This window comes from Micromonospora sp. ATLC16 (assembly GCF_057196645.1).
In genome coordinates this window covers 1-55,817 of the sequence record NZ_JBXUOW010000010.1, presented here as the reverse complement: position 1 = coordinate 55,817, position 55,817 = coordinate 1, and the positions used below count along the sequence as shown (strand labels likewise).

Annotated in this window: 50 protein-coding genes, 2 tRNA genes, 1 pseudogene and 1 riboswitch (1 of these 54 running past the window's edge); of the genes and pseudogenes, 33 read left to right on the top strand and 20 right to left on the bottom strand. The window is 70.8% G+C overall.

Translation table 11 applies throughout. The annotated features are described in order from the left end of the window. Window positions 1-920, top strand: partial view of an acyl-CoA dehydrogenase family protein gene (locus tag AC2CHE_RS06730; protein WP_484504021.1) — the 3' portion only. 235 nt of this gene lie to the left of the window's left edge; the window shows 920 of its 1,155 coding nt (coding positions 236-1,155); its start codon lies off the left edge, out of view; its stop codon occupies window positions 918-920. A 169-nt stretch (window positions 921-1,089) separates the two neighbouring features. Further along, on the top strand, window positions 1,090-3,573 hold the full coding sequence (locus tag AC2CHE_RS06725; RefSeq protein ID WP_484504020.1) for an ATP-binding protein: 2,484 nt from the start codon (window positions 1,090-1,092) through the stop codon (window positions 3,571-3,573). 290 nt (window positions 3,574-3,863) lie between these two features. Here AC2CHE_RS06725 and AC2CHE_RS06720 read toward each other — a convergent pair whose 3' ends face one another. Continuing rightward, complete coding sequence (locus tag AC2CHE_RS06720; RefSeq protein ID WP_484504019.1) at window positions 3,864-4,415, bottom strand: MarR family winged helix-turn-helix transcriptional regulator; 552 nt, start codon at window positions 4,413-4,415, stop codon at window positions 3,864-3,866. Window positions 4,416-4,518: 103 nt separating this feature from the next. On the opposite strand from AC2CHE_RS06720, the gene AC2CHE_RS06715 reads away from it, so the two are divergent. Together AC2CHE_RS06715 and AC2CHE_RS06710 are read left to right on the top strand one after the other, a co-directional pair. Then, window positions 4,519-5,100 (top strand): YceI family protein, encoded by a 582-nt coding sequence (locus AC2CHE_RS06715; RefSeq protein WP_484504018.1) that lies wholly within the window; start codon window positions 4,519-4,521, stop codon window positions 5,098-5,100. Window positions 5,101-5,325: 225 nt separating this feature from the next. Continuing rightward, window positions 5,326-6,804, top strand: coding sequence for a glutamate-cysteine ligase family protein (locus tag AC2CHE_RS06710; RefSeq protein WP_484504017.1), 1,479 nt, complete (start codon window positions 5,326-5,328; stop codon window positions 6,802-6,804). A gap of 70 nt (window positions 6,805-6,874) precedes the next feature. On the opposite strand, the gene AC2CHE_RS06705 is transcribed toward AC2CHE_RS06710, so the two are convergent. Further along, window positions 6,875-8,308: a hypothetical protein gene (locus AC2CHE_RS06705; RefSeq protein ID WP_484504016.1), complete on the bottom strand. Its 1,434-nt coding sequence runs from the start codon at window positions 8,306-8,308 to the stop codon at window positions 6,875-6,877. 121 nt (window positions 8,309-8,429) lie between these two features. Here AC2CHE_RS06705 and AC2CHE_RS06700 point away from each other — a divergent pair, with 121 nt between their 5' ends. Both AC2CHE_RS06700 and AC2CHE_RS06695 read left to right on the top strand, forming a co-directional pair. Next, complete coding sequence (locus tag AC2CHE_RS06700) at window positions 8,430-9,128, top strand: PASTA domain-containing protein (RefSeq protein WP_484504015.1); 699 nt, start codon at window positions 8,430-8,432, stop codon at window positions 9,126-9,128. A gap of 99 nt (window positions 9,129-9,227) precedes the next feature. Continuing rightward, window positions 9,228-10,079: a PASTA domain-containing protein gene (locus tag AC2CHE_RS06695; protein WP_484504014.1), complete on the top strand. Its 852-nt coding sequence runs from the start codon at window positions 9,228-9,230 to the stop codon at window positions 10,077-10,079. A gap of 9 nt (window positions 10,080-10,088) precedes the next feature. On the opposite strand, the gene AC2CHE_RS06690 is transcribed toward AC2CHE_RS06695, so the two are convergent. Both AC2CHE_RS06690 and AC2CHE_RS06685 read right to left on the bottom strand, forming a co-directional pair. After that, window positions 10,089-10,538, bottom strand: a complete 450-nt coding sequence (locus AC2CHE_RS06690; RefSeq protein ID WP_484504013.1) for a hypothetical protein — start codon at window positions 10,536-10,538, stop codon at window positions 10,089-10,091. Between the two features lie 110 nt (window positions 10,539-10,648). Beyond that, window positions 10,649-10,936, bottom strand: coding sequence for a hypothetical protein (locus tag AC2CHE_RS06685; RefSeq protein ID WP_484504012.1), 288 nt, complete (start codon window positions 10,934-10,936; stop codon window positions 10,649-10,651). A 449-nt stretch (window positions 10,937-11,385) separates the two neighbouring features. Between AC2CHE_RS06685 and AC2CHE_RS06680 the strand changes: the two genes are divergently transcribed. The 3 genes from AC2CHE_RS06680 to AC2CHE_RS06670 all read left to right on the top strand — a co-directional run bounded on the left by AC2CHE_RS06680 (window position 11,386) and on the right by AC2CHE_RS06670 (window position 13,086). Further along, window positions 11,386-12,261 (top strand): helix-turn-helix domain-containing protein, encoded by an 876-nt coding sequence (locus tag AC2CHE_RS06680; protein ID WP_484504011.1) that lies wholly within the window; start codon window positions 11,386-11,388, stop codon window positions 12,259-12,261. Next, a complete protein-coding gene (locus AC2CHE_RS06675; protein ID WP_099848313.1) occupies window positions 12,237-12,458 on the top strand; it encodes a DUF397 domain-containing protein in 222 nt (73 codons plus the stop codon). Before AC2CHE_RS06680 ends, AC2CHE_RS06675 begins: the two co-directional genes overlap by 25 nt. A 223-nt stretch (window positions 12,459-12,681) precedes the next feature. After that, entirely contained in the window at window positions 12,682-13,086 is a 405-nt protein-coding gene (locus tag AC2CHE_RS06670) for a hypothetical protein (RefSeq protein WP_484504010.1), read from the top strand. Here AC2CHE_RS06670 and AC2CHE_RS06665 read toward each other — a convergent pair. Beyond that, window positions 13,051-13,653 (bottom strand): hypothetical protein, encoded by a 603-nt coding sequence (locus tag AC2CHE_RS06665; RefSeq protein WP_484504009.1) that lies wholly within the window; start codon window positions 13,651-13,653, stop codon window positions 13,051-13,053. The two genes, AC2CHE_RS06670 and AC2CHE_RS06665, sit on opposite strands and share 36 nt — an antisense overlap. 221 nt (window positions 13,654-13,874) lie before the next feature. On the opposite strand from AC2CHE_RS06665, the gene AC2CHE_RS06660 reads away from it, so the two are divergent. Continuing rightward, window positions 13,875-15,749: a S8 family peptidase gene (locus tag AC2CHE_RS06660; RefSeq protein ID WP_484504008.1), complete on the top strand. Its 1,875-nt coding sequence runs from the start codon at window positions 13,875-13,877 to the stop codon at window positions 15,747-15,749. A gap of 57 nt (window positions 15,750-15,806) precedes the next feature. On the opposite strand, the gene AC2CHE_RS06655 is transcribed toward AC2CHE_RS06660, so the two are convergent. The 3 genes from AC2CHE_RS06655 to AC2CHE_RS06645 form a co-directional block, all read right to left on the bottom strand. Next, window positions 15,807-16,604, bottom strand: a complete 798-nt coding sequence (locus tag AC2CHE_RS06655) for a WecB/TagA/CpsF family glycosyltransferase (protein WP_484504007.1) — start codon at window positions 16,602-16,604, stop codon at window positions 15,807-15,809. Next, entirely contained in the window at window positions 16,601-17,716 is a 1,116-nt protein-coding gene (locus tag AC2CHE_RS06650; RefSeq protein WP_484504006.1) for an NAD-dependent epimerase/dehydratase family protein, read from the bottom strand. Before AC2CHE_RS06650 ends, AC2CHE_RS06655 begins: the two co-directional genes overlap by 4 nt. A gap of 65 nt (window positions 17,717-17,781) precedes the next feature. Continuing rightward, window positions 17,782-17,867: transfer RNA gene (locus AC2CHE_RS06645), tRNA-Leu, on the bottom strand. Window positions 17,868-18,098: 231 nt separating this feature from the next. Between AC2CHE_RS06645 and AC2CHE_RS06640 the strand changes: the two genes are divergently transcribed. From AC2CHE_RS06640 to pknB, 7 genes are read left to right on the top strand one after another with little or no spacing between them, the layout of a single operon-like run. Then, on the top strand, window positions 18,099-18,908 hold the full coding sequence (locus AC2CHE_RS06640) for an FHA domain-containing protein (protein ID WP_093409193.1): 810 nt from the start codon (window positions 18,099-18,101) through the stop codon (window positions 18,906-18,908). A gap of 6 nt (window positions 18,909-18,914) precedes the next feature. Further along, a complete protein-coding gene (locus AC2CHE_RS06635) occupies window positions 18,915-19,403 on the top strand; it encodes an FHA domain-containing protein FhaB/FipA (protein WP_484504005.1) in 489 nt (162 codons plus the stop codon). Next, window positions 19,400-20,875, top strand: coding sequence for a PP2C family protein-serine/threonine phosphatase (locus AC2CHE_RS06630; protein ID WP_484504004.1), 1,476 nt, complete (start codon window positions 19,400-19,402; stop codon window positions 20,873-20,875). Before AC2CHE_RS06635 ends, AC2CHE_RS06630 begins: the two co-directional genes overlap by 4 nt. 26 nt (window positions 20,876-20,901) lie before the next feature. Next, on the top strand, window positions 20,902-22,389 hold the full coding sequence (locus tag AC2CHE_RS06625) for an FtsW/RodA/SpoVE family cell cycle protein (RefSeq protein WP_484504003.1): 1,488 nt from the start codon (window positions 20,902-20,904) through the stop codon (window positions 22,387-22,389). Next, window positions 22,386-23,891 (top strand): peptidoglycan D,D-transpeptidase FtsI family protein, encoded by a 1,506-nt coding sequence (locus AC2CHE_RS06620; protein ID WP_484504002.1) that lies wholly within the window; start codon window positions 22,386-22,388, stop codon window positions 23,889-23,891. Before AC2CHE_RS06625 ends, AC2CHE_RS06620 begins: the two co-directional genes overlap by 4 nt. A gap of 1 nt (window position 23,892) precedes the next feature. Then, the gene (locus tag AC2CHE_RS06615) at window positions 23,893-25,269 is read left to right on the top strand and encodes a serine/threonine-protein kinase (RefSeq protein WP_484504001.1); all 1,377 of its coding nucleotides are present in this window, start codon (window positions 23,893-23,895) and stop codon (window positions 25,267-25,269) included. Then, window positions 25,266-27,101: a Stk1 family PASTA domain-containing Ser/Thr kinase gene (pknB, locus tag AC2CHE_RS06610; protein WP_484504000.1), complete on the top strand. Its 1,836-nt coding sequence runs from the start codon at window positions 25,266-25,268 to the stop codon at window positions 27,099-27,101. Before AC2CHE_RS06615 ends, pknB begins: the two co-directional genes overlap by 4 nt. Before the next feature lie 214 nt (window positions 27,102-27,315). Here pknB and AC2CHE_RS06605 read toward each other — a convergent pair whose 3' ends face one another. The 4 genes and pseudogenes from AC2CHE_RS06605 to AC2CHE_RS06590 form a co-directional block, all read right to left on the bottom strand. Then, on the bottom strand, window positions 27,316-27,966 hold the full coding sequence (locus AC2CHE_RS06605; protein ID WP_484503999.1) for an aminodeoxychorismate/anthranilate synthase component II: 651 nt from the start codon (window positions 27,964-27,966) through the stop codon (window positions 27,316-27,318). A 5-nt stretch (window positions 27,967-27,971) separates the two neighbouring features. Beyond that, on the bottom strand, window positions 27,972-28,274 hold the full coding sequence (locus AC2CHE_RS06600) for a hypothetical protein (RefSeq protein WP_281565420.1): 303 nt from the start codon (window positions 28,272-28,274) through the stop codon (window positions 27,972-27,974). 2 nt (window positions 28,275-28,276) lie between these two features. Beyond that, window positions 28,277-29,404, bottom strand: a pseudogene (locus tag AC2CHE_RS06595) (class E sortase); the annotation flags it as partial. 1,522 nt (window positions 29,405-30,926) lie between these two features. Then, window positions 30,927-31,736 carry a DUF881 domain-containing protein gene (locus tag AC2CHE_RS06590; protein WP_484503998.1) on the bottom strand — a complete coding sequence of 270 codons (810 nt, stop codon included), beginning with the start codon at window positions 31,734-31,736 and terminating at the stop codon, window positions 30,927-30,929. Between the two features lie 223 nt (window positions 31,737-31,959). On the opposite strand from AC2CHE_RS06590, the gene AC2CHE_RS06585 reads away from it, so the two are divergent. From AC2CHE_RS06585 to AC2CHE_RS06570, 4 genes are all read left to right on the top strand, one after another. Further along, window positions 31,960-32,226 (top strand): cell division protein CrgA, encoded by a 267-nt coding sequence (locus tag AC2CHE_RS06585; RefSeq protein WP_093409169.1) that lies wholly within the window; start codon window positions 31,960-31,962, stop codon window positions 32,224-32,226. Window positions 32,227-32,501: 275 nt separating this feature from the next. After that, window positions 32,502-34,697 (top strand): heterodisulfide reductase-related iron-sulfur binding cluster, encoded by a 2,196-nt coding sequence (locus AC2CHE_RS06580; protein WP_484503997.1) that lies wholly within the window; start codon window positions 32,502-32,504, stop codon window positions 34,695-34,697. Window positions 34,698-34,967: 270 nt separating this feature from the next. Further along, on the top strand, window positions 34,968-35,963 hold the full coding sequence (locus AC2CHE_RS06575; RefSeq protein ID WP_484504057.1) for a C40 family peptidase: 996 nt from the start codon (window positions 34,968-34,970) through the stop codon (window positions 35,961-35,963). Window positions 35,964-36,155: 192 nt separating this feature from the next. Then, a riboswitch (cyclic di-AMP (ydaO/yuaA leader) is annotated at window positions 36,156-36,290 on the top strand. 137 nt (window positions 36,291-36,427) lie between these two features. Next, window positions 36,428-37,462, top strand: coding sequence for an NlpC/P60 family protein (locus AC2CHE_RS06570; RefSeq protein ID WP_484503996.1), 1,035 nt, complete (start codon window positions 36,428-36,430; stop codon window positions 37,460-37,462). A 92-nt stretch (window positions 37,463-37,554) separates the two neighbouring features. On the opposite strand, the gene dcd is transcribed toward AC2CHE_RS06570, so the two are convergent. Continuing rightward, on the bottom strand, window positions 37,555-38,133 hold the full coding sequence (gene dcd, locus AC2CHE_RS06565) for a dCTP deaminase (RefSeq protein WP_484503995.1): 579 nt from the start codon (window positions 38,131-38,133) through the stop codon (window positions 37,555-37,557). A 77-nt stretch (window positions 38,134-38,210) separates the two neighbouring features. Between dcd and AC2CHE_RS06560 the strand changes: the two genes are divergently transcribed. After that, the gene (locus tag AC2CHE_RS06560) at window positions 38,211-38,747 is read left to right on the top strand and encodes a pyridoxamine 5'-phosphate oxidase family protein (RefSeq protein WP_484503994.1); all 537 of its coding nucleotides are present in this window, start codon (window positions 38,211-38,213) and stop codon (window positions 38,745-38,747) included. A gap of 68 nt (window positions 38,748-38,815) precedes the next feature. Here AC2CHE_RS06560 and AC2CHE_RS06555 read toward each other — a convergent pair whose 3' ends face one another. Then, on the bottom strand, window positions 38,816-39,820 hold the full coding sequence (locus tag AC2CHE_RS06555; RefSeq protein WP_484503993.1) for a zinc metalloprotease: 1,005 nt from the start codon (window positions 39,818-39,820) through the stop codon (window positions 38,816-38,818). A 327-nt stretch (window positions 39,821-40,147) separates the two neighbouring features. Between AC2CHE_RS06555 and AC2CHE_RS06550 the strand changes: the two genes are divergently transcribed. Beyond that, window positions 40,148-40,221, top strand: a tRNA-Gly gene (locus tag AC2CHE_RS06550). 333 nt (window positions 40,222-40,554) lie between these two features. After that, window positions 40,555-41,433, top strand: coding sequence for an LLM class flavin-dependent oxidoreductase (locus AC2CHE_RS06545; RefSeq protein ID WP_484503992.1), 879 nt, complete (start codon window positions 40,555-40,557; stop codon window positions 41,431-41,433). Between the two features lie 61 nt (window positions 41,434-41,494). Here the strand turns inward: AC2CHE_RS06545 and AC2CHE_RS06540 are convergent, their stop codons facing one another. Next, window positions 41,495-41,950 (bottom strand): ASCH domain-containing protein, encoded by a 456-nt coding sequence (locus AC2CHE_RS06540; protein WP_484503991.1) that lies wholly within the window; start codon window positions 41,948-41,950, stop codon window positions 41,495-41,497. 84 nt (window positions 41,951-42,034) lie between these two features. Between AC2CHE_RS06540 and AC2CHE_RS06535 the strand changes: the two genes are divergently transcribed. After that, the gene (locus AC2CHE_RS06535; RefSeq protein ID WP_484503990.1) at window positions 42,035-42,550 is read left to right on the top strand and encodes an alpha/beta hydrolase; all 516 of its coding nucleotides are present in this window, start codon (window positions 42,035-42,037) and stop codon (window positions 42,548-42,550) included. Window positions 42,551-42,643: 93 nt separating this feature from the next. On the opposite strand, the gene AC2CHE_RS06530 is transcribed toward AC2CHE_RS06535, so the two are convergent. Beyond that, on the bottom strand, window positions 42,644-43,195 hold the full coding sequence (locus AC2CHE_RS06530; protein ID WP_484503989.1) for a phosphoribosyltransferase family protein: 552 nt from the start codon (window positions 43,193-43,195) through the stop codon (window positions 42,644-42,646). 178 nt (window positions 43,196-43,373) lie between these two features. Here AC2CHE_RS06530 and AC2CHE_RS06525 point away from each other — a divergent pair, with 178 nt between their 5' ends. From AC2CHE_RS06525 to AC2CHE_RS06510, 4 genes are all read left to right on the top strand, one after another. Then, window positions 43,374-44,021, top strand: a complete 648-nt coding sequence (locus AC2CHE_RS06525) for a septal ring lytic transglycosylase RlpA family protein (protein WP_484503988.1) — start codon at window positions 43,374-43,376, stop codon at window positions 44,019-44,021. Window positions 44,022-44,121: 100 nt separating this feature from the next. Then, entirely contained in the window at window positions 44,122-45,249 is a 1,128-nt protein-coding gene (locus tag AC2CHE_RS06520) for a PP2C family protein-serine/threonine phosphatase (protein ID WP_484503987.1), read from the top strand. A gap of 144 nt (window positions 45,250-45,393) precedes the next feature. Next, window positions 45,394-47,250: an acyl-CoA dehydrogenase gene (locus tag AC2CHE_RS06515; protein WP_484503986.1), complete on the top strand. Its 1,857-nt coding sequence runs from the start codon at window positions 45,394-45,396 to the stop codon at window positions 47,248-47,250. A 208-nt stretch (window positions 47,251-47,458) separates the two neighbouring features. Continuing rightward, window positions 47,459-47,728 (top strand): DUF6458 family protein, encoded by a 270-nt coding sequence (locus tag AC2CHE_RS06510; protein ID WP_043961115.1) that lies wholly within the window; start codon window positions 47,459-47,461, stop codon window positions 47,726-47,728. A gap of 31 nt (window positions 47,729-47,759) precedes the next feature. Here AC2CHE_RS06510 and AC2CHE_RS06505 read toward each other — a convergent pair whose 3' ends face one another. Continuing rightward, the gene (locus AC2CHE_RS06505) at window positions 47,760-48,299 is read right to left on the bottom strand and encodes a SixA phosphatase family protein (protein WP_484503985.1); all 540 of its coding nucleotides are present in this window, start codon (window positions 48,297-48,299) and stop codon (window positions 47,760-47,762) included. Window positions 48,300-48,416: 117 nt separating this feature from the next. Here AC2CHE_RS06505 and AC2CHE_RS06500 point away from each other — a divergent pair, with 117 nt between their 5' ends. After that, window positions 48,417-48,701: a DUF6458 family protein gene (locus AC2CHE_RS06500; RefSeq protein ID WP_484503984.1), complete on the top strand. Its 285-nt coding sequence runs from the start codon at window positions 48,417-48,419 to the stop codon at window positions 48,699-48,701. A gap of 78 nt (window positions 48,702-48,779) precedes the next feature. Here AC2CHE_RS06500 and trhA read toward each other — a convergent pair whose 3' ends face one another. Beyond that, window positions 48,780-49,457 (bottom strand): PAQR family membrane homeostasis protein TrhA, encoded by a 678-nt coding sequence (gene trhA, locus AC2CHE_RS06495; RefSeq protein WP_484503983.1) that lies wholly within the window; start codon window positions 49,455-49,457, stop codon window positions 48,780-48,782. Window positions 49,458-49,563: 106 nt separating this feature from the next. Here trhA and AC2CHE_RS06490 point away from each other — a divergent pair, with 106 nt between their 5' ends. The 3 genes from AC2CHE_RS06490 to AC2CHE_RS06480 are packed head-to-tail and all read left to right on the top strand — an operon-like array spanning window position 49,564 to window position 51,834. Beyond that, entirely contained in the window at window positions 49,564-50,247 is a 684-nt protein-coding gene (locus AC2CHE_RS06490; protein ID WP_484503982.1) for a 5-oxoprolinase subunit B family protein, read from the top strand. Between the two features lie 29 nt (window positions 50,248-50,276). Next, window positions 50,277-51,101 (top strand): 5-oxoprolinase subunit C family protein, encoded by an 825-nt coding sequence (locus AC2CHE_RS06485; RefSeq protein WP_484504056.1) that lies wholly within the window; start codon window positions 50,277-50,279, stop codon window positions 51,099-51,101. Then, a complete protein-coding gene (locus AC2CHE_RS06480) occupies window positions 51,085-51,834 on the top strand; it encodes a LamB/YcsF family protein (protein WP_484503981.1) in 750 nt (249 codons plus the stop codon). The genes AC2CHE_RS06485 and AC2CHE_RS06480 overlap by 17 nt, the downstream gene beginning before the upstream one ends. A gap of 51 nt (window positions 51,835-51,885) precedes the next feature. Here the strand turns inward: AC2CHE_RS06480 and AC2CHE_RS06475 are convergent, their stop codons facing one another. Continuing rightward, complete coding sequence (locus AC2CHE_RS06475; protein ID WP_484503980.1) at window positions 51,886-53,721, bottom strand: NHL domain-containing thioredoxin family protein; 1,836 nt, start codon at window positions 53,719-53,721, stop codon at window positions 51,886-51,888. A 360-nt stretch (window positions 53,722-54,081) separates the two neighbouring features. Next, window positions 54,082-55,817 (bottom strand): LppU/SCO3897 family protein (locus AC2CHE_RS06470; protein ID WP_484503979.1); only part of this gene is annotated, 1,736 nt, incomplete at its 5' end.

Sequence of the window (55,817 nt, the reverse complement as noted above, 5' to 3'; positions counted from 1 at the left end):
TCGACTCCAGCGTGGCGATCACCCTGGAGGCGGCGGTCTCGTTGGGCGCGATGCCGATCTACCGGTTCGGCACCGACGAGCAGCGGGCGCGGTGGCTGCCCCGGTTGCTCAGCGGCGAGGCGCTCGCCGGGTTCGGGCTGACCGAGCCGGGCTTCGGCTCGGACGCGGGGGGCACCGAGACCCGGGCGGTGCTGGACGAGGCGACCGGCGAATGGGTCATCAACGGCTCGAAGGCGTTCATCACCAACTCCGGCACCGACATCACCGCCCTGGTCACCGTCACCGCCGTCACCGGCACCCGGCCGGACGGCACGAAGGAGTTGTCCTCGATCATCGTGCCCAGCGGGACGCCCGGCTTCACCGTCGCGCCCGGCTACTCCAAGGTCGGCTGGACGGCCTCGGACACCCACGAGCTGAACTTCGACGACTGCCGGGTCCCGGCGGAGAACCTGCTCGGCGAGCGTGGTCGCGGCTTCGCCCAGTTCCTGCACATCCTCGACGAGGGCCGGATCGCCATCGCCGCGCTGGCCGTCGGCCTCGCCCAGGGTTGTGTCGACGAGTCGATCAAGTACGCGAAGGAGCGGCACGCCTTCGGTCAACCGATCGGCAACTACCAGGCGATCCAGTTCAAGATCGCCGACATGGAGGCGAAGGCGTACACCGCTCGGCTCGCCTACTACGACGCCGCTGCCCGCCTGCTGGCCGGCGAGCCGTTCAAGCGGCAGGCGGCGATCGCCAAGCTACACGCGAGCACCATCGCGGTCGACAACGCCCGGGAGGCGACGCAGATCCACGGCGGGTACGGCTTCATGAACGAGTACCCGGTGGCCCGGTTCTGGCGGGACTCCAAGATCCTGGAGATCGGCGAGGGCACCTCCGAGGTGCAGCGCATGATCATCGCCCGCGATTTGGGGATGTGAACCGACCGGATCGGCGGGACACGTCGGGTGGCCAGCCGGTTGGCGAACATCGATGGCGGTTCGGTGCGGGACGGCTGCCGATCGGCGGTTGTCAGGTTTCGGTCCGGCATCGTCGGGTGGCCGACGATCCCGTGTCCGGTGTCGGGCCTGGGCCGTATTGTCCGTGCCCATGGCTCCCGGTCATGATCGTCGATCCGGTCCGCCGCACGCCGGTCTGCCGGAGCTGCTGCGGGCGCACCGGCTGGCGGCCGGCGCGACCCAGGCTGAGCTGGCGGCCCGTGCCGGCGTCGGGGTGCGGACGGTCCGTGACCTGGAACGTGGCCGTTCCACCCGGCCACAACGGACCACCGTCGAGCTGCTCGCCGGGGCGCTCGGGCTGACCGACTCCGTCCGCGCGGCGTTTCTGGCCGCCGCCCGGGGCACCAGCCCGGCGACCGTCCGGCCCGAGGTCGGTACGCCGCTGGGGCTGCCGCCGCCACCGGAACTGATCGGCCGGGAGCGCGACATCACCGAGCTGGCCGCCCTGTTGAACGATCCACGCGGTCCCCGGGTGGTGAGCCTGGTGGGGTTGGCCGGCGTCGGCAAGACCGCCCTGGCGTTGGCGGCGGTCCACGCGGCCGCGCCCACCCACTCCGGCGGTGTCGCCGGGGTGCTGATCGGCGCCGGGTCGGACGCGGCCGACGTGCACGCCGCCGTCATGACGGTGTTCGGCGTGGCCCGGGACACCGAGTTGGCCGCGCGGCTCGGTGACCGGCGGGCGCTGCTGCTGGTGGACGCGGTGGAGCGGGCGCCCGATCCGGTGGCCGGCACCCTGCGGCGGCTCGTCGGCGCGGTGCCGTCGCTGCGGGTGCTGGTCACCGGCCGGCATCCGGTCGGCCTACCGAGCGAGTGGGTGCGCCCGGTGTCGCCGTTGGAGGTGCCGCCACCGGGCGACACCGACCCGGCCACCCTCGCCGGATATCCGGCGGTCGCCCTGTTCACCTCGCGACTGGCCCAGGTGCGGCGGGAACCGCCGGCCGACGCCGAGTTGCCCGCGCTGGCCGCACTGGTACGCCGCCTGGGTGGGCTGCCGCTGGCGATCGAACTGATGGCGGCGCGCGGGCGGCTGCTCGATCTCACCGAACTGTTGGACCGGTACGGCGACCGGGTGTTGGATCTGGACACCTCGGCCGCCACGCACAGTGGTTGGGAGGCGCGGCCACGGGGTGATGATGCCCGCACGGCGGTGGTGGAGACCCTGCGCGACGCGGTGGCCACCAGTTACCGGCTGCTCGCCGCCGGGGACCGGGCGGCGCTGCGTCAGCTCGCCGCGTTCGGCAACCGGTGGTCGGTGGAGTTGGCCGAGGAGATGCTCGCCGGCAGCGGCGTCGATCCGGTGCCGCTGCTGAACCGCTTCCTCGATCTCGGGCTGCTGAGCGTGCGGGGTGGTGGCTCGTTCCGGTTCCGACTCGTCGACGCAGTTCGGGACTACGCCGTCGAGCAGGCGTCCGGTGCCGGCGAGTCGACGGTGATCCGACGTCGGCACGCTCGGGTGGTGACCCGGCTGGTGGAGCGAACCGCGTCGGGGTTGACGGGTGCCGGTGCCGGTGCCGCCGCGCACCGTCTCGACGAGGTCACCGGCGACATCAGCTCCGCGTTGGCGTACGCGGCGGTCGACGACCCCATGACCGCGTTACGCCTCGCGGTGAGCCTGCCCCGGTGGTGGCGGTTACGGGGGCGGGACGTCGTCGGCCGGCAGTGGCTGCTGCGCCTGCTGGCCGATCCGCGTACCGCCGATGCCGATTCGGCTCTGCGCGCATGGGCCGCAGTCGGTGTGGCGATGCTCGCGGGCGAGCACGGCGCGGGCGCAACGGAGCTGTCCACAGCCCGCGCGGCGTTGGCAGAGTTCCGTCGGCTCGGTGACGTGCCGGGCGAACTGGAGGCGCGGGCGGTCCTCGGCGTCCTGCTGGCCGCGACCGGACGGCCGGGCCAGGCACGGGAGCAGGCGGAGGCGGTACTGGCCCTGGCCACCGAGCATGGCCTGACCCGCCAGCTGGCGGTCGCGCAGCATCAGCTGGCGTGGCACGAGATCAGGCTCGGTGACCTGACCACGGCTCGTCGCCGGCTGGCGGTGGTGGACCGGCTCGGTGGTCAGTGCGCGGAACAGCGGCTGCGGGTGCTGGCTCGGGGCACCGTCGCGGAGGTGTTCCGCCTGGAGGGACGGTACGCCGACGCGACCGACGAGGCTCGCCGGGTGTTGACGGCCTCCGGCGACCTGGGCACCCCGCGCGGCCGGCGGCAGGTGCTGGGGACGCTGGGGCTGGCCCTCGCCCAGGACGGTCGGGCGACCGAGGCCGCCGAGGTGCTCGCCGAGCTGCGTCCACTCGACGGCACCGGCGCACTGATCGAGGGTCATCTGGCGCTGCATCGTGGGGACCGGGAGGTCGCGGCGGAGTGGTTCACGGCCGCAGCGGAGCCGGACGAGACCGGTCGGGACCGACGCACGGTCGTGGAGGCTCTGGTGGGGCTGGCGGCGAGTACCTCGGACGCGAGTGTGCTCGATCGGCTGGAAATGGCCTGCCGTGAGGGCGGCATCCGGCTGCTGGAGCACGAGGAGGAACTGCTCTACGTGCTGTCGGTGACCCGGCACGGCCCGACAGCCCAGGGCCGGTGATGCGGCCCGTCGGTGGCGGGGACGGGGTCGGCGCGGGCGAGGAAGCCCCCTGTTGCCACCCCTCGCTCATCGCCCGCGCCGGTGCCCCCGCTCCCCCCGCCGCTGCGAGACTAGCGATGCGCAGTCGGTCCGTCTGCCGGGTTTGGTCGGGTATCACCTATTGAATCGGTGGTTCTGCCGGTGGTTCTGCCGGTGCCGTGACGCTCGGCTGTTGCTGTGTGCACCCAGGGTCCGCAGAGCGGTTGAGGAGCGACGGCAACCGCTGGCGCAACGCGATGGGGTGGGATGCCTCAGTGGCCCGGTTGGCTGCGTGGCGCGGGTGACCTCCCTTCCTTCTCGTCGCACCCGGCCGGGAGCTCGCCCGGTGCGACGGAGCGGCTGCCGGCGGTCGCGCAGGGATGTACGGCGTCGCGTACCCGGCGCAGGCCGTCGAGCAGTGCGGCCAGCGCAGCCGGGTCGAGTTGCCCGGTGAACCAGTCCTCGATGAGCTGAAGGTGCCCGGGCAGGCTCTCGTCGAGCCGGCGCAGGCCGGTCGGCGTCACGACCGCGTACGAGCTGCGTCTGTCGGAGGGGCAGGCGCGGCGGGTGATCAACCCGTCGCGCTCCATTCGGTCCACCACCCGGGTCACGCCGCTGGTGGACAGTGAGGTCTGGGCGGCAAGATCGGTCATCCGCAGCTGGTTGGCGGGTGACCGGGCGAGCCTGGTCAGCACCTCGAACTCGACCGATGACAGGCCGTGCTCATCCAGCTGGGCGGCGAATCGTGCGGCCAGCCCGGCGTGCACCTCGAAGAGCAGGCCGACGGCCGTGATTCGAGGGTCGTCGAACGTGTTCGCTTCCACCAGTCCATCGTACCAATACTTGACGGAAGGAATATTGCCGAGTCTATAGTTGCTGAGGCAGCCGTTGGGCTACAAAACAATATCTCCCGGAGGGCAGTCTCTCATGACCAGCAGCACCGAGCCGGTTACCCGCGAGTGGAACGGCCTCACCATCCCGGCGGCCGGCACCTACCTGCTGGATGCGGCGCACAAGCGGGTCGGCTTCGTCGCCCGGCACATGATGGTGAGCAAGGTTCGTGGCGAGTTCACGGACGCGAGCGCCACCGTCACCGTTGCCGAGGAACCGCTGGAGTCCACGGTCTCCGCCACCATCCAGGCCGCCAGCGTCAACACCGGCCAAGCGGATCGGGACGCGCACCTGCGCAGCCCCGAGTTCCTCGACGCGGAGAAGTTCGCCACGCTGGAGTACCGCAGCACCGGCGTGAAGTCGCAGGAGGGCAACGAGTTCGTCCTGACCGGCGAATTGACCATCAGGGACGTGACCCGTCCGGTCGACCTCAAGGTCGAGTTCGAGGGTGCCGGCCGCAGCCCGTTCGGCCAGGAGCTCTTCGGTTTCTCGGCGACCACCGAAATCGACCGTGAGGACTTCGGTCTGACCTGGAACGTGGCCCTGGAGTCCGGCGGCGTTCTGGTCGGCAGGAAGGTCAAGATCGAGATCGAGGGCGAGGCCATCCGGCAGTCCTGATCCGTTCTGATCCGTACACCACGACAGGCCCGCGCCCGCACCGCGCGGGCCTGTCGGCTGTCCGGGTACCTCCCCCGCTACGCGGACGCTGGCGGCCGCCATGACGGGTGGACTGCGGCAATGGACCGATCTTCGGGGCGGCTCGGCTCAACGCTCCCAGCGAGTATGGTTCACAGTGCGCTGCGGAGCGGCACCGTTCCGTGGCGTCGCGCGCCGGGAGGAAACATGGGCAGGGACGTCGATCGAGCCGCCTTCTCCCGTGAGGATCGAGTCCGGTACCGGCAGAAGGTCCGGCGCTGCCTCGACGTGTTCGCGCTCATGCTGGACGACTTCGGCTTCGACGCCGACCGGCCGATGACCGGGTTGGAAATCGAGCTCAACCTGGTCGACCCGGCCGCCGAACCGGCCATGCGCAACGAGGAGATCCTCGCCGTGATCGCCGACCCGTTGTTTCAGACCGAGCTCGGGCAGTTCAACCTGGAACTCAACGCCAACCCACGGCTGATCTCCGGCACCGGGTTCGCCGACTACGAGCGTGACCTCCGCGCCAGCCTGAACCGGGCCAACGAACGCGCCGGGCGGTCGGACACCCGGATCGTTCTGGTCGGCATCCTGCCCACCTTGAACGAGCGACACCTGGTTGCGGACAACCTCTCCACGAACGAGCGTTACCGGGTGCTCAACGACCAGATCGTCGGGGCCCGCGGTGAGGACATCGAGCTCGACATCCGGGGCGTCGAGCGACTGCGTACCCATAACGACTCCATCGCGCCCGAGGCGGCCTGCACTAGCCTCCAGTTCCACCTGCAGGTGGCGCCGGACAGCTTCGCCGACTACTGGAACGCCTCCCAGGCGATTGCCGCCGCCCAGGTGGCAGTGGGTGCCAACTCGCCGTTCCTCTACGATCGGCAGCTCTGGGCGGAGACTCGCATCGCCCTGTTCGAGCAGGCCACCGACACCCGGCCGGACGAGCTGAAGGCCCAGGGCGTACGGCCCCGGGTCTGGTTCGGTGAGCGGTGGATAACCTCGATCTTCGACCTGTTCGAGGAGAACGTCCGCTACTTCCCGCCCCTGCTGCCGATCTGTGAGAGCGAGGACCCGGTGGAGGTCCTGCACGCCGGCGGCGTTCCCGAACTGGCCGAGCTGCGGCTGCACAACGGCACCGTCTACCGGTGGAACCGGCCCGTGTACGACATCATGAACGGCCGTCCGCACCTGCGGGTGGAGAACCGGGTGTTACCGGCCGGGCCGACCGTGGTCGACATGCTGGCCAACGCCGCCTTCTACTTCGGGCTGGTCCGGGGCATGGCGGAGGCCGACCGGCCGATCTGGAGCCAGCTCACCTTCAGCTCGGCCGAGGAGAACTTCCACGCGGCCGCCCGCCGGGGCATGGGGGCGGTCCTGCACTGGCCACGGCTGGGCGATGTGCCGGTGACCACGCTGGTGCTCGACACGCTGCTGCCGCTCGCCGCCGCCGGCCTCGACGGCTTCGGCGTCGCCGCCGCCGACCGGGACCGGTTGCTCGGCATCATCGAGCAACGCTGTCGTACCGGGCGCAACGGGGCGACCTGGCAGACCGCCACCGTCTGGGCCGCCGAGCGGCACCTGGGCCTGGACCGTCGGGCCGCGCTGCACCACATGCTCCAGCGGTACGCGGAGCTGCAGTACACCAACGAGCCGGTGCACACCTGGCCGCTCGACTGAGCGAAGCGGCAACCTCGCCGGATCTGGTGCGGAATCGCCGCCGGTGGGCCGTTTAGCACCAAGATCCGGACTAGCGACCGCGCTGCCGGGGACGGCCGCGGCGGTGCCCGCCCTCGGGTGTCTCTTCGCTGCCGGAAGACGCCTCGGACGGCGAGGACCCGGATTTCCCACCCACCTCCGCCGGCCTTTCCGGCTGTTCTGCCGAGGGCTGTGCCGCCGGTTTCGGTGCTGCCGGTTTCGGTGCTGCCGGGTTGACCGCTGCCGGTTTCGGTGTGGTTCCCGCCGATGCGGTTCCCTTCCGGGTCGCCGTCACCTCGCCGGACACCGTCTGGTCGAGCCGGTCGGCGGCCGTCGCGGACCGCGTGGCTCTCGCCGCGGATCGCGTGGCAACCGCCGGGGACAGCGGGGCACCCGCCCCGGACGGCTCGGCGTCCGGCGCGTGCCGGTTGCCGGCATCCGGTTCGGACCCGGGCGTGTGCTGGTCGGAGTCACCGATCCGTTGCCGGGGCACGGTCGGGGCCGCGTCGGGGCCGCTCGACCGGCGGGCCGCCAGCCGAGCGGCTCGCTGGGCCAGCGCCGCCACCAGGACCGACCCGCCGATGCCTACGATCACCGCGTACGGGGCGGTGAGATGTGCGGACACCTGTTCCGGGCTGATCGCGGTGAGCCTCGGTACGGCCAGGAAGTACGCGATGGCCACCAGCAGCGGCCCGGCGGCACCGGAGGCGGTCGCACCGACCCGCCGCTCGGTCGCCCGGACACCGCGCCGGGCAGCCAGCGCGCCGATCACCAGTGCTGAACCGAGCGACAGGACCGCGCCCGGCCAGTAGAAGTAGTCCCGGACCCAGAACTGGTCGTTGTCCGAGCTGAGTTGCCAGATCCCGAGCTGCGCGGTGGTCAGCCCGCGACCGGCGAGCACCGAGTCGACCACGGCGATGACCGCGAGCAGCCAGAGCCAGCCGGCGGTGGCGATGACGTTGGTGGCGGCGGCGCGGCAACGCAGCGCCCAGACCGCCACGAGCATGCCGATCAGTACGCCGACCGCCGTGTAACCGGCGGCCATGTCCCGGGGGGACGGCGTGTCCGGCACCACCGCGACCCGGGCCGGCACGGCGACCAGCAACACCGTGATCAGCGCGCCCAGGCCGGCGGCCAGGGCCAGCGCGATTCCCCACAGTCCGCCACCGTCCTGCTTGACGGTCACGGACGGAAGCTCATCGGAGGCGGGCGGCCCGTCGGCCACCGTCGCCGGGTCGGACGGGGATGCGGCCCGGCGACGGTCGTGCAGCCGTTGCGCGCAGACCGCACCGAAGATGGTCGACGTGGCTGCGATCCAGGTTGCCCAGATCAGGCTCGCCACCCAGGCCGCCGTGCCGGCGGTCGCCTCAGGGAGCGCCCAGTTGAGAATGCCCAGGCCGTATCCGAAGCCCAGTTGGGCGGCACCGGCACCGGCTGCCACGCCGGCCGCGGTGGCGATCGATCCTCCCCAGCCCTGTCTGGCCATGCCGGGCAGCGTAACGTCCTGTGGTCGGTGCGGCGAGTCGTGCGCGGCATCTACCGGCGACGGTTACGGACAGTGCTTGGCCCCGGTCGCTACGGTCGCGGGTGATGAGGCGGTGGGCGGGATGACGGACGGGAACACGGGCGGGCAGCCGGGGCGCGATGACACCGGCTCAGACCGGACGAGGCTGATCATCGGCGGCGGGGCCGCCGCCGTACTGCTCGCGATCATCGGCGCGACCGGTGGCTGGGTGCTCGCCGGTGACCAGGTGAAGCCGGGCCCGGTGTCGTCCGGCGTGACCGGCTCCCCGACCCCCGCCGTACCGACCTCGCCACCTGCGGATCGGCCGACGCCGACCACCCCGACCACCCCGACCAGGCCGAGCAGCAGCCCCAGCCGCAGCCCGTCGCGGCCGGCCGGACTCACCGTCCCGGACCTGATCGGCGCAAACTTCGAGGAAGCCAGGGAGGAACTGCGGGAACTGGGCCTGGGCTGGCAACTCGTCTTCGGTAGCGGCGACAGTTCCAGCGTGCGCAGTACCGATCCGGCCCCGGGTACGCCGGTGCGGCGCGGTGTCACCGTCAAGATCAACGTAGCCGGGGCGGCCCCGCCGAACGAGGTGCCCGACTTGACCGGTGAGACGTGCGACGAGGCGGGGGACGAGCTCGTCGATGAGGGATTCTCCCCCCGCTATCCCAACGGACGCTCCGGCACGGTCACGTCGCAGCAACCGCCGGGCGGCACGGTCGGCAGGTGGAACGACGTGGTCCAGATCTGGTGCGGCACACCGCCGAGTGCGGACCCGAGCGCACCGGCAGCGTGACGCGCACCCGACACGCTGGTGTCGGCCGATGACCGGCGGAACCGCTAGGTTGATCGTCGAGGGGCCTGGTGCCCGCCCGGTCGGCGGAAAGGACGTGCCGTGAGCGACGACCGCCAGCAGTCGACCGACGGGCAACCGGACGACCGGAGCCGTCCGACACCGCGATCCGGGGACCACCCGGACGAGACCGCGCCGCTGCAGCGCGCTCCCGACGCGACCGCGCCGATGGACCGGGTGGCCGGTGAGTCGGGGACGCCGGCCGACGCGACCGCACCGATCGGCCGTACGCCGGACGAGACCGCGCCGCTGGACCGGGCCGCCGTGGAGCCGGCGGACGCGACCGCGCAGCTGCCACCGAATCGGCATTCCGGATCGGTGGCCTGGTCGGGGCGCGCGGAGGTGCCGTCGGTTCGGCCGGGGGTGGACCGCGAGCTGACCGGCGGTGACTGGTACGCCGACGAGCAGCCGGGCCGCCCGTGGTGGCTGCCGATCCTCTGGGGCGTCCTGCTGCTGCTCCTGCTCGGCCTGATCGGGGGTGGGTTCTGGCTGGCCCGTCAGGGGCTGAACGACGACGGCCCGGCACCGGAGTCGCCCTCACCGACCACCCAGGCCCCGCCGACCACGGCGTCGCCGTCGCCGACCACCGAGTCCCCGTCAGCGGCGCCGACGACGAGCGCCGCGCCGGCCGAGGTGCCGGTACCGCCGCTGGTGGGTCTGCCGGAGGCCGCGGCACGGGCCGCGCTGGACGGGCTCGACCTCGATTATCGGGTGGAGTACCGCCCGTCGGACCAGCCGGAGGGGACCGTCATCGCCACCGATCCGGAGGCCGGTGAGTTGGTGGAGGTGGACGACGAGGTTCAGCTGGTGGTGGCTGCTGCCAGCCCAAGTCCGTCGCCGACCACGGGTGAGCCGACCACCGAGCCGACCGCCTCGGCGAGCCCCACGGAGTGATCGCCCGACTCACCACATCCGGCGTCTGGTGCCGACCAGTCCGAGGCCGGCGAGGGAGATCGCCAGCCCGAACACCCCGGACCAGAACAGCGAGCGGCTGAGTTCCTCCCGGCTGTGATCACCTGTGGCCCTGGCCGGCGCCTCCTGGCCCGACGGGTACGAGGGCCGTCCGGAGTCGCTGTCGGACCCCGCCGGATCGTCGATCGTCTGGTCGAAGAAGCCGTCACGGGCGAAGGCGTCCCAGACGTCGTCGGCGGTGACGTCCGGCTCGACCGGCTCGCTCTCCAAGACAGTTATCTCCGGGGCCGGCACGGGCTCGGCCAGCCGGGTGGACGACAGTGCCGGATCCCGGCCCAGCACCACCAGGGTGGTGACGGCACCGAGAAGCGCCAGGAGTCCGAACGTGTGGGCGATGCGGGACCGGCGTGGCTCCCGTGCGAACAGATTGACCATGGCCATCCCAGGTTCGGGGTCCGGGAGGCGCGGGGTCGAAACATGCCGGGGTGGGCATACCGATTCTATGTCGGCGGCATGCCCACCGAATCCCTTTCACCTGACGTCGGTGAAGCTCAGTGCACCCGAACCGGCGTCCGGACGGACGGTCGGCGGGCCGAGCGCACGGTGTGCGGACGCGGCTGCGGGGCGGCCTGGACCTGCCGCAGCCCGGCCCGTTGGACGAAGATCGACCGACGGTTGACCGCGTCCCCCGCCGCGTTCAACTCGTAGCCCTCAAGCCAGAGCCAGCCGTCGTAGGTGGGCCGGTCCAGCACCCGGATCACCCGGAACAGGATGGGTTTGAGGAACTGGACACTCGCCGCGCGTGTCACGTGCAGTACGTCACCGGAGCGGGGAAGCACATGGGCTCCTGGAAGGTTCGGCCGGCGGGGAAGGGCCGGCAAGGATGGGGGTTTCTGCTGGCTCCGGCTACGAGGTCGTGTCTCGGGGGGCCGGTGCCCTTGTCCGTCAATAGGGAGCTGCTGGTGGCGAAGCTCCTGCCCGGCGCCCCGCCGCTCCACGGCATTGATCACGCATGGAGACGGATCGGAGACGGTCAGTAACCCGGGTCATACGGACAGAGTGCATCAGGAGTGTGCCTCATGCAAGTTGCACGTCGACTTTTGCCGATACGTGAGCGGCTTGCGAAACGGCGCTTGAACGCGCCGCCACCCGGGCGGCACACTGGGGGCCGGTTTCGCCCGCCGCGGCCGGCCGACGACCGGGACACCCCACGCCGCGAACGCTTGCCCGGAGGATCGCGCCGTGGGCGGGCGGTCAGCGGGGCGCGTCGAAGCGGAGAGGTGACACGGTGAGCGAGCGGCGCAGCCCGACCATCCGGCGGCGCCGGCTCGGCGCAGAACTGCGCCGCCAGCGCGAGGCCGCCAGGATCACCATCGAGGCCGTGGCCGAGCAGTTGGAATGCTCGGCTTCCAAGATCTCGCGTATCGAGACGGGGCACACCACCGCGACTCCCCGGGACGTGCGGGACATGCTCCGGATCTACGGCGTGGTCGGTGCCGAGAGCGACGAACTGGTGCAGATCGCCCGCGAGGCGCGGCAGAAGGGCTGGTGGCACCCCTACAGCACGGTGCTGGTCGGGGCGTACGTGGGCCTGGAGGCGGCGGCCAGTTCGATTCGCGCGTACGAGCAGCAGGTGGTGCCGGGACTGCTGGAGACCGAGGACTACGCCAGCGCGATGATCCGCGCGGCCCGCCCCGATTTCAGCCCGGAGCAGGTACAACAACGGGTGCGTGTCCGACTCGGTCGTCAGTCGTTGTTGACCCAGGATGATCCGGTCGATCTGTGGGTGGTGCTCGATGAAGCGGTGTTGAGCCGTCCGGTGGGCGGGGATGCGGTCATGCGTGACCAGCTCAGCCGGTTGGTGGAGGTGGCACAGCTGCCGAACGTGACGCTTCAGGTCCTGCCGTTCGAGGTGGGAGCGCACGCCGGCATGGACGGCACCTTCACGATCCTCAGCTTCCCCGAACCCGGTGATCCGGATGTCGTGTACGCGGAGAACGCCACGGGTGGGCTCTTCCTGGAGAAGAGCGACGAGCTACAGAAGTACAGCTTCATCTTCGATCACATTCGAGCAGCGGCCAAGCGTCCGGAGGAGTCCGTCGAGTACATCGTGAGACTGGCAGAGGAGCCGTTGTGGAAGTGGCGACGCAAGGATTCTCCGTGAACCTGACGCAGGCGACATGGTTCAAGAGCTCGAAGAGCGGGCCGAACTGTGACAACTGCGTTGAGGTGGCGTACGTGACCGGGGCGGTCGGCGTCCGGGACTCGAAGGACAAGGCCGGACCGGCCCTGGTCTTCGCGCCCGGTGACTGGCACGCTTTCGTCGCCAGCACCAGGGACGGCGCGTTCCCCCGGGCCTGACGCCCGGGGACGGTGACGACGGATCCCCGCTCGGCCATCGGCCGAGCGGGGATCCGCTGTTTGTGACCCGCCCGCAGTTGTCGGGCGTCGGCGGTGCGGCCCGTAGACGGCGTGCTCCGCCGGCTGCCGTCGCCACATCCTGCCCGTGTCGTTGTACCTCTCGGTACGCGCTGGTCGACATCCCCCCGGCAGGGCGGGTAACCGAGCGAGGCAGGCGAGACGGATGACGAGTATCGGGTCGGAGAACCTCACCAACGGACCGGGAAAGCCGGAACGGTTCGGCGGCAAGTATCGCGGGGCCCGGCGGGACACCGTGCTGACCGAGGTGGTGTCGGCGGAGACCGAGCACGCGGGCCGGGAGCACCCGACGGTGACGGAATCGTCGTCGCCGCTCACCCTGCCGTCGCTGGATCCGAATCCGCTGACCGAGCCGTCCTTTCCGGCCGGCGGCTGGTCGACGGTCGACGACGGGTCGCTCGTGGACCATCCACTGCTGCGCGGCCTGTTGATGGAGCTGCCGCCGAAGGGCAGCGTGCCGCCACCCGGCTGGCTCGACCGCTGGTTCGAGGCGACCAGGGCGATCCTGGAACTGCTATACGTGCAGGGCGCCGGCGGTCGGGCGCGGTGACGACACCCGCTCGGGCATGGCCTGCTCGGCGAACCGGTTGTGCCGCAACGCGTGGCGTATGCCGATCGCAGCGACGGCAAGCGTCGCGATGGTGATCGCCGGCCCCGTTGCCGAGGGCCCGAGAAACTGGCCGGCACCGCTCGCCACGATGACGGCCGGCAGCAGTCCCAGACCGGTCACCTGTAACGGCAGTCCGATCAACGGGTGGGCGGCGGCGGCCCGCAGTCCGTGCGGGGCCGGTGTCCCGACGGCACCGGCCAGCGCGCCGGCCCCGGCCCACAACCGGCGCAACCGGCGCACCGTGCAGCCGGCCACCAGCAGGGCGGGCAGGGCGGCGAGGGTCAGCCCCTCGGCGGCTCGATCCGCCAGAGTCGGTCCGACGGAGACCAGCCCGGCGATCGGCAGAGCCATCGTCAGAGCGAGCCCGGTCAGCGTCAGCGCGAGCAGCCGGCCAGATTGACGGCGCAGCTCGCGCGCGTGGCTCAGGCGGGGTAGCCCGTCCGCGAGGTATCCGGCGGTCCACCAGACGGCGGCGACCGGGAGCAGGAGGGCGAGATGACTCTGCATGTCCAGCAGCCTTGCCCGATTTCCGGCCCGCCGAATCCGGGTCCGTCCCCCGTTCCTCCCGTACCCGTCCCCCGTAGGGGAACCATCTCGCCAGTGTTATGAGGGATTCGACATGTTTAACTGTCCGCACACATCCAACTACCCTCACCGTCGTCGGCGTTCATCGATCTATCTGCCACGAGCAGGTGGACGGCCGATGCCGACCCGAGGGAGGTAGGAAGATGGCTCTTCCACAGAGATCCGTGCTCGTCGGTCTAGCCGCACTGGCCATGGTGGCGGCGGCCACGCCGGCCATGGCGGCCGAGCCGGTCGGCACCGTCCGAAGCGCCGGCGGCGCAACCGCCGTCAAGGACAGCTACATCGTCGTGTTCAAGGACAGCGAAGTCAGCCGTACGGCCGTCGGCTCCTCCGTGGACCGGCTGCTGCGCCGGCACGGCGGTGCCACGGCCCGGACCTACAGCGCGGCCGTCCGTGGCGCCGAGGTGCGCGTCAGTGCGCGGGCCGCGGCGCGGATCGCGGCGGACCCGGCCGTCGCGTACGTCGAGCAGAACCACGTCGTGTCCCTCGCGGGCACCCAGACGAACCCCCCGTCCTGGGGCCTGGACCGGATCGACCAGCGGAACCTGCCGCTGAACAGCTCGTACACCTATCCCAACACGGCCACGAACGTGACCTCGTACGTCATCGACACCGGCATCCGGACCACCCACTCGGACTTCGGCGGTCGGGCGATCTGGGGCACCAACACGGTGGACAGCAACAACACCGACTGCAACGGCCACGGCAGCCACGTGGCCGGCACGGTCGGTGGCTCGTCGTACGGCGTGGCCAAGGCGACCCGCCTGGTGGCGGTCAAGGTGCTGAACTGCTCCGGCAGCGGCACCAACGCCGGTGTCATCGCCGGCATCGACTGGGTCACCGCCAACGCGGTGAAGCCGGCCGTGGCCAACATGAGCCTCGGTGGCGGGGCCAACACCGCGGTCGACAACGCGGTCACCAACTCCATCAACTCCGGCGTCACGTACGCCGTGGCCGCCGGTAACGGCAACGCCCTCGGTCAGCGGCAGAACGCCTGCAACTACTCGCCGGCCCGAGCCGCGGCGGCGATCACCGTCGGCGCCACCCAGAGCAACGACGCCGCCGCCAGCTTCTCCAACTACGGCACCTGTGTGGACATCCTCGCCCCCGGCGTCAGCATCACCTCCGCCTGGCACACCAGCGACAGCGCGACGAACACCATCAGCGGCACCTCGATGGCCTCGCCGCACGTCGCCGGTGCCGCGGCACTGGTGCTCTCGGCCAACGCGTCGTGGACGCCGCAGCAGGTCCGGGACTACCTGGTCAGCAACTCCACCCCGAACGTGATCTCGAATGTCGGCACGGGAACCCCGAACCAGCTGCTCTACGTGGTGAACAGCAGCACCCCACCGCCGACCAACGACTTCTCGGTCTCGGTTTCGCCGACCTCCGGCTCGGTCACGGCGGGCAGCTCGGCGACCGCCACCGTGTCCACCGCGACCACCAACGGCTCCGCCCAGTCGGTCAGCCTTTCGGCCAGCGGCCTGCCGTCCGGGGCGACCGCCTCGTTCAGCCCGGCCGCCGTCACCTCGGGCGGCTCGTCCACGCTGACCATCAGCACCTCGGCCAGCACGCCGGCCGGCACGTACACCGTGACCGTCACCGGCACCGCAGCCTCCGGCACCAGGAGCGCGACGTACTCGCTGACGGTGACCGGTGGCAGCGGCGGTGGCTGCTCCGGGACCAACGGCACGGACGTGTCGATCCCGGACTCGGGCTCGGCGGTGACCAGCTCGATCACGATCTCCGGCTGCAACCGGAACGCCGCGTCGAGCTCGACCGTCGCGGTGAACATCGTGCACACCTACCGTGGTGACCTGGTCATCGACCTGCTCGCTCCGGACGGTTCGTCCTACCGGCTGAAGAACAGCAGCATCTTCGACGGCACGGACAACGTGAACACCACCTACACGGTGAACCTGTCCAGCGAGGCGGCGAACGGCACCTGGCGTCTCCAGGTCCGTGACGTCTACGGCGGTGACACCGGCTACATCAACACCTGGACGCTGACTCTCTGACAGTCCGCTACGGCAACGGGCCCCGGCGCTACGCCGGGGCCCGTCTGCTGTGCCCGTTCAGACCGCGAACGTGGTCGGCCGTTCGGTGGCCGGCGCGGGCGGGCGGGCGTTCCACAGCCCGGTCTTCTGCGCGAACAGGCGACCCAGGTACGCGGGGTTGAGGATCACGTAGCGCCGCCACAGGCGCTTGGGTTCCAGGCCGAGACGCCAGAACCACTCCAACCCGGCGCGCTGCATCCACGGTGGCGGCTGGCGCAACAACCCGGCGTGGTAGTCGAAGGCCGCGCCGACCGCCATCAGCGGCATGTCCAGCAGCGGGCGCATCGCGTACGCGAAAATCTCCTGGCGGGGGCAGCCGAGCCCGACCAGTACCAACCGGGCACCGCTGGCCTTGATCCGGTCGGCGATCTCGACGTCCTCGCCGGGCTGCACGCCGCGGAACTTGGACGCTTCCACCCCGGCGATCTTCAGTGCCGGGAACATCCGCTCCAGCGCCGGGATCAGCCGGTTGAGGGTCTCCTCGGTCGAGCCGTACAGGTAGACCGGCAGCCCTTCGTCGGCGAAGCGGGACAGCACGTGCAAGGTCAGCGTCGGCCCGTAGACCCGATCGGCGAGCCCGGCACGGTGCAGCAGGTTCAGTGCCCAGCGCACCGGCTGACCGTCCGGGGTCACCACGTCGAAGGAGTTGAGCCGGGCGTTGTGCGCCCGGTCCAGCACGCCGGTCATCACGCCATGCACGGCCAGCGCGGTCAGCGCCAACGGCCGGCGTTCCTGCGCGGCGGCCACCACCTGTTCGGTGGCCTCGGCGTAGTCGGTCGCATCGACCAGGACACCGAGCACGTTCTTCTTGGTCATGCTCCCGGCACCCACTTGTCCACGTTGGCCTCGTAGATCTCTCGCATGATCATTGGTACGTCGTACACCTGCTTCCAGCCCGGGTAGTCGGCCTGGAACGCCTCGTTGGAGCCGATCCACCACTTGTGGTCGCCGATCCGGTTGGCCTCGACGTACTCGGTGATCATCTCCTGGCCGGTGATCTGCTCGGCCAGCGTGAACGCCTCCCGGTTGGAGGTGTTCGAGTGTCGGCCGCCGCCGAGGTTGTAGACGGCGGCCGAGCGGGGGTTGCGGAAGAACGCCTCGAACGCGGAGACCACGTCCGAGCTGTGGATGGCGTCGCGGACCTGCTTGCCCTGGTAGCCGAAGATCTTGTAGGTGCGGCGCTCCATGTTGGCCCGCATCACGTAACCGAGGAAACCGTGCAACTCGGTCGCCGAGTGCGCCGGTCCGGTGAGCGTTCCGCCCCGGAAGCAGGCCGTCTTCATGCCGAAGTAGCGGCCGTACTCCTGCACCATGACGTCCGCCGCGACCTTGGAGGCGCCGAAGATCGAGTGCAGGCAGGCGTCGATCGACATGTCCTCCCGGATGCCCTGCTCGTACGGGTGGCCCGGCTCGATCTCCCAGCGGGTCTCCAGCTCCACCAGGGGCAGGCTGTTCGGCCGGTCGCCGTACACCTTGTTGGTGGAGCAGTGGATGACCGGAGCGTCGATGCAGTGTTCCCGGACGTTCTGCAGGACGTTGAGCGTGCCGGCGGCGTTGACGTCGAAGTCGGTGAACGGGTCACGCACCGCCCAGTCGTGCGAGGGCTGCGCGGCGGTGTGGATCACCACGGCCACGTCCCGACCGTACCGGGAGAACAGGACGCCGAGCGCCGCCCGGTCGCGGATGTCGATGCTGTGGTGGGAGTACGCCGCACCGAGCTCGTCGGTCAACCGGCGGACATTCCAGGCGGTGGACGCCTCCTCGCCGAAGAATTCCTGCCGCATGTCGTTGTCGATGCCGACGACGTCGAGACCGAGGCCGGCGAAATGCCGGACCGCCTCGGAGCCGATCAGCCCGCCCGACCCGGTCACGAATGCGACAGTCACACGCCACTCCTGGTGCGTCGGAGGCAGAAACCATGGGAGCATAGCGTGACATCCGGCACGCCCCGGACATGGAGCGAGGGCCCCGCGTCTCGCGGAGCCCTCGGCTGTGGTGGGGAAGGGGGGAGTTGAACCCCCACGTCCTTTCGGACACACGGACCTGAACCGTGCGCGTCTGCCATTCCGCCACTTCCCCGTGGCTCAGACCTCGGGCGAGCGTGGTCTGAGCCGGACGCCGCCGGTGACCGGCGGGCCTCGGTCATCCTACGTGACCTTGGTCTGCTGCCGCGAATGGCTTTCGCTGCTCGCAGCGGTTACCGTTCGTGGCGGACGAAAGAGTAGCACGACGATCAGAAGCCGTCCGAACGGGCCGTGGCCTGCCAGCCGAGCGGCGTGTGAGCTGCGTGCGCTCTGGACGGATACCATCATGTCCTCGGGACCCGAGGAGGAGCCGGTGAGCGTGCTGCAACGCTTCGAGAAGCGTCTGGAAGGCCTGGTCGAAGGGGCCTTCGCCAAGGTCTTCAAAGGGGTGGTCCACCCCGTGGAGATCCTCAACGCCATGCAGCGGGAGGCCGAGGCACACAAGGCCATCCTCGCTGGTGGGCGCACGTTGGTGCCCAACCGCTACGTGATCGATCTCTCCCCGTACGACCACAGTCGGCTGGCGCCGTACGCCGCCGCGCTGGCCCAGGAACTGGCCCAGTCGCAGGCGGAGTTCATCGGCGAGCAGGCCTGGACGGTCTACGGAGACGTGATCGTCGAGATCGAGCGCGGTGAAGGACTCGACACCGGCATGTTCCGGGTCACCGCGGAGGTCTACACCGGTGGCGAGGTAGCCCCGGTCTCGGCGCCCGGCTATGACGCCGGTCCGCCCGGATACGACGCCGGCCCGCCCGGCTACCCGTCCTACGACCAGGGTGGTGGCTACGGCCCACCGCCGGGTCACGGCGGTGGGCGCAACATCCGGCTGGTCTCCGGCGACGGCCGCACCTACCCGCTACAGATGGGCTCGACCGTGATCGGTCGTGGCGACCAGGCCAACCTGCGCCTGCCGGACGTCGGCATCTCCCGGCGACACGCCCGGCTGGACTTCGACGGTGGGCAGGTCGTGCTGACCGATCTCGGCTCGACCAACGGCACCATGGTCAACGGCCAGCGGGTCTCCGCCGTGGCGTTGAACCCCGGTGACATGATCCAGCTCGGTACGACCACTCTGACCTTCCGCGTGGACGGCTGATCCGCCTTGCCGGAACTCGTTATCACCGTTGCCCGGTTCGGATTCCTCGTGCTGCTGTGGATCTTCGTGTTCACGGTGGTCGGCGTCATCCGGCGGGACCTCTTCGCGGGGGCCCGCTCGGGTCGACTGGTGGCCGCGCCCCGGGCGGTGGGCGCGTCGACAGGCCAGGCGACGGCGAAGCCGGCGAAGGCGAAGCGGGGGCGGGCGGCGCACCAGTTGGTGGTGACCGCCGGCCAGTTGGCCGGCACCCGGATCACGCTGGGTGAGGCGCAGATAACTATCGGTCGCGCCGAGGACTCCACCCTCGTCATCACCGACGACTACGCGTCCGCCCGACACGCCCGGCTCGTGCCGCGTGATGGGCAGTGGTTCGTCGAGGACCTGGGTTCGACTAACGGGACGTACCTCGATCGCGCTAAGGTCACCGGACCGACCCCCGTTCCCCTCGGCGTGCCGATTCGAATCGGCCGCACCTCTCTCGAATTACGGCCATGACTCTGACCCTGCGCTATGCGGCCCACAGCGACCGCGGTCTGATCCGAGACGGTAACCAGGACTCCGTCTACGCCGGGCCGCGGCTACTCGCCGTTGCCGACGGCATGGGCGGTATGGCCGCCGGTGACGTCGCCAGCAACATTGTCATCGGTGCCATGGCGCCACTGGACGAGGACGTCCCGGGCAACGCCCTGGTCGACGCGCTCCGCTCCGCCGTGGGCACCGCCAACCAGCAACTCCGCGAGACGGTGGAGGCCAACCCCCAGTTGGAGGGGATGGGCACCACGCTCACCGCGACCCTGTTCTCCGGCAGCAAGCTGGGCATGGTCCACATCGGCGACTCGCGGGCCTACCTGCTGCGCGACGGAGAGTTCGCGCAGATCACCAAGGACGACACCTACGTCCAGATGCTCGTCGACGAGGGTCGGATCAGCCCGGAGGAGGCGAGCAGTCATCCCCAGCGCTCGTTGCTCACCCGGGCCCTGGACGGCCGCGACATCGACCCGGAGTACTCGGTCCGGCAGGTGCTGCCCGGTGACCGGTATCTGATCTGCTCCGACGGGCTCTCCGGCGTGGTCAGTGCGGAGACCATCGCGGAGACGATGCGGGAGTACGCCGACCCGCAGCAGTGTGTCGAGCGGCTCGTCCAGCTCGCCCTGCGCGGTGGCGGTCCGGACAACATCACCGTGATCATCGCCGACGCCACCGACCGGGACATCGTCGAGGCGGCGCCGATCGTCGGCGGGGCGGCGGCCCGCGATCGGGGGATGGCCACCTCGGCGGACGTCTCCACCCCGGCGGCTCGTGCCTCGGCGCTGTCCGCACCCCGATCGGCGACGCCCGACGAGTCCGCCGCGAACGCCGACGACGAGCCCGAGGCGCGCCGTCGTCCACTGCGTACGCTCGCGATGGCGACCGCCCTGTTGGTGATCGTCGGCGGTGGGGTGTTCGCCGGGTGGAGCTACACGCAGCGCCAGTACTACGTGGGCGCGACCGAGGACGGCCAGGTGGCCGTGTTTCGTGGCATCCAGGGACAGATCGCCGGGATGGATCTCTCCGACGTGCACTCCGAGAGCAGCGCACAGTTGGACGACCTCACCCTGGCCGCCCAGGAGCAGGTCAAACAGGGCATCCCGGCCAAGAGCGAGCCGGACGCGGAAAGGCGGCTGGCGGAGCTGACGATGGACAGCCCGACCAACGTGAACCTGAAGCCGATCTGTCCGCCGACACCGAGCCCCACGCCCTCGCTGGTGGGATCGCCGTCCCCGACGCCGAGCGCGCCGACGGGGTCGCCGAGCGTTCCGGCCGGCTCGCCGAGCCAGCTGGGTGGCGTCTCGCCGTCACCGAGCGGCGCAGCGACGGGTAGCCCGACCGCCGCCACCGTCGCAGCTCCGGACAGCACCCCCGACGCGCCCCCCGTCGACACCTTCACGCCCACGGTCGATCCGGCGGCCTGCCGGTCGCCCGAGTAGGCACCGGCTCCCACCCGAGGACGATCGTGACCGCAGCGGCCACCCCGGCATCCTCGCCCGCGACCGCGGGCGAGCGACCCGGCGTACGCATGGCCAGGTCGCGGCGCAACGCCGAGTTGTCGTTGCTGCTGCTGGCGATGGCGTTGGTCGCCGCGTACGGGGCGATGGTCGAGGCGAAGGTGCTCGACACGGTCACCCCGGGCTTCTGGGTGCCGGCCGCCACGCTCACCGCGGTGTTCCTCGGCATGCACCTGGTGATCCGGTTCCTCGCGCCCTTCGCCGATCCGGCGCTGCTGCCGGCGGTGGCCCTGCTCAACGGGCTGGGAGTCGGTTTCCTGCGCCGGCTCGACCTCGCCAAGGCGGCCCCCGAGGAGCGGGCGGACCTGGCCATCTTCGCCGGCACCGGCGGTCGCCAGCTCGCCTGGACGCTGATCTCGGTGGTCCTCGCCGCCGGCCTGCTGGCGCTGATGCGCGACCACCGGTCGATCTCCCGGTACGCGTACACCCTGGGGCTGGCGGGCATCGTGCTGGTCATGCTGCCGGCGGTGCTGCCGGCCAGCATCTCCGAGATCAACGGCGCGAAGCTCTGGGTACGCATCGGCAGTTTCTCGATCCAGCCCGGCGAGTTCGCCAAGCTGGCCCTGCTGGTCTTCTTCGCCTACTACCTGGTGCGCAAGCGCGAGGTGCTGTCGTTGGCGAGCCACCGGTTCCTCGGCATCGACTTTCCGCGCGGGCGTGACCTCGGCCCGGTGGTCGTCGTCTGGGTGATCAGCCTGCTGGTCCTCGTGTTCGAGAAGGACCTGGGCACCTCGCTGCTCTATTTCGGCATGTTCGTGGCCACGGTCTACATCGCCACCGAACGGGTCAGCTGGCTGCTCATCGGCCTGGTCCTCTTCTTCGGCGGCGCCTACCTCGCGTACGTGCTCGGCGAGGCGGTGGGCGGTCCGTTCGCCAACTTCTACCTGCGGGCACAGATCTGGCTCGACCCGTTCGCCCAGCCCTACGACGACGGTTACCAGTTGGTGCAGGGACTGCTCGCACTCGGCTCCGGTGGACTGTTCGGCTCCGGGCCGGGTGGCGGTCAGCCGCTGCTGCTGCCGGAGGTGCAGAACGACTTCATCTTCGCCGGCATCGGTGAGGAGATCGGCCTCTTCGGTCTCTCCGCACTACTGGTGATCTACCTGCTCATCATCGAGCGGGGTCTGCGGGCCGCCCTGGCGGTCCGGGACTCGTTCGGCAAGCTGCTCGCCGGCGGCCTGGCCTTCACCCTCGCGCTCCAGGTCTTCGTGATCGTCGGCGGGATCAGCAAGCTGATCCCGCTGACCGGTCAGACCACCCCGTTCCTCTCCGCCGGTGGCTCCTCGCTGATGGCGAACTGGCTGCTCATCGCGGTGCTGCTGCGCGTCTCCGACGCCGGCCGCCGGCCGGTCGACGGTGCCGGTGGGAAGGTGACCCGCCCCTCCGGGCCGCCCGAGCAGCTGCATGGTGCCCCCACGGAGGTGATCAAGCCGTGAACGCACCGCTGCGTCGGGTCGGCGTCGTCGTCATGGTCCTGTTCGGCCTACTCTTCGCCAACCTGAACTGGATTCAGGCCTACAAGGCCGACGAGTACCGCACCAGCGACTACAACGGGCGGGTCCAGGTCGCCAAGTACGACCGCAAGCGCGGCAACATCGAGGCCGGTGGCACCGCGCTGGCGGTCAGCAAGGAGACCGACGGCGAGCTGAAGTACCGGCGCACCTACCCGGGCGGTGCGAAGTACGCCCACGTGCTCGGGTACGAGCCGGTCAATGGTGCCGCCACCGGTCTGGAGCGCGTCGAGAACGACTTCCTCGCCGGCACCAGCGACCAGCTCATCGTCAACCGGCTGCGGGACATGGTCACCGGCGACACCACCGCCGGTGGAAACGTGCTGCTCACCCTCTCGAAGCGGGCCCAGGACACCGCGTACGACGAGCTGCGCAACAACAACAGGGGCGTGACCAAGGGCGCGGCGATCGCCATCGACCCGGCCACCGGAGCGGCGCAGGCGCTGGTCTCCATGCCCAGCTTCGACCCGAACCCGCTCGCCAGCCACGACACCGACGAGGCAGCCTCCGCGTACAACAAGCTCGACAAGGACCAGGGGCGGCCGTTGCGGAACCGGGCGCTCGGCGAGGTGCTGCCCCCTGGCTCCACCTTCAAGATCGTGACGGCCGCGGCCGCACTGGAGAACGGGATCACCAAGGAGACGAACATCCCGGCCGGGTCGAGCTACACCCCGCCCACCTCAAGCGAGCCGATCGGCAACGCCGCACCGTCGATCTGCCCCGAGTCGCAGGTCACTTTGATGAACGCGGTAACCGAATCCTGCAACACCGGCTTCGCCAAGCTCGGCGGCCGACTCGGTCCCGACGTGCTCAAGGAGAAGGCCCGGCAGTTCGGGTTCGAGCAGGAGGACCTGACCGTCGGCCGGCTCGGCGAGGACGGGTTGACTGTGGAGGCCAGCCGGACGGGCAGCATGGAGAACCCGGACGGCAGCCCCGACCCGGCGGCGCTGGCCCAGTCCTCCATCGGGCAGCGAGACGTGCGGATGACCCCGTTGCAGGGCGCCATGATCGCTGCCGCGGTGGCCAACGGCGGCAGCCAGATGCGGCCGTACCTGGTGCGTCAGCTGCTGGCACCGGACCGCACCACCGTCTATGACACCGCCAACCCACGCGAGCTGCGCCGGCCGGTGAGTGGTCAGGTCGCCGCCGACCTGCGGGACATGATGGTCAGCGTGGTGGAGAACGGCACCGGCCGGAACGCCCGGATCAACGGCTACACCGTCGGCGGCAAGACCGGCACCGCCCAGTCCGCGCCGAACCGCCCCGACCACGGATGGTTCATCGGCTTCGCCCTCGACTCCGACGGCAAGCCGGTCTCCGCCGTCTGCGTCGTTCTGGAGGAGGCCGGCAGCGGCGGCAGCGCCGAGGCGGCCCGGATCGCCGGTCAGATCATGCGGGCCGCCATCGCCGAACCCGGAGGGCGCTGAGATGCTCAGTCCGGGTGTCCAGCTCGGCAACCGCTACCGGCTCGACGAGCGGATCGCCAGCGGTGGCATGGGTGACGTCTGGCGCGGTACCGACCAGGTGCTCGGCCGTACGGTGGCGGTCAAGAGCCTGCTCCCGGCGTTGCTCGACGAGCCCGGGTTCGCCGAGCGTTTCCGCGGCGAAGCTCGCACCATGGCCACGATCAACCACCCGGGTGTGGTCGACGTCTACGACTTCGGCAACGACCAGCACATCGCCTTCCTGGTGATGGAGTACGTGGAGGGTGACCCCCTCTCGGCCACGCTGAGCCGGGTCGGCCGGCTGACTCCGGCCCGGACCATGGCGCTTGTCGCCCAGGCGGCGGACGCGCTGCACGCCGCCCACGCAAAGGGCATCGTGCACCGGGACGTGAAGCCCGGCAACCTGCTGGTCCGCCCCAACGGCACGCTGGTGCTCACCGACTTCGGCATCGCCCGGTCGGACCTGGTCGGGCAGCTGACCGCGGCCGGGTCGGTGCTCGGTACCGCGTCCTACATCTCCCCCGAGCAGGCCACCGGCCAGGTCGCCACTCCCGCCTCCGATGTCTACGCGCTCGGCGTGGTCGCCTACCAGTGCCTCGCCGGCCGCCGGCCCTTCGAGGGCGACAATCCCCTCGACATCGCGATGCGGCACGTCCGGGAGACGCCCCGACCGCTGCCGTCCGACATTCCGCCCCAGGTCCGCGCGCTTGTCGAGCGGGCGTTGGCGAAGGACCCCAAGGACCGCTGGCCGAGCGCCGCCGCGCTGGCCGGTGCGGCGCGTCAGTTGAAGACCGCACTGTCTCGACAGGCGCGGGCCGGCGGCCAGGCCGCACCGATCTCTGCCGCGCCCGCCTCGCCGGCACCGGGCCGCGCGCAGGTTCCGCCGCCGCAGCAGCCACCGCGTCCGGTCGCGGCCCCGCACTCCCCGGCCCCCGCCTACCCGCCAGCCATGGGGCACCGACCGCCGCCGAGTCACCAACCGGCTGCCCCACACCACCGTCCCACCTCGGTGGCGCCGGCCGCCGGCGGCTACCCGCGTGGGGCCGCCACGGTCCCACCCGGGTACGCTCCACAGCCCGGTCCGCCACGCCCGGTGCCCCGACGGTCACGATCTGGCATGGTCTTCCTGGCCATCATGTTGGGCGCACTGGTCCTCATCTGCTCCGGCGTGATTTCCTACCAACTACGGAACAATCTCGGCGCGGGCACGCCGGGTGGTGCTTCCGTGTCAACGGTGACGTCCGACGCGCTGCGGCCTGACGGGCGAGACGATCTGGTCGATACGGCGTACCGTCGACTGGATTGGCCCCGGATGGGCGGCGACGTGACGACGACGAGCGAAGGACGACAGACGCGATGACAGCGCAGGCCCGCCTGCTCGGTGGCAGGTACCAGGTCGGCGAGCTGCTCGGCTACGGCGGCATGGCCGAGGTGCATCGCGGTCGTGACCTGCGGCTCGGCCGGGATGTCGCAATCAAGATGCTCCGCGCCGACCTGGCCCGGGACGCCACCTTCCAGATGCGGTTCCGGCGGGAGGCGCAGAACGCCGCTTCGCTGAACCACCCCGCCATCGTGGCCGTCTACGACACCGGTGAGGAGCAGGCGCCTACCGGCGAGACGCTTCCGTTCATCGTGATGGAGTTCGTGAACGGACGCACGCTGAAGGAGGTGCTCGGCGCTGAGGGCCGGCTGCAACCTCGGCGGGCGCTGGAGATCTCCGCCGACATCTGCGCCGCGTTGGACTTCAGTCACCGGCACGGCATCATCCACCGCGACATCAAGCCGGGCAACGTGATGCTCACCCAGACCGGCCAGGTCAAGGTGATGGACTTCGGCATCGCCCGGGCGTTGGCCAGCGGCGCCACCACGATGACGCAGACCAGTGCGGTCATCGGCACGGCGCAGTATCTCTCCCCGGAACAGGCGCGTGGTGAGGCGGTCGACGCCCGTTCCGACGTGTACGCCGCCGGCTGCGTGCTCTTCGAACTGCTCTGCGGGCATCCGCCGTTCGTCGGCGACAGCCCGGTCAGTGTCGCGTACCAGCACGTGCGGGAGGCTCCGCCGACCCCGAGCGATCTCAACCCGGACGTCAACCCGGCGGTCGACGCGATCGTGCTCAAGGCACTGTCGAAGAACCCGTTGAACCGCTACCAGAGCGCCGGGGAGATGCGGGCGGACATGCTCCGGGCGGCAGCCGGCCGGCCGGTGCTGGCCACCCCGGTGATGCGCGAGGACGAGACCGTGGCCATGGCCGCGGCCGGCCACCCCGACTACCCGTCGGCGGGCGCGACACAGACCCGGCAGATCCCCGCCCGGGTGGGTGATCCGCGTCAACGCAAGGCGTCGTCCTGGCTGATCGCCATGTTCGCCGCGCTCGGCGTGCTCGCGGTGATCGCCCTGATCGCCGCCCTCTGGCTGAACCAGGGCGACGAGAAGCCGCAGGACGTGGCGGTGCCGACGGTCACCGGGCTGAGCCAGGCCGCCGCGTTCGCCCAGATCGAGCGGGACGGCTTCGTGCCGGCGCGCGGCGAGCCGGAGTTCACCTCGGACTGCAAGGAGGGGACGGTCACCAACCAGTCCCCGTCCCCGGGCGAGCGGGCGGAACCGAACAGCACGGTGACCGTACGCATCTGCGGCGGCAAGCCCGAGGTGACCATTCCGCCCGGCCTGGTCGGCAGCACCCGGGAGAGCGCCCAGACGCAGCTCGAGAACCTCAAGCTCGAGGTGAAGGTCGAGGAGGACGACAACGCGGCGTCCAAGGGGCAGGTGTTGAAGGTCGACCCGCCCTCGGGCGAGAAGGTCGCCGAAGGTACCGACGTCACCCTGACCGTCTCGAAGGGCAACGTGGTGACGGTGCCGTCGGTCGTCGGCCTGCCCCAGGCGGAGGCGGAGCGGACCCTGGAACGCGCCGGTTTCGAGCCCGACGTCAATCTCGGTCCGGAGAAGCCCGCGGATGAGGCCGGGCGGGTGGTCGACCAGAGCCCGAAAGCCAACGCCGAGCGCACCAAGGGCAGCACGGTGAAGATCGTCGTGTCGGTGCCGGAGCCGGAGGAGGACCCGGATCCGCCGAGCCAGACCCCGCCGACCACCGGTGCTCCCACCACCACGCCGCCGCCGCCGGACGGTGACGACGATGGCGGGGGTGGCGGGATCCTGCCGTCCTTCGGCCCGTTCCGCCTCTCGCGGGAGTGACGGGGCCGCCAGCCTGCCCTGGCTCTGGACTACCGTCGGTGCGCGTGGACACGTCCACCCGGCGGCGCAGGCACTGACCGCCGACGTGGTGATCGTGCTGGTTCTGGTCGTGACGCTCGGGCTTCGAGGTCGCGGCCAATCCCGGTCCGGAGGTACCCGCCGACCAGAGGGGAAGTGGTCGACCAGGCCGGCGCGACGACCGCGAACCTGACTCTCAGGTGGTGGCGAAGGCGGCGCGGCGACGGGCGTCGACCTCGGCGGCCAGTTCCGGGGCGTGTTCCAGCGCCTGCGGGTGGCCGCAGGCGGCGAGCCAGTTGGCCAGCATCAGGTGACCGCCCTCGGTGAGCACCGACTCGGGATGGAACTGGACGCCCTCGATCGGCAGGGTGCGGTGCCGCATCGCCATCACGATCCCGGAGGCCGTCCAGCCGGTCACCTCCAGCTCCGCCGGCAGGGTTTCGCGCAGCACGGCGAGGGAGTGGTAGCGGGTCGCCGTGAACGGATCGGGCAGGCCGGCGAGGACGCCGCTACCACCGTGCCGGACCTCCGAGGTCTTGCCGTGCAGCAGCTCCGGGGCGCGGGTGACGGTCGCTCCGAACGCCTCGCCGATGGCCTGGTGCCCCAGGCAGACCCCGAAGATCGGCAGTTTGCCGGCGTACTCGCGGATGACGTCGAGGCAGATGCCGGCCCGGTCGGGCGTACCCGGGCCCGGTGAGAGCAGGACGCCGGCCGCGCCGACCCGGCCCACCTCGGCCACCTCGATCTCGTCGTTGCGTCGTACCTCGCACTCGACGCCGAGTTGGCCGAGGTACTGCACCAGGTTGAAGACGAACGAGTCGTAGTTGTCGATCACCAGGACGCGCATCGGGCTCACTCGTCCTCTTCCGGCGGCGGGGTGTTGTTCCGGTCGGTGTCGTACGGCAGATCGTGCTCGTCACCTGGTGGCGCGTCGTCGACCGCGCCGTCGTCTCCGGGTCCGACGTCGCCCTCCGGCGCACTCGGTACGCCGGAGTCGTCCTGGGTGACCTGCACGTCGTCGAAGGGCAGCAGCGGTTCCGCCCAGGGAAACACCACGTACCACAGCAACGCCACCATCGTGGTGGCGAGCAGCAGACTGCCGACGAGCTTGCCGGGCAGCCCGAAGGGCAGCTTGCGCCAGATCCAGGCGTACATGGTCAGGTTCCCAGCTCCGCCGGGCGTCCCTCAGCCTTCGGCTGGGTACGCGTCAACTCGGCGTGAATGATCAGCCGCTCGTAGTTGTCGAACTTCGGATTGCAGGTGGTCAGGGTCAGCATCCGCTTGGTCGGCTTTTGGCCCGGCCGGCCCGGCACCGGAGCCACCACCTCGACCTGCGTCGGCTTGACGATCAGGCTCTCGGTCACCTGGTAGACGTACCACTCCTTGCGGCCCTCGACCAGGATCGGGTCGCCCTCGCGCAGCTCGTCCAGCCGCCAGAAGGTGGCCCGGTTCCGGTGCCCGGCCACGGAGAAGTTGCCCACCTTGCCCGGCATGGCGCTGTCCGGATAGTGCCCCGGCGCGTACCGGATGTCCTGCTGGCCGACCCCTTCGACCACGATCCATTCCTTGTCGAACTTCGGTATGTAGAGGCCCGCGATCGGTGTGCCCTGCACCGCCGGTTTCGGCTTGGTGGACGGGCTGGCCGACGGGGACACCGTAGGGTCCGTCACCGGCTCGGGTGCCCACGCCTCGGCCAACTGCTCGCTCAGCTCGCCCTGGTGGGCGTCGACGATCGCTGACTTGCCCCAGATCTCGTAGCCGGCGAAGAGCAGCACCACCAGGCCGAAGGTGATCAACAACTCGCCGCTGAGCCGCAGACCGGTGCGCACCCGCGACCACAGCGACGGTCGGGTCAGCTCCGAGTAGACGCTCTTGTAGCCCTCGCCCGTCTGGTGGGGGCGAAGTTGCACCACCCGGTCGCCGCGCCTCGGCTTCGAGGCCTCGGCCGGCTGGTCGGCACCATCGGGCGGTTCCTCGCTCTCGGGGGGCCGAGGTACGGCACCCATCAGGGCGGTCGAGTCCAGTACGGGCGGAGTACCCGGCCGGGCCCCGGTGACCGCCGGGATGAGTGCGGTCGCGGCCGGGTCGGCCGATCGGCTCGGCGCGGACGGCTGGCCGGTCGCGGGATTCTGCCCGGGCGCCGTGGGCTGGCCGGGGGTCGCGGGGTGGGCCTGCTGCCCCGAGGTGGAGTTGGTCGAGGCGACCGTACGCTCAGTGGCCGCCGGGCTGCCCGGGCTGGCGGCGGCACCGGGGTGTCCGTTCGTCGCCTGTGTCGCCCTGGTCGGCTCCGTCCCTCGGCCGCCGGCTGCCGAGCCGGCGACGTCGCCGACCTTCGGCATCAGCGCGGTCGGTCCCTCACCGGACCAGTCACCCTGGCCGGATGCGTGATCCGGCGACTGTCGTGCCGGCTCGACACCGGCCGTGCGCCGAGCCTCAGCCGACCAGGACGGTGTGGCCGGCGGCTGAGCTGGCACCGCCGGGTACGTCGGACCGTTGCCGCCGGGCCGGTCCTGGCCTGCCGGCTCGGGGCGTGCCACATGCGGTGCGGACCTGTCCTGGCCAGCCTGCGCCGGCCGCGTTGCCAAGCCGTTCGGACCCGGCCGTCCGGGGTGCGGCGGCTCCGCCGCCCCGCTCGCCGGTCCGAAGTACGGCGCGCGCGGTGCCGGCGCTGCGGCGGCAGGCTGCCCGACACCGGGAGGTGGCGCGTGCGGTGCCGGGGCTGCCGGGCCGGTTCCGGAGCGCGGCGCGTGATCGCCGTTGGGTGCACCGAGCTGCGGTGCCGGCGTCGGCTGCGAAGGCTGGGGCGACTGACCGGACGGTGGCGTGGCCGGTCGCACGGCGGCGGGTTGCGTGGCTCCGGCGGGCTGTCTCGGCTGCTCACCGTTGGGCCAGGTCGGGCCGCCGCGGGACGGTGCCGTTCCGGTGCCGTTCCGGTTCGGGCCGGGCGCTTGTTCTTGGGCTTGGGCTTGGGCTTGGGCGCCGGGCCAGGGCGGTGGAGTTCCGGCGTCCGCGCCGGCCGGGCGGGTGCTGGTCGGCTGTTCCGGGTCGCCCACGCTCCGAGCCGGCTGGAAGGCTCCGCGCCACGGCGTGGGCCCGACCGGAATGTCCGGCTGACCTGATGGCAGGGGTACGCCATGCCACTTGTCGTCGGATGCCGCGTCCGGTTGCCGGCCGGCGGCGTCCCGAACCGGACCGGGCGCGGCGTCCCACTGCGTCGCCGTACCGTCGGGATTCACCGCACGCTGCCTGCCCGGTGCCGGGTCCCACTGGTTGGCGCTGCGCCCGGTGGTCGCCGCAGCGTCCCACTGGTTCGCCCGGCGGTCCGTGGCCGGGGCGGTGTCCCAACGTCCGGGCGCGGTCGGTTGCTCCTGGCCCGGGCTCGCCCCCCGACGGTCGGCGGTCGGCGCGCTGGCCCGCTCCGGCACCGCAGGCGCGCTCCAGCCGGTCGGGGCGCCGGGCGTGGTCGTGCTTCGGGCAGGCGGGTCCGTTGGTGCTGGCGCGTCCCACCGGCCGCCGGCCGGCGAGGGGTTCTCGGCGTCACCGTCGAAGCGGCCGGAGTTGGTCGGCCGCTGGCCGTCCGGCGGTCGGCCCCCGGCCGAAGCCTGATCGGTCGGCCGCGGAGCTGCGGTCGGCGGCGGATCGTGCGGTGCCTGGGACGGCCCGGACCGGGTGGGCAGCACCGGGTCGGGCCAGCCCCCCGTCGCACGGACGTCGGTGGACCCGCCCCGCTCGACCTTGGGGATGAAGGCGGTGGGCTCGTCGGCCTGGTCGCGGTGCCGACCGTCGGACTGCGGGCTCACCGCGCGCTCACTGCGGCACCGCCGGCACCGTCGCCGATCGCAGGGTGGTGGAGTCCTCGAAGGCGGGCACCGTGACCGTGCCAGGGGTCTCTGAGTAGCCGAGTTGGTAGTTGTCGACCGCGTCCCTGAACCACCGGACTCCCTCGGAAACGGCGAGGGCCTGCCGGAGTGCGGCGGGATCGCCAATTGCTACGATCTTGAAAGGTGGGGAGTACACCCGGCCGTGCAACAGCAGGGTGTTACCCACGCAGCGTACCGCGCTGGTCGCCAGCACGCGCACGTTCATGATTGACATCGCCTCGGCGCCGCCGGCCCAGAGCGCGTTGACCACCGCCTGCACGTCGCCCTGATGGACAACCAGGTCGTCATTGGTGGCCCCTTCGGGCAGGTTGCTCAGCTGCGGTGCGTCATTGAGCTCGACGGACAGGCCGGTACCGGTGAGGGCGGTGAAACCGGCGGCGGCCCTACTGGCGTTGGCCCGCTGCTGTTGTTCGCTGATCGGGCCGTCGGAGTTGGCGAGGACGGCCGTCCGGTTCTCCAACTCCCCGCGCAGCGTGGCGGCCCGCTTCTCGTTCGCCGCCACCTGCGCACGGCGGTCCTCGATCAGCTCGGTCAGCTGGGGGCGGCGGTCCTCGCGCAGGGCGGTGCCGCCCGCGGTCGTGGCCGTCGTGGTGAAGAGCAGACCGGCCGCCAGGGCGATCAGCGGTACACCTATCGACCAGAACGGCCGGCGTTGACGTGGCCGCCGAGGCAGCAACCCGGCGACGAGTCGACGCAGCGCCTTCTGCCACGACGCTGCGCCGGACGTGTACTCCACGGGCCAGTCCCCCTCGTCATCGCGCTCCGACGCCACCCGGGTGCGGGCGGGGCGCCAGCCGTGCTACCCGGTTTCCGGTGCTGCCCGGTACCGGTCTTACCTCATTCGTGGATCGGACGGGTCTTCCGGACTACGCTAGCTCTCGAACATTATTGGCCATGGACCGTCGCCCTCGCGCCCGGTTGTCAGGCCGGACGAGGTCGTAACCCCTCTGGAGAGCGCCGTGCCCAAGTCTCAGGTCCGCAAGAAGAAGGTGTACACCCCGCCTACGGACGTCCGCCCGACGGCGACGACCGCGGCCACCAACAAGCCCAGCCCGGTCTGGCTGCCGGTTCTGGCGGTGTCGCTGATCGTCTTCGGCATCGGCTGGCTGGTGGTCTACTACCTCTCCGAGCAGGAGTACCCGGTGATGGAGCTGGGGTACTGGAACCTGGCGGTCGGGTTCGGCGCGATGGTCGCCTCCCTGATCGTGCTTTCCCGCTGGCGCTGACCCGCAGCTCAGGCCCCTGACTGTCCGGTGCCACCGGCGGCCCGCCCGAGCGGCGGTGCCGTCGGCCTCCTAAGGTGTGCGCAGGGCAGCGTGGCCCCGGGTGCGAGATGACTCACGTTACTGTTGGGTAACCTTGCGCGTAGGCTGCACTGCATGACCGAGCGGAGCAAGGTCATCGACCGATCAGGTTGAGGTGCGGCGGCGTGGGTCGACGATCGCACCGACGCCCCGGTCGCCGAGCCGCTCGACAGGCAGCAGACCGGGAGGCCAACTCGATGGGCAGCGTCCAGATCGTCACCACGATCCTCGCGGCCGCCATCACCGCCGTTGCGGTGTGGCTTGCGGTACGCGCGGTCTCGAAGATGGTGGCCGTCATCCGGCTGGGTCAGCCCGATCCGACCCGCTCCGGCGACCCGGTCAGCCGCACCAGGACCATGCTGGCGGAGACCGCCGGGCACACCCGGATGCTCCGCTGGAGCGTGGTGGGCGCGGCGCACTGGTTCGTGATGGTCGGCTTCATCGTGCTGTCGCTGCTGGTGCTTGAGGCGTACTTCGAGGTGGTGTCGCCGACCGGCGGCCTGCCGCTGATCGGTGGCTGGACCCTCTACGGGCTGGTCACCGAGTGGCTCGGCATTCTTAGCGTTGTCGGCATCGCTGTCCTGATCGGGATCCGGCTGGCGAACCGGCCGAATCAGGCGGGACGGCGGTCCCGGTTCATCGGCTCCACCATGTGGCAGGGCTATTTCGTCGAGGCGGTCATCTTCGCCGTACTGGTGATGGGTTTCCTGATCCGGGGCTTCAAGGTGGCCACCGATCACTTCGAGTACCCCACCTGGGCCACCCCGCTCAGTCACGCGGTCGGTGCCCTGCTGCCGGCCTGGGACTCCGGCGTCAGCGTCGCCGCGCTCGTCAAGATCTCGATCTCGATGGCCTGGGTCATCGTGATCTCGTTGAACGTGACGATGGGTGTCGCCTGGCACCGCTTCCTCGCCTTCCCCAACATCTTCTTCAAGCGCAAGCCGGGCGCGGCCGGCTCCGGCCTCGGCGCGCTGCGGCCGATGATGAGCGACGGTAAGCCGCTCGACTTCGAGGAGGCCGACCCGGAGAAGGACCAGTTCGGCGTCGCCCAGGTCGAGCAGTTCACCTGGAAGGGCCTGCTGGACTTCAGCACCTGCACCGAGTGTGGCCGCTGCCAGTCGCAGTGCCCGGCCTGGAACACCGGAAAGCCGCTTTCGCCGAAGCTGCTGATGCTCAGCCTGCGCGACCACGCGTACGCCAAGGCGCCCTACCTGCTGGCCGGTGGCGGCAAGGATCTGACCGGCGAGGAGAAGGCCACCGCGGCCCAGCTCGCCCACCTCGACGTGCTGACGCTCGCCGAGGCGGAGAAGCCGCTGATCGGCGACGCCGAGTCCGGCGGTGTGATCGACCCCGACGTGCTCTGGTCCTGCACCACCTGCGGCGCCTGCGTGGAGCAGTGCCCGGTGGACATCGAGCACGTCGACCACATCGTCGACATGCGTCGCTACCAGGTGCTCATCGAGTCCAGCTTCCCCTCGGAGGCCGGCGTGATGCTGCGCAACCTGGAGAACAAGGGCAACCCGTGGGGGGCGCCGCAGAACACCCGGGAGGACTGGACCAAGGGGCTCGACTTCGAGGTGCCGCGTGTCGGTGAGGTCGAGGACTTCGAGTACCTCTTCTGGGTGGGCTGCGCCGGTGCGTTCGAGGACCGGGCGAAGAGGACCACCCGGGCCGTCGCGACCCTGCTCAACGAGGCAGGGGTCTCCTTCGCCATTCTCGGCGAGGGGGAGACCTGCACGGGCGACCCGGCCCGGCGGATCGGCAACGAGTTCGTCTTCCAGATGCTCGCGCAACAGAATGTCGAAACCCTGAACGAAGCGTTCGAGGGCCGGGAAAAGGCCAAGCGCAAGATCGTCGCAACCTGCCCGCACTGTTTCAACACCCTTGGCAACGAGTACGGCCAACTGGGCGGCGAGTTCGAGGTGGTGCACCACACCCAGTTGCTGGCCCACCTGGTCGCCACCGGCAGGCTCACCCCGGTGCAGCCGGTCGCCGGTGGGGTCACCTACCACGACCCGTGTTACCTGGGGCGGCACAACCGGGTCTTCACCCCGCCACGCGAGGTGCTCGGCAGCGCGATCGAGGGTGAGCTGACCGAGATGCCGCGTAACAGCGAGCGCTCCTTCTGCTGTGGTGCCGGTGGCGCCCGGATGTGGATGGAGGAGCGCATCGGCAAGCGGATCAACGTGGACCGGGTCGAGGAGGCCATGTCCACCGGAGCGAGGACGGTCGCCGTCGGCTGTCCGTTCTGCTCGACCATGCTCAGCGACGGGGTCAACGGCAAGGGTGCCGGCGAGCAGGTCGAGGTGGTCGACGTGGCCAGCGTCCTGCTTCGGTCCGTCAAGCCCGAGCGGGTCGGTGGCACCGGAGAGAGCGCGCCGGTGGCCGGCTGACCGCCGGCCACCCAGCGGGGCGGGCGATACCCTGACAGGGTGCCGCCCGCCCGGTTTCTAATTGACGTGGGTAACTGTTACGAATTGGCCAACACCCTTTGTATGCGTACCGTCGCGCAAAGGTGAATGAGCCGTCGGTCGCCTTGATTCCCCACCTACCGTTCCCTAATGTTGGGCACCGACCGCCATGGGTCGTCTGTCCCCGCCCCTTACCGCTCGCGGGACGCCCGGTGGTCGGTTTCAAAAAAGGAGACGCTGCCGGTGGCAACCATGCCCTCTCATCGTCGTGCGCCAGGGCGATCTCGTCCGGGTGGCCTGCGTAGGGCCGCCCGTGGGCTCGTCGTCCTCGTCGCCGCCGCCGCGGTCGGTGCCGGCCTGCTCGCCGCCCCCGCGTACGCCGAACCCTCGGTCGACGAGATCGAGGCCCAGATCGACAAGCAGTGGCAGAAGCTGGAGCCCACCATCGAGCAGTACAACAAGGTGCGCTCCCAGCTGCGGGTCAACAAGCAGAAGTCGAAGAGCCTGGAGAAGAAGATCCAGCCGCTGGCCCTGGAGACCGAGCTGGCGATGAACCGGGTTGCCGATCTCGCCTCCCGCTACTACATCACCGGCCCGTCCAAGGAGATCGGTGCTGTGCTGCTCAACACCAAGCCGAACGAGCTCGGCGAGCAGATGGCCCTCCTTGATCGGTTGGCGTCACAGGAGCGCCACGAGCTCGAAGGCGTCATGAAGATCCGCAAGAAGTACGACGACCAGAAGGCCAAGCTCGACGCTCTGATCGCCGATCAGGAGGCGAAGCAGAAGCAGCTGGCGGCGAAGAAGAAGCAGATCGACGCCGAGATCAAGCGACTGGAGAAGTCGCTGCCGGTGACCACGGTGAAGACCACCAACTGCCCGACCATCAACGGTGTGGTCAGCGACGCCGCCCGCACGGCCATCCGTACCGCCTGCGCCCAGGTCGGCAAGCCGTACGTGTGGGGTGCCACCGGCCCGAACTCGTTCGACTGCTCCGGTCTGACCCAGTACGCGTACAAGGCCGCCGGCATCTACCTCACCCACTACACGGGTGCCCAGTGGAACGAGGGCAAGGCCGTATCCCGTTCGGACGCCCGTCCCGGCGATCTCGTCTTCTTCCGCAGCGATGTCAGCCACGTGGGGCTGTACCTGGGCAACAACCAGATGGTCCACTCGCCACGGGCCGGCAAGCCGGTGAACGTCTCGCCCATCACGACCATGCCGGTCGCCGGTTTCCGCCGACCCGGCTGAGCCGCCACCAGCGTCGGCTGAGCGGTCGCGCAGGATCGCCCGAGGGCTCCCGGTCAAGTCGACGGGGGCCCTCGTCGTTGTCGGATGTCAGCACCCACAGTGACGGCGCGGTTGTGTTGCGTATCGACGCCGATCGTCCCTACGCTGGGCAATCGTCGGCCGCTGGCAGATCCGCCCACCCCGGGCGGTAACGGTCCGACACCGCCGAATCGCTCGTGAGCGAGCCGGGGAACCAGGTACCCGGGTGAATCCGTGCCCGTCACGGTAGGGCGCCCCTTCCCGCCCGAACCCGTCAGCCAGGCCCTGTGCGCCGAAGTCCTCGGTCGAGCCGAGGCGGAGTCCAGGCGGCGGTCCGGCAATCCCTAACGTGGCCGGCCTTCGCCCGGGCCGACGTAGGCCGGCCAGGGACTTCGGCACCGGGCCTGACCCGGTAGGCGGTATGGGAAGAAGGAGTGCTGAGCCAGGTGGCAGACCAGGCCCCGCGGCCGCCGTCAACGCGTCCGGAACTGTCCGGCCGGCCGACGGCTGCGCCGCGTTTTCGCTGGTATCGCTGCATCCCCGCCGCCCTGGCCGCGACCGCCGTGATGTTGACCGGCGGCGCGGCGGCCGCCTGGGCCGATCCCACGGTCGCCGACATCGAGCGCCGCATCGACGAGGACTGGAACCGGCTCGAACCCGTCATCGAGCAGCACAACGCCACGCGGCAGGACCTGGCCGGCAAGCGACGGGAGGCGGACGCCCTGGCCGCCCGGATCGCGCCGCTGCAACGCCAGGTGGACGAGGCCATGGATCGGGTTGGCAAGCTCGCCGCCCGTGCGTACAAGGGCGGACAGGTGCGGGCCGTCAACGTGCTGCTCGGCAGCCGGTCGCCGGGTGAGGTCGTCGAGCAGCTCGGCCTGCTCGACCGGTACGCCCGGGTCCAGCAGCAGGACGTCCGGCACGCGAGTGAACTGCGCGACGAACTCGTCGCGGCCAAGGCCGGGCTGGACCGCACCGTCGATCAGCTGACCCGCGCCGAGGCCGATCTCGCGGCGAAGCGGCGACAGATCGACACCGAGATCGACAGGTTGCAGCGGCTCCGGCTACGGGCGTACGGGAAGGGCGGCGGTGGGCCGCTGCGGCCGGCGCCCTGTCCGGCCAGCTACCCCGGCAGAGCGGCGGGGGATGCGGTCACCTTCGCCTGCGCCCAGATCGGCAAGCCGTACTCCTGGGGCGCCGAGGGACCCGATGCGTACGACTGTTCCGGGCTGACGCTGGCCGCATGGTCGCGGGCCGGTGTCGCGCTGCCGCACAACGCGGCCAGGCAGCGTCAGGTCACCGCGTCGGTCAGCCGCGGCGCGCTGCGCCCCGGAGACCTCGTCTTCTACTACCGAGACCTGCACCACGTCGGCATGTACGTCGGTGGTGGCTGGGTGGTGCACGCCTCCCGGGCGGGTCAGCCGGTGAAGATGAAGCGGCTGGACAGCAGCCCGGTGCACAGCTTCGGTCGGCCCGGCTGAGATGGCCGGGGCTCGGCGTACCGCCGTAGGATCCGCTCCCGCAGCGAGGCGGGCTCCCTACTGGTGCGCGCAGTAACTCAACGGCTGCGGTGTCACCGGGTGGGCCAGGTGCGCCAGCTCTGCCAGGCGCGACTCGGTGTCGGGCCGCGCTGGCCCTGGTAGCGGGAACCGTAGACGGCCGACCCGTACGGCTGCTCGGCCGGCGAGGAGAGCCGGAAGATGCAGAGCTGCCCGATCTTCATGCCCGGCCAGAGGGTGATCGGCAGATTGGCCACGTTGGACAGTTCCAGGGTGACGTGGCCGGAGAAGCCGGGATCGATGAAGCCGGCGGTGGAGTGCGTGAGCAGGCCGAGTCGTCCCAGGCTGGACTTGCCTTCGAGGCGGCCGGCGAGCTGGTCGCCCAGTGAGATGACCTCCAGCGTCGAGGCGAGCACGAACTCGCCCGGGTGCAACACGAACGCCTGGCCGTCGGGCACCTCGACGGTGGAGGTGAGGTCATCCTGTCGGGTCGCCGGGTCGATGTGGGTGTAGAGGTGGTTGTTGAAGACCCGGAACAGTTTGTCCAGTCGTACGTCGATGCTGGAGGGCTGCACCAAAGTGGGCTCGAACGGTTCGAGCGCCAGGGTGCCCGCCTTGATCTCGGAGACCAAATCACGGTCGGAGAGCAGCATCGCCACACCATAGCTGCCGGTATGCGACACGCGTGTCGGACTACCCGCTTCGAACGTGTGTTCGATAGGATGTCGGCATGGCTTCCTGGTCCGAATTCGCCGCCGACGAGCCTCGACTCGCCGACGGGATCCGCCTTCTCATGCAGCAGTACGGCCCGGGCTTCGGCTACCTGGCCACGGTCCGCGCCGACGGCGGGCCCCGGGTGCACCCGGTCTCTCCGGTGATCACCGACGACGGTCTCTACTGCTTCGTGATCGACTCACCGAAGCGGCGCGACCTGGAACGCGACGGCCGTTACGCGCTGCACTCGTTTCCGCCGGAGGAGAGCGACGACGAGGCGTACGTCGCCGGGCGCGCCCGGCCCGTCACGGACGACGCCACGCTCGCCCGGCTGGCGCTCGCCGCGCGGGCCGCCCCGCACGCCGACTGGCGCCTCTTCGAGTTCACCGTCGACGTGGCGATGCTCGCCCGGCGGGAGCAGTCGGTGGGTGGGCCGAGCGAGTTGGCCTGCCGTCCGGCCGTCCAGGTCTGGCTCGACCCGGCCGGCGCCACACCCCAGGCCACGCGCCCCGTGGCGGCCAGTTCCGGGAGGCATCACCGCCGCGCGGCCTGACCCGTACGTGCCGGTGCCGGCCCCGTTCGACGGAGCCGGCACCTGCCGTACGCGGTGCTGCGCTGGTGCTATGCCGCGCGGTAGGAGTTCCAGGCGTTGTTCATGCGGGTGGCCTGGCCCGAGGTGAACTGGTACATGCAGCCGTCGTACGAGTAGTCCATGAAGTTGGTGATCGGGTCGAGGCCCGAGCTTGAGCAGGTGTCCCGGCCGGTCGGGCAGCCGCTGGCCGGCGAGGCCTCGGCGGGGGTGTCCCCGACCTGGTCGCCGCTGCCCGAGCAGCCGCCCTGGAAGGTGTGGTAGAGGTTCAGCCAGTGGCCGACCTCGTGGGTGCCGGTGTCACCCTGGTTGTAGTTGGTGGCGGTGCCGCCGGGCAGCGATTCGCTGAGCACGACCACGCCGTCCATCACGTTGAGGTTGCGCTGCGGGAAGGTCGCCCAGCCGAGCAGGTTGTTGCTGAGCTCGCCGAGGTAGATGTTGAGCGTCGCCTTGTTGCCCTGCCGCAGCTGGGTCTTCATCTGCCGCTCGGCCGACGAGCCCTGCCGGATCGGGTACCACGACGAGTTGGTCACCCGGTTGATGCTCTGCAACTGGAAGGCGAAGGCGGTCGCTGCGCCACCCGTCGCACCGCTGAACGACTGGTTCAGCACACTGATCTGGGACTGGATCATCGAGTCGGGAATGTTTCCGCCGGCCCGGGTCGTGTCCCGGCGGATCACGTGCACCACCACCGGGATGGTGACCGAGGCGGCGGCGGCCTGTGCGCTCAGCGTGCGTTGGCCAACTCGCTTGGCGCGCTCTTGCAGGATGTCGGCGAACTCGGCCTCGCGCTGGTGTACCTGGGCGAGGGTCAGCTGGTTCGGATCGTGCCCGGCGGCGCCGCCAGCCTTGGCCCGGGCCAGGGTACCCGTCGGATCCTCACACACCTCGTCGGCCGTGACGGCGGCCGCCACCGGGCTCGCGGTCGTGGTGGCGGCCGGCAGCAGGCCGACCGTGGCCACGCCGAGCACCAGTGCGAGCGACGTCGATGCGATGCCGGCCGTACGCCGGTTCAGCAGGACGGGACGCAGTCCCATATGCCCACCTCTTTCTGGCGACGCGACCGGGGGTTGTGTCGCGTCGTGCGGAAAACGTGAGGCAGACGTTACAACCGATAGACAGGTTTGAACATGGCCATATATTGCGGTGATGAAACTTCTTCCCCACCCCCCCGGCTCGCCCCACCCCTGCACATCGAGGGCCGCCAAGATCCGTGCAGTTTCGGGGATGTTGCTCTCGCCGAACCGCCCCCATGCAGCAAGTTCGGGGAAGTTGCGAGGGGCGGGACGTGCTGTGGGTGACTCGTCGGCGGGTGGAGCCCTGGGTGCGACGGGCTGGGTGACTCGGGTAGAGTGATGCCGCTTGCGGGTGTAGTTCAATGGCAGAACATCAGCTTCCCAAGCTGACAGTGCGGGTTCGATTCCCGTCACCCGCTCCACGCACGGAAGCCCTGGTCAGGACGCGAGTCCCGGTCAGGGCCTTCGATATCTCAGGGTCAACGATCACGACGTGCCATTGGCGTGCCCCTAGGCGGGCGAACGGGTCACGCTGCGAGCAAGCCGGTGAGGGTCACGTCCGCGCTGGTGATGTAGGAGACGGCCACCTCGGATCCGGTCTGATGCTATGCGCCTCTGCGTCGATCTGCTCGGCCTGCGGAGGCGATGGCGTGTGCCATGGTGTCCGCCTTCCGGTCGAACGTCCGAGGGAAGATCCCGGGCCGGGCCCCTGCGCGTGAGCGGGCGGTGCGACCCGCACCTGTACCATCGTGACGATGAGGTTCGGCATCGTGATCCTGCCCGACCAGCGCTGGTCGGTGGCCCGGCACCGGTGGCGACGAGCCGACGAGTGGGGCTTCGACCACGCCTGGACGTACGACCACCTGGGCTGGCGCGACCTTGTGGACGGGCCCTGGTTCGACTCGATGACCACGTTGACCGCCGCCGCGACGGTGACCGCCCGGATCCGTCTCGGCACGCTTGTCGCCTCACCGAACTTCCGGCATCCGGCGGCCTTCGCCCGGCAGGTGACCGCGTTGGACGACGTCTCCGACGGCCGGGCGCTGCTCGGCCTCGGCGCGGGCGGCATCGGGTTCGACGCCGCCGTCCTCGGCGGTGAGACGCTGCCCCCACGGCAACGGGTGGATCGGTTCGCCGAGTTCACCGAGTTGCTCGACACCATACTGCGACAGGACGGCACCACCTGGCGGGGCGAATGGTTCGCGGCGGTCGACGCACGGAGCAATCCGGGCTGCGTTCAGAAACCCCGGACACCGTTCGTGGTGGCCGCCAACGGCCCCCGGTCGATGCGGATCGCGGCCCGCTTCGGGCAGGGCTGGGTGACCACCGGGCCCGCCGTCGACGACCTGAACGACTGGTGGACCGGGGTGGCCGAGTTGACCAGTCGGCTCGACGCGACCCTGGCAGCCCAGGGGCGTGACCCGGCCAGCCTGGATCGCTACCTCGAGCTGGACTCGGCACCGGTCTTCTCGTTGAGCAGCGCGCAGTTCTTCGCCGATCAGGTGGAGCGGGCGGCGAAGCTCGGTTTCACCGATGTGATCACGCACTGGCCCCGGGCGAGCAGTTGGTACGCCGGTGACGAGGCGGTCCTGGTGGAGGTCACCACCCGTCTCCTGCCCGAGCTGCGCCGCTGAGCCGGCGCGCCGCCCGCCGGGTGGGCGCAGGGTGGCGCGGGGCTGCGAGTCGAATGGCGGCTCAGGTGCCGAGGTCGCCGGTGGCGATGCCGCCGGCTCCGGCGGACAGCAGGCGGAAGCGTACGCAGACGATCTCGCTGTCGTCGGTGACCGGGGTGCCGATGCGAGTCCAGTAGGCGGCGTGTCCGGCCCGCCACTCCTCGATCGAGCGGTCGCCCTCCCCCTCGGCGTGGGCAAAGTCCCACGGCACCTCGGCGAACCGGGTCACCTCGATGCCGGTCACCTGGACGACGGCCACCAACGCGTCGGCGTCGTCCACCAGGGCCAGCCGCTCTCCGACGTGCTCAAGCTCCTCGCCTTCGTCGGCGTACTCGCTGAACAGGCCGGCGGTGGCGGTCTTCAGGCCGGCCAGCACGAGGGTGTTCAGGCGCGCCCGTAGTTCACCGGGGGTGCCGAGGGCTAGTGCGCGGAGTCCGCCGATCCGTGGCCACATCGTGTCGAGGGTACTGCCGATCATCGGCATCCGGTCGAGCCTGAGTGGGTCATCCCGGACGGATGGTATTTGGGGGTACGGTCGATGGCCGACGACAAGGAGATGTCCATGGCGGACCGACGTGCGGTGCTCATCCCGGGACGCGGGTACGACACCCGGTACCCCCTCTTCCTCTACCTGGGCGAGGCGCTGCGCCGGGTTGGTTTCGGGCTGCACGGGATCTCCTGGCAGGTGCCGGAGAACTTCGACATCGACACCATCGGCAGGTGGGTGTGTGACCAGGTCTCCCCGACCCTGAACGAGCGGACGGACCTGTTGGTCGGCAAGTCGCTCGGCACCCTCGCCGCGCCGCTCGCGGCCGGCCGGAGGCTGCCCGCGGTCTGGCTCACCCCGTTGCTGCACCGGGGCGAAGTGGTCGACGCGCTGCGCCGGGCCACCGCGCCGTTCATCCTGGTCGGTGGCACCGCCGACTCGTCCTGGGACGGCGGAGTCGCCCGGCGGCTCACCCCGCACGTGCTGGAGATCCCCGCCGCCGACCGCGCGCTGATGGTGCCTGGCCCGCTGGCCCGCTCCGCCGAGGCACTCGGCCAGGTCTGCACCGTGGTCGAAGACTTCGTCCGCTGACCCACCCCTCCGCCCGCATTGATCATGAGGTTGTTGCCACGCCACGCCGGAGCGAGGGACAACAGCATCATGATCAGCAGGAACGGGTGGAAGTCAGGCGGGGAGGTCGGGGGCGGTGAGGAGCGTGGTGATCCTCAGCTCGGCCGCCACCGGCGGTGGGCAGGTGGCGACCACGGCGGCGGTGCCGACCGGGTCGGCTCCCCGGGCCGCGCAGATCTCGTAGATGGCGCGTACCTGGGCGGCGGTGTCCACCCAGTCGTCCACCACCAGCACCCGGTCGCCCGGACCCAGGTGTCGGTCACGTACCGCGAGGTCCACCCGGCGGCCGCGAAAGTCGGGGGGACTCTGCGCCCAGGTCAGCGAGCCGGCGGGTAGCCGTCCGTCGCCCGGCTTGTGCGCTGCCACGAATCCCACGCCGAGGGCGGTGGCCGCCAGCGGCCCGAGCAGGAACCCGGTGACCGCCGGGGAGACGACCACCGTGGGCCGAGCCGCCCGGAACGGCGCGACCAGCGCGGGCCCCAGCTCGGCGAGCGTCGCCGGATCCCGCCACCAGCCGGAGGTGTCGCTGACCAGGTGGCTCGCGCCAGGGCCGGGGTCGACCCACCCGAACAGCTCGACGAGGCGTCTGCTCAGCTCAACTGGCATGTCTCCATCCTGCGTCACCGACAGCCGAACACCGGCCCACCCGGCCCATCGCGACTCGGATGATCGGCTTCACGTATCACCGCAATTGCGGTCATAGCGCTATGATCACGTTGACTTCGGAAGTGCTTCTCTCGTTATGGTCCGACCCGGTTTGACCCGCTGAGAAAGGACCGGGCCGGTGGCTGGTAAGCACTCCCGTACCCGCAGGTTCACCTCGCCGGCCGGTCTCACGGCCAGCGCTGTGGTGGCGGTCGCGCTCGCCGTCGGAGGCACCGTCGGCGCGGTTCGGCTGACCGCCGAGGCGGAACCGGTGCGACCGGCCGCGATCGACCTGTCACCCACCGTCGCGACGAGCGCCCCTACGAGCGCCCCTACGACCGGCTCGCCGACCGCGTCGCCGACCGTCAGCGCCAGTGCCTCCCCGAGCCCGACGGTGAGCCCGAAGCCGAGCCGCACCGTCCAGGCGCCGTCGCGTAGCAAGCAGCGTACGGCCAGCCCGATGCCGAAGCCGACGACCAGGAAGACGACTGCCCCCCCGGTGGTCGACACCGGCTCCTGCGGCGCGTCCTTCTACTGGCAGGGTCAGCTGACCGCCAACGGCGAGACGTTCGACCCGGAGGGGATGACGGCCGCCCACAAGACCCTGCCCTTCGACACGAAGGTGCGGGTGACCAACCCCGCCAACGGCAAGTCGGTCATCGTGCGGATCAACGATCGTGGGCCGTTCATCGAGGGGCGCTGCCTGGATCTGGCGCGGGCCGCGTTTGCCGAGATCGCGTCACTCGACCTCGGTCACATCGACGTCCGCTACGAGGTGCTCGGCTGAGGCGGTGGAGCGTCGGGATCGGCTCCGTCTCCGGATTCTCGCGGTCAGATCCGTCTCGTCCGAGGGGCCAGGCTCATTCTTTCGCTCACGTACATCGGGCATGCTGTCGGATGTACGCACGCAACTCCTTCAGCCGGGCCGCGGCCCGCTGAGCCCTGGATCCCGCGCCGGCCTCGGCGCGGCCCTCGTCCTGCTCGCAATCGTGTCCGCGGTCGAGTTGGTGGATGACCGTACGGCGAACTACATCGCGCTGATGGTTGCCGCGCCGTTCCTGGCCGCCGCGCTCGCCTCCTGGCGGATCGTGCTGGGCGTCGGTGCCGCCGCCTCCGTGCTGGGGGTGACCTTCGCCCTGTCCGAGCGGACCACGTCGGTCGCCACGGCCGTCGCCGTGGCCGGCATCGCGTTGGGTACGGGCATCGCGGCGGCGGTGGCGGCGGTACGACAGCGGCAGGCAGAGCAGATCGCCGAGCTGTCGAAGCTGGCCATGGTGGCTCAGCAGGCGGTGCTGCGCCCGCTCGGTCCTCGGGTGGGCGCTCTATCGGTGGCCGGCCGGTACATATCGTCGACCGCCACGGCTGAGATCGGCGGCGACCTCTACGAGGCGATCGAAACTCCGTACGGCGTTCGCATGATCATCGGGGATGTGCGCGGCAAGGGCCTGGAGGCGGTCCGGCTGGCGAGCATCGTCCTCGGCTCGTACCGGCACGTGGCGTACGAGCGGGCCGATCTGCGGGCCGTGGTGACGGATCTGGACCGGGCGGTGGCGCGCAACGTCGGTGACGAGGACTTCGTCACGGCCGCGTTGGTCGAGGAGCGCGGTGGCACGCTCACCATCGTCAACTGTGGACATCCCGCGCCGCTACTGCTGCGTCGCGGCGCGGTGATCTCCCTCGAGCCGCCGGCACCGGCGCCCCCGCTGGGCTTCATGCCGGTGGTCCGGCCACGGGTGGAACGGTTGGAGCCGGGTGACCGGTTGCTGCTGTTCACCGACGGGTTGGGCGAGGCACGGCGGGACGGCGAGTTCTTTCCCACCGCGGACCGGGCCTGGCGGCTACTCGGGCACGGTACGGTCGGTGACGGCCTCGCCTCCCTGGAGACCGCTCTGGTCGAGTGGGTGCACGGCCGGCTCGACGACGATATCGCGCTGGTCCTGATGGAGTACACGGGCTCGGCGGGCAAGGCGACGGTGGCGGTGCCGAGTTGGGAGGTCGGTGCGGCCGAAGGGTGATTCACTTCTGAGGGCCCGCTGGTGGACCTGAACGGCAGGTGTGTGATGCCTGTCACTATGAGGATCGGCTTGTCGCTGCCTACCCGCGAGTAATAGAGTCCGGTTACTGATCGGTAACACCTGTCCGGAAGCGGGGCCAGCGACATGACCCACTACAAGAGCAACCTTCGGGACCTCGAATTCAATTTGTTCGAGGTGTTCGGAGCGGACCGGGCGTTCGGCCAGGAGCCGTACTCCGACCTCGACGTCGACACCGCGCGGAGCTTCCTCGCCGAGGTCGACCGGCTGGCTCGGCAGGACCTGGCCGCAAGTTACCAGGACAGCGACCGCAACCCGCCGGTCTTCGACCCGGCCACCCACACCGCGCCGCTGCCCGAGTCGTTCAAGCAGTCGTACCGGGCCTTCATGGAGTCCGAGTTCTGGCGTCTGGACCTGCCCTCGGAGCTGGACGGCACCAACGCCCCCCGGGCGCTGTGGTGGGCGCTCGCCGAGCTGGTGCTCGGGTCGAACGCGCCGGTCTGGATGTACGCCTCCGGCCCGTCCTTCGCGCACGTGTTGCACGTGGAGGGCACCGAGCAGCAGAAGAAGTGGGCCAAGCTCTTCATTGACCAGCAGTGGGGCTCCACGATGGTGCTCACCGAGCCGGACGCCGGCTCGGACGTGGGCGCCGGCCGGGCGCGGGCGATTCCGCAGCCGGACGGCACCTGGCACATCGAGGGCGTCAAGCGCTTCATCACCTCCGGTGAGCACGACCTGAGCGACAACATCGTCCACTACGTACTCGCCCGCCCGGTGGGCGTGGAGGGCGTGGGTGGCCCCGGCACCAAGGGCCTGTCGCTGTTCGTCGTTCCGAAGTACCACTTCGACGAGAACACCGGCGAGTTGGGCGAGCGCAACGGCGTCTTCGCCACCAACGTCGAGCACAAGATGGGCCTGAAGGTCTCCAACACCTGCGAAATCACCTTCGGCGAGCACGGCGTACCGGCCAAGGGCTGGTTGCTGGGCGAGAGGCACGACGGCATCCGGCAGATGTTCATGATCATCGAGTACGCCCGGATGATGGTCGGCACGAAGGCCATTGCCACCCTGTCCACCGGTTACCTGAACGCGTTGGAGTACGCCAAGAACCGGGTGCAGGGCGCCGATTTGACCCAGATGGCGGACAAGACGGCCCCCCGAGTGGCCATCACCGCGCACCCCGACGTGCGTCGCTCGTTGCTGCTGCAGAAGTCGTACGCCGAGGGTCTGCGGGCGTTGGTCCTCTACACCGCCACCTGGCAGGACAAGGTCGCCATGGCGGAGGCGGCCGGTGACGAGAAGGCCATCAAGCTGGCCAAGCGGGTCAACGACCTGCTCCTTCCGCTGGTCAAGGGCGTCGGCTCGGAGCGGGCGTACGAACTGCTCGGGCACGAGTCGCTGCAGACCTTCGGCGGCTCCGGCTTCCTCCAGGACTACCCGCTGGAGCAGTATGTCCGGGACGCGAAGATCGACACGCTGTACGAGGGCACCACGGCGATCCAGAGCCTCGACCTGATCTTCCGGAAGATCGTCCGAGACAACGGCAAGGCACTGACGGCCGTGGCCGGCGAGATCCAGGAGTTCATCGCGACCGAGGCGGGCAACGGCCAGCTCAAGGAGGAGCGCCAGTCGCTCGGCAAGGCGCTCGCCGAGATCCAGAACATGCTCGACGTGATGACCGGCTGGTTGGGTGAGGCGCAGGGTGGAGACACCCGGGCACCGTACAAGGTCGGGCTGAGCAGCCGGCGGTTCCTGCTCGCCCTCGGCGACCTGGTCGTCGGCTGGCTGCTGCAGAAGCAGGCCGACGTGGCGCTGAAGGCCCTCGCGGGTGAGGTGACGGCGACGGACAGGGCGTTCTACACCGGAAAGGTGGCCGCCGCCCGGTTCTTCGCTCGCGAGGTGCTGCCCCGCATCGGTGCCGACCGCCGCATCATCGAGACCGCCGACCTGGACATCATGGACCTCCCCGAGAACGCGTTCTAACCCACCCACCCACCCACCCACTCGGTCTCGTTGATCATGAGGTTAGCGGCGGTCTAAGAGATCAACACTGCCGCTAACCTCATGATCAACTCCTTGTTCGTGGGGGTGAGGGGGAGGGGAGAGGTGGGGTAAGCGAGGGGTGGGTGGGTATGCATGGCGGACGAGTCCGAGTACGCCCAGAGCAACCGCACGGGGGAGTGCCGCGCACATGGGCATAGGCAGTGGGATCTTCCTGATCGCGATCGGCGCGATCCTGACCTTCGCCATCCGGGCCAACGTCTGGTGGGTCGACCTGCGGGCGGTCGGTTGGGTCTTCATCCTGGCCGGGCTGGCCGTGCTGCTCACCACGCTCTGGTTCTGGCAGGACCGCCGCAAGCGGGCCCGTACATTGATCGTGGAGGAGAACCGGCTCTCACATCCGACCGCGATGATGCCGCCACCGCCCGATCCACCACCACCGACCGCACCGCCGAGCTGAGCGACCGTCTCCGCCCACACCGCACGCGCGCCTAGCCGCGTGCGGTGTGCCGCGTCTCGATCGCGGCCGCGCCGCGGCTCAGTTCCGCCCAGGGCAGGGCCGTCCGGTGCACCACGAGACCGCCGGTACGCAGCCCTTCCGGATCCGCCCGGACCGGATCGAGCAGTTCGGACAGCAGGGACATGCCGGGATTGTGGGCGATCATCAGGATTGTGGTGGCGGTCGGTGACACCTGTCGGACCAGGTGCAGCAGATCCTCCGGATGTGCCTCGTAGGCGTCCGGCTCGTAGCGGAGCACCGGAGCGGGACCGGCGGGACCGCCCTCCGGCGGCGCGCCGGTGATGCCCAACTGGACGGCGTGCCACGTCTGTCTGGTTCGCACGGCCGCCGAACAGAGCACCACGTCCGGTAGCAGCCCGTGCCGGGCCAGCCACGCCCCGGCCGCCGCGGCGTCCGCGCGGCCGCGAGCGGCCAGCGGGCGTTCGACGTCAGGACGGTCCGTGGTGGGCGGTTCGGCCTTGGCGTGCCGTAGCAGCACCAGTGTCCGCTCGGGGTACGGGCTGTCCGTCATGTCTTTAGCTTGCCCGATTGGCGATCTTCCTGCCGGGGTAAGTCGGTCGGTGCCGCAACCTCATCCGTGGCCGCGGCGGGGTGGAATGCCAGCTTCGATAGCCAAGGAGACGACGAGATGGGCATCGGTGGCAGTGTTTTCCTGATCGCGCTGGGCGCGATCTTCGCATTCGCCGTGGAGGCGGAACTGGGCTGGCTCGATCTGAGCGTCGTCGGCTGGGTGCTGATGCTCGCGGGCGTCGCCGGGCTGATCGTGACCCTCTACTACTGGAACTCGCGTCGCCGTACGGTCGTCGCGCCGGTGCGCGAGGAACGGGTGGTGGCCGAGCGTGCCGTGCCGGTCCGGGACGACCAGGTGGTCCAGGAGTACCGCGAGGTGCGCCGGCCCGGTCCCACGATCTGACCTCAGGGCGCAGCCCGACGGACCCAGCGGGGGTGGTGAGCGACGAGGCTCACCACCCCCACTGTCGTCGGGTCCGGCTCAGGCGAACAGTGCGAAGTAGATGGCGATGTGGTGGCAGACCGCAGCGACCAACGTGCAGGCGTGGAAGAACTCGTGGTGGCCGAAGACGGTGGGCCACGGATTGGGGCGGCGCAGCGCGTAGAAGACCGCGCCCACGGTGTAGATCGCGCCTCCCACGGCGAGCAGCACCAGTGCGGTGACGCCGCCCTGATGGAGGATGTCAGGCAGCATCGCCACGGACACCCAGCCGAGGGCGAGATACAGCGGCGCGGAGATCCACCGGTTGGCGTGCGGCCAGATCAGCTTGAGCGCCACACCGCCCAGGGCACCGCCCCAGACGATCGACAGCATCATGACGGCGGCCCGGGTCTCCAGCAGCAACAGGCAGAACGGGGTGTACGTGCCGGCGATGAACAGAAAGATCATCGAGTGGTCCATCCGGCGCATGACCGCGTAGCCGCGGGTCGACCACACCCGACGGTGGTACAACGCGCTGGTGCCGAAGAGACCGCAGACGGTGAAGCTGTAGACGGCGGAGCTGGCCAGGGGGGTCCAGCCCGGACGGGCGGCGGCGATCGAACAGAGCACGATGCCACAGACCAGGGCGACAAAGAACGCGTACGTGTGCAGCCAGCCGCGCATCCGGGGTTTCCCGATGTCGACCGGCTTGAGCCGGGGGCGTGCTGAGGTGGTCACGCCCCCAGGTTACGGCAGCGTAGGTTACTTTCGGGTAGTGCAACTGGTCACGCTGTCCGACCAGCGGCCGACGCGAAAGCATCCATTCTTCCGGGAGGATGGCGGAATGCGGATCAGACCGGTCGGCACGCACTCCCTCCTGCTCGACCTCGCGCCACCGCCAGACACCGATCCCGCAGCGCGGCCGAGCCGGGACAGCGAGGTGGCCGCCACCGTCGAGGCGTGGCGGGCGGAGTTGTGGCACCGCCGCGAGCTTGGCGAACTGGTCGCCGTCGAGATCGTGCCGGCCGCCGCCACCGTGTTGCTCGACGGCGTACCCGATCCACCGGCCACCGCCGCCCTGATCGCCGCCTGGACCGCCTGCGCATCCGCCGCCCGGACACCGACGGCGGCGCTCACCGCCGCCTCCGCCCGCCTCGTCCAGGTACCCGTCAGCTACGACGGAGCAGACCTTCCCCGGGTCGCCGATCACTGGCGCACCGACGTACCCGGCGTGGTGCGTCGCCTGCGGGAAACCGAGTTCCAGGTCGCGTTCTGCGGTTTCGCTCCCGGCTTCGGGTACCTCACCGGGCTGCCCGCCGAGCTGGCGGTGCCCCGGCTGCCGACGCCCCGGCAGCGGGTGCCGGCCGGTTCGGTCGCCCTGGCCGGCCGGTACGCGGGCATCTATCCCACCGCGTCCCCCGGCGGTTGGCTGCTGGTCGGGCGGACCGAGGTGACCCTCTTCGACGTGACGGCGGACCCGCCGGCCCTGCTCAGCCCCGGCACCCGGGTCCGGCTGGTGGACCGGTGAGCGGTCTCCTCGAAGTGCTCCGGGCCGGGATGCTGACCACCGTGCAGGACCTCGGTCGGCCCGGCTGGGCGCACCTCGGCGTACCCCGTTCCGGTGCCCTCGACCCGGCGGCGCTGCGCCTGGCCAACCGCCTGGTCGGCAATCCGGAGCACGCGGCCGGGTTGGAGATCACCCTGACCGGCTGCGAGCTGCGACCCACCCGGGCCACCACCGTCGCCGTCGTCGGCGCCGAGGCAGACGTTCGGGTCGGCCAGCGCCCTGGTGACACCGGCCGCCCGCTGGCCGTACCGGGCGGGACGGTGCTGCGCGTCGGCCCCGCCCGACAGGGCCTGCGCTGCTGGTTCGCGGTGGCCGGTGGCATCGCCGTCGCCCCGGTCCTGGGCAGCCGCTCCACCGACACCCTCGCCGGGCTCGGACCGGCACCGCTGCGCGACGGCGACCTGCTGCCGCTGGGCACCCCCGCCAACCCGCCCGCCCCGGTCGACGTCACCGTGCCGGCGGCGTCCCCGGCGGAGTTGCGGCTCACCGTGCGGCTCGGCCCCCGGCACGACTGGTTCACCCCGGCGGCAGTGGACCGGCTGCTCGGCACCGCGTACCAGGTGAGTCCGTTGAGCAACCGGGTCGGCGCGCGACTGAGCGGCGCGCCGCTGCCCCGCGCGGTGGCCGGGGAACTGCCGAGTGAAGGACTCGTCCTCGGCGCGGTACAGGTGCCGGCGGACGGCCAACCACTAATCTTCCTCGCCGACCACCCCACCACCGGCGGATACCCGGTCATCGCGGTGGTGGACGACGTGACCCCGCTCGCGCAGGCCCGCCCAGGCACTACGGTGAGATTTCATGGACCTCAACGCTGACCTCGGCGAGGGCTTCGGCATCTGGCGTCTCGGCGACGACCAGGCACTGCTGAACCTGGTCACCTCCGCCAACGTCGCCTGCGGCTTCCACGCCGGGGACCCGGCCACGATGCGCCGGGTCTGCGCCGCCGCCGCGGAGCGGGGAGTCGCCGTCGGAGCCCAGGTCGGCTATCGGGACCTCGCCGGCTTCGGTCGGCGGCACATCGAGTACGAGTTCGCGGAGCTGCGCGACGAGGTGCTCTACCAACTCGGCGCGCTCAACGCGTTCTGCCGGGCGTACCGCACCCGGGTCCGCTACCTCAAGCCCCACGGGGCGCTCTACCACGCGGCGGCCAGCGAGGAACTGCCGGCGGCAGCCCTGCTGGCCGCACTCGACGACTACGACCCGGAACTGCCCGTCCTCTGCCCACCCGGGTCGGTGCTGGCCCAACTCGCCCAGGGTGCCGGCATCCGGGTGGTGGCCGAGGGGTTCGCCGACCGGAACTACCTGCCCAACGGTCGCCTGGTGCCACGGAGCTCGCCGGACGCGTTGGTCACCGACCCACAGGAGGTGGCTAGACGGGCGGTGCGGATGGCCACCGAACGGGTCGTGGTCACCGTTGACGGCGGTACGGTCCCGTGCGCGGTGGAGTCGGTCTGCCTGCACGGCGACAGCCCCGGCGCGGTGGCCGCCGCGGAACTCGTCCGCGCCGCCCTCGTCGACGCCGGGGTCACCCCCGCCCCGTTCGCCTGACGTGCCGCGAAGGGCACCCTGTTCCCGGTGCCTTCCGGACGCGGCCGGGCCTCAGCCGGCGTCCATGCCGCGCAGCACCAACGGCAGCCGGCCGGCACCGCCGTCGACCACCCGCACCGGTACGCCCCAGTCCTGCCGGGTCAGGTGACAGGCCGCGTGCTCCACATCGGCGTCACAGGTGGCCGCCTGGGCGGTCACCTGAAGCACCCCGCTGGGCACCGAGCCGTCAATCACCAGGCGGCGGGACAGGTCGGTACCGGTGCCCGCCCCCTCGACCAGCAACTCCGGTGGCGACGCGGAGACGACGAGCCGGGTGGACGGTCCGAACGTGTCATCGAGCTTCTGCCCGGGGGCCGGGGTGAAGACGACATCCAGCACGACCTCACCGACGGCCAGCTCCGTCGGCCGGCGCTCGGTACGGTGCCGGGGACCGTCGACGGTCTCCGCACCGGCCGCCGAGAGCGCACCGGGAGCCAGCCGGGTGACCCGGTGCGCCGCCGACTCCACCACCAGCACCGCGCCGTCGGCGGTGAGCACCAGGTCGCTCGGCTCGGCCAGGCCGCTGGCGACGGTGGCGACCTGATCATCGGCCGGGTCGTAGCGGCGTACCGCGCCGTTGTAGGTGTCGGCGATCAGGACCGATCCGTCGGGCAGGGCGCAGACGCCGAGCGGGTGCTGTAGCAGGGCCTGTGCCGCCGGCCCGTCCACGTGCCCGAAGTCGAACAGCCCCTGACCCACGGCGGTGCCCAGGAGGCCGTTCTCGACGTAGCGGACGGCGCTGGTCTCGCTGTCGGCCACCCAGAGCCGGTCGCCGTCGGTGGAGACGGCGAGCCCGGACGGCTGGGCAAGCCACGCCTCGGCCAGCGGCCCGTCGCGCAGCGCCTCCACCGTCGTGCCGGCGTACATCCCGGCGGTGCGCTTGATCGGGTCGAACCACCAGAGCTGGTGGATGCCGGCCATGGCGATGACGATCCTGTCGTCGTACCAGACGAGATCCCAGGGAGAGGAGAGGTCGACCGAGCGGGCGTCGTGCGCGTGGTCGTCGACCGTCGACCGCCACTGCCGTCCGGTGCCGGCCACCGTGAGCACCTCGCCGGTGGCCAGCCGTACGCCCCGCAGCAGGTGGTTGACGGTGTCGGCGACCACCAGGTCGTAGCCGGCGACCTCAGCCACGTGCGGCGGCAGCAGACACAGCCCCTGCGGCTCGGAGAAGGTCGCGGCACCGGCGGCACCGTCGGTCCGGCCCCGCTCGCCGGTGCCGATGGTACGGACGACGGTCTCAGCGTCGGCGGCCAGTTCGACCAGGCGGTGCCGCGCCGAGTCGGAGACCAACAGGCCGCCGTCGGGCAGGGCCACCGCCTTCCCCGGGAACCGGAGGATGGTCTCCGGCTCGGCGACCGGGATGTACGGGCCGTCGCCCCGGTGCAGCGTGCCCTTCGCCTCGTGGGTCGCGATCAGGTCGTCGATCAGCCGGGCCAGCCCGTCGGCGTGGCCCTCACCCGCCATGGTGGCCACCACGTATCCCTCCGGGTCGATCACCGCGAGGGTCGGCCAGGCACGGGCCGCGTACTGCTGCCACATGTCCAGCTCAGGATCGTCGAGGACCGGGTGGTGCACGCCGTACCGCTCGACGGCGTCGGCCAGCGCATCGGCGTCCTTCTCGTGCTCGAACTTCGGCGAGTGCACCCCGATCACCACGAGGACGTCGGCGTACTTCTGCTCAAGGGGACGCAACTCGTCCAACACGTGCAGGCAGTTGATGCAGCAGAAGGTCCAGAAATCCAAGACGGTGATACGACCTCTGAGATCAGCCAGACGGAGGACCTTGCCCCCCGTGTTCAACCAGGCCCGACCCCGAAGCTCGGGAGCCCGCACGCGTGCAGTCATAGCCCCATCGTGCCTCACCAGCAGGCGCCAGCCGGCGCGACGGGAGGTGGGAGAGCCGGACGTGACACCGCTCACCCGGAGCCGTCCGTTCCCGGCATCGCCCGGCACACAGATCCGATCGCCGAGCGTGAGCCACGGCGCTCGCGGTGCGTAGGAACAGGCACCGGATGGGACACACCACCACTGCCAGGCCGATGACGCGTCGTCAGCGGCTTGTCGGCGTTACCGAGGGAGACCGGCTCCCGTCCGGCGTCTCGGTGACCGCAGGCCGCGCGAGCTTGGCCGGCGGGGCGGGCGAGCCGCGAGACAGCGACGGCGGGGTCACGGTCTGACCGTGACCCCGCCGTCGGATGTGCGAGCTCAGCTACCGGTCTCTTGCTTGAGGCAGAGCACCGGGTTGGCGGTGGCGCCGCGGAGATCCACGTGTGGCATGGCCGGGTCGGGGCACTTGTCCTTCGACTCGACCTTGGACACCACGCTGAAGGCTTCCGGATCGGCGCAGTCGACGGCCACGGCGGTGGTGCCGGAACGCTTGACGCACGAGCCGACCGGCGGGTCGAAGGCGTTCGCGTCGTCCGATCCGCCGACCATGCCGAGGAGCTTCAACAGGCCGAGCGGAATGGCCAGGATGAGCACGGCGGCGACGAGCACCGCGGCGAGCACCCGTCCGTTGCGCACCTTCGGCGCCGGAGTTTCCGCAGCCGGCTCGGCGACCGGCTTGAACGCGTCGAAACGGCCCTGTTCTGCCTCACCCGGACCCGGGCTCCAGGGTGGCGCGGACTGCGGCGGCGGGGGAAACGCCGAATCATGCTCGCCGCCCGGCTCCGACCGGACGGGCGAGCCGTAGGCAACACCCGGGCGCTCGGGCGGCCCACCGTACGGGTCGTTGCCCGGCCCACCGTACGGGTCACGCGGTGCGCCGCCGAAGGGGTCGGCCGGGCGTTCCGGCTCGGCGTGCGGCCGTGTGCCGTTGACCGGCCGGTTGGCCGGAGGTGCGTCGATGAAGGACGGTATCCCCGGCGGGAACGCGGGGGGCGCAGCCGGCGAAGCCGGAGCGGCCGGACCGGCGAAGGCGTTCGGCCCGCCCATCGGCGGCTCGTGGTCGGCGAAGCGGGGCTCCGGGGTCTGCTCGAACCGCTCCGGGCCCTGATCACCGCGCGCCGCGGCCCGGTCCACGTCGAACCGTCCCGGGCTCTGGTCGAAGCGGGGCACCAGGGGCTGCTCGCCGTGCTCCTGGACCGGCTCCTCATGCTCAGGGCGGGCCGGCCGGCCGTACACCCGTGGTTGCGGCGGGGGCGAATCGGTCGGATGAACCGCGTGGTCGGCCGGGGGCATGACCCGGCTGGACAGTGGTACCGAGGCGCTCGCCGCGACACCGCCGCCGGGCGGCGGTGTGGTGCGGCCCTCGGCTTCCGGAGAGGTGCGCGGCGCCGGGATGACCGGGGACTGCGGGTCGTCGTGCCGGGGCTCGGGGTGGCCCCAGGCTGTGCCGCCGGCCGGCTGGTCGACCACCGGGCGGCCAGGAGGTCCGGACGGGTCGTCGGTGAACGGCGCGGGCTGGGCGAAGTCCGCAGGCGGTGTGGCGGCCAGGCTGGCACCCGGCACCCGCTGCTCCTGTGGCGGCAACGGCACCATGTTGGCGGGAGAGATTCCCGGGCCGGGTGCGGGCTGGTAGACGGCGTCCTCGGACCGACCAGCGTCGGGTTCGGAGGTGGTTCGGGGCGCGGCAGGCTCCGCCGCCTGACCCCACGCCTCACCGGGCGCCCACGGCTCGATGTCCGGCACGGCGGACCGATCGCCGGCGGTGCGGGACGGAAGTGGCTCGGCGGACGGGCTCCAGGACGGTGGCGGGCCGGCAGCCGGGTTGCCTCCGGCCCAGCCGGTCGACTGCTCCCGTGCGGGCGTGGCCCAGTCGGGCTGTGCTGCCGCCCGGTCACCGCCCGAGTGCCAACCCTCGGCCGGCTGCTCGGCCCAGCCGCCCCCGGCGGGCTCCCGTCGCTGGCCGGTCGCCCAGCCGGACTGCTCCGGCTGCTCCGCGGGCCATGCCTCGGCGGGTGACGACCCGTCGGTGGGCCGCTGCTGGCCCGCGTCCGGGG

What these genes read in the sequence shown, in the direction of transcription:
- AC2CHE_RS06725 (WP_484504020.1), top strand. Translation starts at nt 1,090, where the DNA reads ATGGCTCCCGGTCATGATCGTCGATCCGGTCCGCCGCACGCCGGTCTG.
- AC2CHE_RS06715 (WP_484504018.1), top strand. Translation starts at nt 4,519, where the DNA reads ATGACCAGCAGCACCGAGCCGGTTACCCGCGAGTGGAACGGCCTCACC.
- AC2CHE_RS06710 (WP_484504017.1), top strand. Translation starts at nt 5,326, where the DNA reads ATGGGCAGGGACGTCGATCGAGCCGCCTTCTCCCGTGAGGATCGAGTC.
- AC2CHE_RS06705 (WP_484504016.1), bottom strand. Translation starts at nt 8,308, where the DNA reads ATGGCCAGACAGGGCTGGGGAGGATCGATCGCCACCGCGGCCGGCGTG.
- AC2CHE_RS06700 (WP_484504015.1), top strand. Translation starts at nt 8,430, where the DNA reads ATGACGGACGGGAACACGGGCGGGCAGCCGGGGCGCGATGACACCGGC.
- AC2CHE_RS06690 (WP_484504013.1), bottom strand. Translation starts at nt 10,538, where the DNA reads ATGGCCATGGTCAATCTGTTCGCACGGGAGCCACGCCGGTCCCGCATC.
- AC2CHE_RS06670 (WP_484504010.1), top strand. Translation starts at nt 12,682, where the DNA reads ATGACGAGTATCGGGTCGGAGAACCTCACCAACGGACCGGGAAAGCCG.
- AC2CHE_RS06665 (WP_484504009.1), bottom strand. Translation starts at nt 13,653, where the DNA reads ATGCAGAGTCATCTCGCCCTCCTGCTCCCGGTCGCCGCCGTCTGGTGG.
- AC2CHE_RS06660 (WP_484504008.1), top strand. Translation starts at nt 13,875, where the DNA reads ATGGCTCTTCCACAGAGATCCGTGCTCGTCGGTCTAGCCGCACTGGCC.
- AC2CHE_RS06655 (WP_484504007.1), bottom strand. Translation starts at nt 16,604, where the DNA reads ATGACCAAGAAGAACGTGCTCGGTGTCCTGGTCGATGCGACCGACTAC.
- AC2CHE_RS06650 (WP_484504006.1), bottom strand. Translation starts at nt 17,716, where the DNA reads ATGCTCCCATGGTTTCTGCCTCCGACGCACCAGGAGTGGCGTGTGACT.
- AC2CHE_RS06640 (WP_093409193.1), top strand. Translation starts at nt 18,099, where the DNA reads ATGTCCTCGGGACCCGAGGAGGAGCCGGTGAGCGTGCTGCAACGCTTC.
- AC2CHE_RS06630 (WP_484504004.1), top strand. Translation starts at nt 19,400, where the DNA reads ATGACTCTGACCCTGCGCTATGCGGCCCACAGCGACCGCGGTCTGATC.
- AC2CHE_RS06615 (WP_484504001.1), top strand. Translation starts at nt 23,893, where the DNA reads ATGCTCAGTCCGGGTGTCCAGCTCGGCAACCGCTACCGGCTCGACGAG.
- pknB (WP_484504000.1), top strand. Translation starts at nt 25,266, where the DNA reads ATGACAGCGCAGGCCCGCCTGCTCGGTGGCAGGTACCAGGTCGGCGAG.
- AC2CHE_RS06605 (WP_484503999.1), bottom strand. Translation starts at nt 27,966, where the DNA reads ATGCGCGTCCTGGTGATCGACAACTACGACTCGTTCGTCTTCAACCTG.
- AC2CHE_RS06600 (WP_281565420.1), bottom strand. Translation starts at nt 28,274, where the DNA reads ATGTACGCCTGGATCTGGCGCAAGCTGCCCTTCGGGCTGCCCGGCAAG.
- AC2CHE_RS06580 (WP_484503997.1), top strand. Translation starts at nt 32,502, where the DNA reads ATGGGCAGCGTCCAGATCGTCACCACGATCCTCGCGGCCGCCATCACC.
- AC2CHE_RS06575 (WP_484504057.1), top strand. Translation starts at nt 34,968, where the DNA reads ATGCCCTCTCATCGTCGTGCGCCAGGGCGATCTCGTCCGGGTGGCCTG.
- dcd (WP_484503995.1), bottom strand. Translation starts at nt 38,133, where the DNA reads ATGCTGCTCTCCGACCGTGATTTGGTCTCCGAGATCAAGGCGGGCACC.
- AC2CHE_RS06560 (WP_484503994.1), top strand. Translation starts at nt 38,211, where the DNA reads ATGGCTTCCTGGTCCGAATTCGCCGCCGACGAGCCTCGACTCGCCGAC.
- AC2CHE_RS06555 (WP_484503993.1), bottom strand. Translation starts at nt 39,820, where the DNA reads ATGGGACTGCGTCCCGTCCTGCTGAACCGGCGTACGGCCGGCATCGCA.
- AC2CHE_RS06545 (WP_484503992.1), top strand. Translation starts at nt 40,555, where the DNA reads ATGAGGTTCGGCATCGTGATCCTGCCCGACCAGCGCTGGTCGGTGGCC.
- AC2CHE_RS06540 (WP_484503991.1), bottom strand. Translation starts at nt 41,950, where the DNA reads ATGATCGGCAGTACCCTCGACACGATGTGGCCACGGATCGGCGGACTC.
- AC2CHE_RS06535 (WP_484503990.1), top strand. Translation starts at nt 42,035, where the DNA reads ATGGCGGACCGACGTGCGGTGCTCATCCCGGGACGCGGGTACGACACC.
- AC2CHE_RS06530 (WP_484503989.1), bottom strand. Translation starts at nt 43,195, where the DNA reads ATGCCAGTTGAGCTGAGCAGACGCCTCGTCGAGCTGTTCGGGTGGGTC.
- AC2CHE_RS06520 (WP_484503987.1), top strand. Translation starts at nt 44,122, where the DNA reads ATGCTGTCGGATGTACGCACGCAACTCCTTCAGCCGGGCCGCGGCCCG.
- AC2CHE_RS06515 (WP_484503986.1), top strand. Translation starts at nt 45,394, where the DNA reads ATGACCCACTACAAGAGCAACCTTCGGGACCTCGAATTCAATTTGTTC.
- AC2CHE_RS06510 (WP_043961115.1), top strand. Translation starts at nt 47,459, where the DNA reads ATGGGCATAGGCAGTGGGATCTTCCTGATCGCGATCGGCGCGATCCTG.
- AC2CHE_RS06505 (WP_484503985.1), bottom strand. Translation starts at nt 48,299, where the DNA reads ATGACGGACAGCCCGTACCCCGAGCGGACACTGGTGCTGCTACGGCAC.
- AC2CHE_RS06500 (WP_484503984.1), top strand. Translation starts at nt 48,417, where the DNA reads ATGGGCATCGGTGGCAGTGTTTTCCTGATCGCGCTGGGCGCGATCTTC.
- AC2CHE_RS06490 (WP_484503982.1), top strand. Translation starts at nt 49,564, where the DNA reads ATGCGGATCAGACCGGTCGGCACGCACTCCCTCCTGCTCGACCTCGCG.
- AC2CHE_RS06485 (WP_484504056.1), top strand. Translation starts at nt 50,277, where the DNA reads ATGCTGACCACCGTGCAGGACCTCGGTCGGCCCGGCTGGGCGCACCTC.
- AC2CHE_RS06480 (WP_484503981.1), top strand. Translation starts at nt 51,085, where the DNA reads ATGGACCTCAACGCTGACCTCGGCGAGGGCTTCGGCATCTGGCGTCTC.
- AC2CHE_RS06475 (WP_484503980.1), bottom strand. Translation starts at nt 53,721, where the DNA reads ATGACTGCACGCGTGCGGGCTCCCGAGCTTCGGGGTCGGGCCTGGTTG.